The organism is Nostoc sp. JL31, assembly GCF_017114965.1.
GTDB lineage: Bacteria > Cyanobacteriota > Cyanobacteriia > Cyanobacteriales > Nostocaceae > Nostoc > Nostoc punctiforme_A.
In genome coordinates this window covers 57,672-113,182 of the sequence record NZ_JABXKO010000118.1, presented here as the reverse complement: position 1 = coordinate 113,182, position 55,511 = coordinate 57,672, and the positions used below count along the sequence as shown (strand labels likewise).

The following is a 55,511-nucleotide window of genomic DNA, read 5'->3' as shown; positions in this document are numbered from 1 at the left end:
CAATTTCCATGACATCACCGATGATATATTCAATTTCAAGTGGAACAGAGGCTTCTTCAAGTCTTGCCAATTTGATCATTTCTGAGGAAATATCCACACCAACCAAACGTGCAGCGCCATTCTGTTTGAGCAATCGTGTGAAAAATCCTTCTCCACAAGCTAGATCGAGGATTGATTTACCGGCAACATCTCCGATTAAATTTAAGTATGTATATGCCTCACCATACAAGCGATAAGGCAATTTATTAAGTTTTTGAAACTGGAGAGCTATGTTATCAAACACGGTTGCCATTTTTTCACCTCACTTGCAAGTTTTTTATTATTAAACAATGTCTAAAAAGATGCGATCGCTTCCTATAGTTTTCTTGACTAGGACTTACGCACGATTTACGGAATAACGAACCACAGAGGCACAGAGGGCACGGAGAAATCAGAGTTGGAGAGATAATTTGCGTAAGTCCTATTGACGTTAAAATGGGTGTGAAATATCTCCAATTTAGCTAGTCTACGGTAGATTGCAGGAAGCTCATGACCCCGATTCTAAAAAGTACAGCCCAGTTGTATGAAACAGACTTTGTAGCATGGACAGAAAAAACTGTACAACTCATTCGTGCTGGACAATTTGGACAAGTAGACTGGGATGCTGTGATTGAGGAGATTGAAAGCTGGGGACGGTCAGAACGACGAGAGTTGAAAAGCTGCTTGGAAGTATTATTACAGCATTTGCTCAAGTGGCAATATCAATCTAGTTTGCGGAGTGGCTCTTGGCGAAATACGATTGATGAGCAGCGCTACAAAATTGCAGATTTACTGCAAGAGAGTCCTAGCCTCAAGTCTTATCCAGAAGAAGTTTTAGCCCAGTGCTATCATCGGGGATTGAAAGCTGCTAGTAATGAAACTGAACTACCAATAAATACGTTTCCAGTGGAATGTCCTTATTCCATTGCCCAAGTTCTTGATGGTAAGTTTTTGCCAGATATTATTGATTTGTAATATTAAGTTGATGCGGTAAATAACTCACCTCGCAACACAGTTACCGCTTGTCCACCGAGAAAGACGCGATCGCCTCCGTCATAATACACCTTCACCACGCCACCGCGACTGGATGCTTGATAAGCCAAAAACTCATTTTTGTGCAAGCGATCGCGCCAGAAGGAAGCGAGACAGCAATGAGCCGCTCCTGTAACTGGGTCTTCATTAATACCTAATGCCGGTGCAAAGAAGCGAGAGACGAAATCATATTGAGAATCAGAGTCAGTGAGGCTGGTGACAATGACATCAGAAACAGGCAACGTTTTGAGTAGTTGAAAATTAGGCTGTATTTGACGCACCAATTCTTCAGATTCCAATTCCACTAGATAACCTAGTGAATTCTGCAAGACAGATTTGTAGGGTACACCCAAAGCTTGCTTAAGTTCGGGAGGAGGGACTGTTGCTTGTAAGTGATTTACTGGAAAATCTAACTCAATCCATTCACCTTGCAATTTAGCAATCAGCACTCCACTCTTGGTATAAAAACGTGCAACTTCATCGGGTGATAAATGTCCCTCTGACCAAAGTACATGGGCACTAGCTAAAGTTGCGTGACCACAAAGTGGCACTTCTACCGTAGGCGTAAACCAACGCAGATTAAAGCCATCATCCTGTCTGACTAGAAAAGCTGTTTCAGATAAATTCATCTCCTGCGCCACATTTTGCATCCAGCGCTCATCTTGGGGAGTAGGCAAAACACAGACGGCAGCCGGATTACCTGCGAAAGGTGTATTGGTAAAAGCATCAACCTGAGTAATGATTTGTCCCATTAGAATCACCTTGAAAGTTAGACAGTAATATATTGTTGATCTGTAGGGGCACGGCGTGCTTGTTTAATGAGAACCACTCTATACAGTACCTTAGAAATTAGGAATACAATCTCCAAAAACTAGAGTCAATGTTAAAGCAAACCGAAAACGTGAGGATAAAAATCTTCAGAAGCATCTTTGCTGCTGTCAACTTAGCGCTAATTTCTGGAGGATTAGTTGGCTGTGTTGTTGAAGCCCCGCAACCAATTGCTCCAACTGAGCAACAAAAACCAGTCTTGCAACCTAACCAACAGCCTAACCAGAACGACAAAGATGACGACGATAAACATGGCGATCGCAAAAATGATAAAAAAGATGACGATAAAGACGATAACGACTAAATAAAGGCAAAACAATCACCTTTATCCTTTTGTTTGAGTTTACATTTATGCTTATCCCACAAACTTCTACTTCCCTCGGCGAGACTTTACGCCACCGACGGCAACAACTAGCTAACCTGATTGATTTTCCCGCAATTCTGTGGTCAGGTAGCAATAATCCGCGCAACTTTCCGGCAAATCCCTTTCCGTTTCGCGCTAGCAGTCATTTCCTCTATTTCGCCGGACTGCCATTACCAAAGGCGGCAATTCGTCTAGAAGCGGGCAAACTAGAACTATTCATCGACGATCCGTCACCCAGTAGCGCCCTTTGGCATGGAGAAATGCCAACGCGCGAAGAAATAGCCGAGAAGATTGGGGCAGATGTGGCTCGACCAATGGCAGAATTAGAATCTTGGGTAGACAATGCCGCCACACTTGCTGTCCAAGATGCAGCTACTTGGACGCAGCAATCGCAGGTATTAAATAAATGGGTTTTACCACAAAGTCCTCCCCAAGGAATTGACTTGGAGTTAGCTAAGGCGATCGTTTCACTCCGCCTCACCCACGATGATGGTGCATTAAGCGAGTTGCGAAAAGCTGCGGCTGTCACTGTCAAAGCTCACAAAGCGGGGATGGCAGCAACACTCCAAGCCAAACTAGAAGCAGAAGTTCGGGCAGCGATGGAAGGGGTAATTATTGCCCATAATATGACCACCTCTTACAACAGTATTGTCACTGTTCACGGTGAAGTTTTGCATAATGAGCATTATCACCATAGTTTGCAACCAGGTGATTTACTGCTTGCCGATGTTGGTGCTGAAACTGAGATGGGTTGGGCAGGTGATGTGACTCGTACTTGGCCAGTTTCGGGCAAGTTTTCATCTACCCAAAGAGATATTTATAATGTGGTGTTGGCAGCCCATGATGCTTGCATTGCCAAAATCCAGCCTGGTGTAGAGTATGGGGATATTCACCTGCTAGCGGCTACAGCGATCGCTGAAGGTTTAGTAGAGTTAGGCATTTTACAAGGAAATCCCCAAGATTTAGTAGAAATGGATGCCCACGCGCTGTTTTTTCCTCATGGGATCGGCCATCTACTGGGTTTAGATGTCCATGATATGGAAGATTTGGGCGATTTAGCTGGGTATGAAGAAGGACGTGAAAGGAGCGATCGCTTTGGCTTAAGCTATCTGCGTTTAAATCGTCCACTGCGTCCAGGAATGTTAGTCACAATTGAACCTGGTTTTTATCAAGTACCAGCAATTTTAAATGATGCTAATGTGCGTTCAAAATATCAGAATGTGGTGAATTGGCAGCGTTTATCTGAATTCGCCGATGTTCGGGGAATCCGCATTGAAGATGATGTTTTAGTTACTAAAGAAGGCAGCGAAGTGTTAACGGCCGCATTGCCGAATGATGCTGATACTGTAGAAAATCTAATTAATGGCTGAGTTCATACTGACAGGCATCTTTTATGGATGCCTAATTACTGGATTGAGCTTTAATGTAGCCGAGCATTTGATTTCGCACATCACGTTCAGATCGTGAATCCAGCAAGATCCCTAACATAGAGGCATCACGCTGATCATCGGTGTTAGAGTACTGCGCTGGATCTCGATTTACCTGTACTTCTGCAATCTTTACGTTTTCTGCAACCACCTCAAAACGCACTTTGAAAATGCAAAAACCAGTCCAACTACGATGCAAATATAGCCAAGGAGCTTCATAGAAAATGAACCACTTATCTTCCATTTGCTCTGGAATTACTCCAGCAGCAATTCGGTCGAATTCTTCCTGTGAGTAAACTTTTTCTAGCATTATATTTTTGGATAGAGAAGGCATAGGTTCTGTTTTCCAATCATTACGTTTGGCTATTCGCATAGTTTTGGTTTAATTTTATAGCGGCAAAATGCCCATTTTACAAAACTAGCAAAATCATCTGCACTAGCTTGGCTACACAAAGTATTAGAACCCTCATTTCCCCAAACCCAGGTGATTTTGTAAGGCTTGGCGCATCACTTCTACAGGCAAAGTTTCTTGCTGCAACCAGATTTTTAATGCTGCTACCCCTTGTTGGACTAGCATTTCTAATCCATCGATCGCAATTGCGCCTTGTTTTTCAGCCTGCTGGAGAAATTGCGTTGGTTTAGGAATATATATTAAATCGTAAGCGATCGCACCTGTTGGTAAATTTGCTATTTCTTCTACACTCAAAGGCGATTCATCGACTTTGGGATACATCCCAATCGGAGTTGTATTTACCAGCAGATTTGCTTGAGGAATGAGCTTTGGTAATTCCTCCCATTGATGAACCTGGAATTTTTCAGCTAGGGTTGAATTGCTCCAACTATTGCGGAATTCTTGTAATCTCTGCATATTGCGCCCAACAACATGAATTTGGGCAAAACCTAGCTGAATACAACCTGCTACAACAGCTCTTGCTGCACCACCATTGCCTAAAATTACCGCTACTTTCTGACTCCAATCTTGTTTATATGTTGTCTGCAAAGGCGCGATAAATCCTTCTATATCTGTATTTGTGCCTACCCATTTGTTATTTTGGCGGCTAACAGTATTTACTGCTCCGATAGTTTGAGCCAGGGGGGTAATTTCTGAAAGTAGCGGTATGATCGCTTGTTTGTGAGGTATTGTCACACTAAAGCCGATAACCCCAATAGCAGCGAAACCTGCGATCGCCACCTCTAAATTCTGTGGTTCAATCGGAAAAGGTAGATAAACGTAATCTAATCCTAATTGTGCGATGTCTTCTCTACGAGACGCTACGCGAACGACGAGCTGCGCTAACGCAGCATTATGCATCACTGGCGACAGTGAATGCTCCACAGGATGTCCAATTACCCCTAGTAGTTTAGTTTTGCCTGTAATTTTTTTAGTCATTTGTCATTTGTTATTTGTCATTTATACCCCCTGCTCGCCTGCCTCAATCCCCTCGCCTAGCCTACAATTATTAAAAGCTACTTAACATTTCTTTAAATCATGCAGGTAACTACAGCCTCCTCTACAACTCCAATCCCTGGTAAATATTGGCAGTGGCGCGGGCACAACGTTTACTATGTGCGTGCGGGAGAGAAACAAAGCCAACGTCCGCCCTTGCTTTTGGTACATGGATTTGGTGCTTCCACAGACCACTGGCGCAAGAATATCACAGGATTGTGTCAAGATTTTGAAGTATTTGCGATCGACCTTTTGGGATTCGGGCGATCGGCAAAACCAAAATTGCAGTATGGTGGCGACTTGTGGCGCGACCAACTCCATGATTTTATCAGCGAAGTGATTGGTCAAAAAGCAGTATTAGCAGGTAATTCCCTTGGTGGTTATGCTTGCTTATGTGTTGCAGCCCAACGTCCTGACAGTGCGGCTGGATTAGTGTTGCTCAATAGTGCCGGGCCTTTTAGCGAAAGCCAACCTACATCTGAACCTGAAGCTTTGCAAAGCGAAATTCAGCCACCCAAACAACCCTCTTCTTTAGAGAAATTACTGGGTGACTCGGTTAAGTGGATGTTTCAACAACCTTTAGCTCAGTTTGTGTTATTTCAATACGTGCGACAACGTTGGGTAATTCGCCAAACTTTAGAAAAGGTATATCTTGATAAAAGTGCAGTTACAGACCAATTGGTAGAAGAAATTTCTCGTCCTGCTTTTGATCCGGGTGCGTTGGATGTGTTTGTTTCAGTTTTTAGCACTCCTCAAGGGGAAAAAGTTGATGTACTACTAAAGCAATTAACTTGTCCTTTATTGATGTTGTGGGGAGAAGCTGACCCTTGGATGAATACTAGAGAACGTTCTCCAAAGTTTCGCCAATATTGTCCTGAATTGACGGAGCATTTCTTAACAGCAGGTCATTGTCCCCATGATGAAGTACCCGATAAAGTAAACCAACTTTTACGCGATTGGGTTTTGTAAAGGTTAATACAGTTCAGAATGAGCAACAAAACCCTCATGTAGAGACGCGATTTATCGCGTCTTGAAAAACCAATTATCTACACCAATAACCCTTAACCCAAGCGTATAGGATTAAAGGTTTGTAGTAAGCGCCTCCAGACGCTTACTACGAACAAACTTATTTAAAAACGTAAGATTTAATTTCTTGCTCTATTTGGTCACTAATAATTTCAGTTCCCATACCGATTTTATCGAGGTTAACCCTCACAAAATTTGTTTTGTCTTCTTTTGTAAACTTTTTATCATTATCTGAATCTTTAATAATTTTTAGAAAAATTGCATTTTGACTTGGAACAACAACCCAACTGATTATTCGAGTATTATTTGGGGTAATTTGCTGGAGGTTCTTACCTGATAAATCAGAAAGATAGCCAATAGTCGCATCTTCGCTGTTAAGTTTTTTATCTGTATTTGTGTCTTGGTCAATGATTTTATACAACCAAACTCTTGTGGTTGGTTTGTTTGCCGCTTTTATCTCCAATAAATCGAAGAAGGTGATAATGGCTTTTTTATTTAATAAAAGATGAGCTTCACTACCTTGCTTTTGATAAAAAATGATGTTATACAATGGGTTATTTCTTTGATTTTCATAAGAACGTGAAAGGCTTAAATCAATTCCTTTATCTTCATTCTGCTCTGCAAGACTAACAGGAATCATCAGATAATCTGATTGTTCTTTAATAATTAAATCACCATAGATCAGATTTTGTTGTGGCTTCGGTTTCTCAGTTGCTTTTGCCTGTTCTACATTTCTACTAACAGAAGACTTACAGGAAAAAGAAAGGGCAGCTACAATCATAACTGTAGTAATTTTATTTAAAAAGCGATAATTTTTCATCAAATTCTCCTAGCAGGACATGTTGCTGTCCTATTTTATTCCCTGCTGGAAAATTAGCTAGAGTCCAATACGCTTCAATACAGTTCAGTTAAGACTAAAAATTATACTGATGTAGATTGGGTTTCGTTCCTCAGCCTAACAAAGCCCCACCGGTAATCCCTGCCGTACGAGAAAATCATATTACAATAAAATACCAAAAACCTGGTCGAGGTTGACCAGGTTTTATCGAGTTTACAGATTTCAAATTTTAAACTAATTAACTAGCTGAAAGTTAATAACTAGGGTGGACTAAAAAACTAACAAACTCAGCATTCTTGCGTTTTTCCGCTTTAGGATTTGGCTTTGCCTTCTACATTAGGCTTTTTGCCACTTATATCACATTTGATATGCTGAACTTTGCTTGGGTTGATGACAAGGGGACACTAAGTCATTGACCCTTTTTGTTTGTTTGGTTTTATTTTGTTTGGTGTCCTAGTATTTAAATTATCACTTAAATTGTGAGTTGCAGCCATTGGTTTACTAAAGTTGACGTTTTGTTAAATTTTGCAATATCAAGCTATAAATTTGATCCCTAGCTCTCTTTTTAAGAAAGTTGAAGGGATCTTGGAGGGATCGGGATGCCTAACCCAACTGCATTGTCATCAATTCCACATAATCTGATTGTCATCTAGATGGTCAGTAACAATACGTCCAATGGCATCAATTTCTGCCAATTCGGCGGTAGAAAGCTTGATTTGGGCGGCTAATGCGTTATCTAGTGCTTGTTCGGGATAACGTCCTCCGGCAATCGCATTTGTTTGGGGTTGAGCAATTAACCAGGCTAAAGCTAACTGAGCAAGGGTACAATTATGAAGCAGGGCTATAGGACGCAGTTTTTCTAGCGCTTGTTGGGCACGTTCAAAGTTTTCGCCTTGAAACAGTTTATTTTTAGCACGGTTATCTGTTGGGTCAAATTTATGACCAAGAGCAAATTTTCCTGTTAACAATCCCTGCGCTAAAGGTGAATAAGCAAGGATAGAAATATTGTTTTCGATACAATAGGGCAATGCATCTTGTTCTACCTGCCTCCAGAATAAAGAATAGGGTGGTTGTAAACTATCAATACGTCCATAATTTGCTGCTTCTGCTAACTGGACGCTAGAAAAATTGGAAACACCAATCGCTCGAATTTTACCTTGCTCTTTGAGCGAGTTAAGAGCGCTCATAGTTTCTTCAATAGGTACTATTTCACTATTGAAAGCGCCGGAGGGCCAATGTATTTGGTAAAGGTCAATGTAATCAGTTTTCAGATTGCTTAGGGAACGCTCGCAAGCTTCGATCACTTGTTCATACTTTAGATGGTTAGCGAAAACTTTCGTGGCATACTCCACGCGATCGCGCACATCAGATAAAGCTTCAGCGACAATTCGCTCTGAGTGTCCTTCACCATAAACTTCAGCAGTATCAATTGTCGTGATCCCAGCTTCATAAGCGGCTCGGATGGTTTTAATCGAGTCAGCATCCTCAATTCCTACCCACATTCTTTTACCAGCTTGCCAAGTTCCCATGAGGATGGGTGTGATTTTGACTTCACTTGTACCTAGCGTTCGCTTTTCCATAACTGTTTCCTAATTCATTACCTTGGACAGGTTCATACTTTATCAGTCTTAGCTTCAAATTAAATCAGAGTTACAGTAGATGCCGATGGAATTGACTACAACTTTTCATGCCCTCAAAGAATGGGCAGTTGCCATAAATGCCTTGGAAAGTGGCAAAACAATTATGTTGCTCCGCAAAGGCGGTATCCACGAACGAAATGGACATTTCCAAGTTGCCCACAAGCAAATTTTGCTTTACCCTACTTGTGAACATCAACAAGCTTTCATGCTGAAAGCTGAATACGCTAATAATGTCTATCCAGTAACATCAGGCTGGCATCCTGAAACTGTTCGCATTGGCAGTTGGGCTGAAATTACAGATATTTTGCCAGTAAGTGACGAGTCGATTGTCAACAGCTTACTTCCCTTCCATATTTGGAACGAGCATTTTATTAGCGATCGCCTCAAATGGAAAGCACGTCAACCCCTTTATATTCTGCTTCTGCGGACATATAAACTACCCCAAGAGCTAGAAATTCCCTATTACGCCAAATACGCCGGCTGCAAGTCATGGATTGATTTAGATCAATCGATTCACTTGGAAACAGCACAACCAGTTTTATCTAACTTTGCATACAGCCAACTAGTAGAGACAATTCGCCAGATTGTCGGCGATAAGTTGTATGCTCCATCCTTCTAATGACCGAAATTGCTGTCTAGATACCCGACTTTTTGAAGAAATCGGGTATCTAAATCTAGCTTAAGTAAGTGCTATTCCACCCTACAGTTAATTTTATTTATACTCTAATATCAGGCTCAGTTAAGGAACGAAAGCCAATATTTCCGGGGCTACAATTTTTTATAACCCAAGCATATTGCTTTATAACTAACTTCCAGAATTTGCGCTTATATATGTAAGCAGAAAAACAAATAGTCTGATTGCGATCCTCAGTCAAAACAGTAGTGATTGTTACACACGATCGCAAAAAACGCGGATAACATGGGAAAAATCTCACCTAATAAACAAGGTGAGGCAAAGTTGTTTATCTTTATGTCCCTTTAACAGCTGTCTTCCAGGCTATGAGTTGTTAAGCAATTATCCTGTAGTGGATAGAACTTAATTACATTTTGTCTAAAGTATTAGGCAAAGATTATCCCCAAGGATGATAATTAGCTTGACAAAGATCAGCTATTATGCATAATTAGCGAAAAGCAAAGGAGTTTGCAATGCATCGACAAATGTGCTGGTTATCTAAGTCTGGTGGCGACGGAGAGAAAATTTTGTATTTGCAGACAGAACCCAATCAACCCTGGCGTCCTTACACAGCTTTTGGACATTTTTCAGTCCCAGATTATCAAATACCAGGTGGTTCTAAAGGTTGGGCAACTTATCAAAAACTTTTGAAAGCAGGTTGGACACTAGTACCTAGCGCACGGGCAAACGAGTTTGACAGCAACAGCTACGCAGAATCAAAAATCCAAAATCAATAGTTATTAGTCATTTGTCATTAGTCATTTGTCATTAGTTATTTTTTGCGTCCCTGCGTTTCCCTAGTCTCTTACTCCCTCACAAACCTCTGGGGGAACCTTCACCGCGAGGATCGGCGGCTCCTTCTAAAGTTCCATCAGATGTAACAGCGATCGCGTTACCATTACCCCAAGGAGTAGTTTCTTTTATTTTGTGCCCCCGACGGCGTAAGTCTTGCAAAGTCAAAGCATCCAAGCCCCAGGATTCAACGCGCAACTCATCTGGCAGCCATTGATGATGTATGCGTGGAACAGAAACAGCCGCACCAACATCCATGTTGTATTCCAGCACATTCAGGATTACTTGCAAAACCTGGGTGATGATGGTGCTACCACCAGGCGCGCCTGCTGCCATCCGAAAATGACCATTTTCTGTGACAATTGTGGGAGTCATACTGGATAGGGGAGTTTTGCGGGGTGCAATACTATTCGCATCGTTACCAACTAAACCAAAAGCATTAGGCACTCCTGGCGCAGCGGCAAAATCATCCATCTCATTGTTGAGAACAATTCCAGTTCCCGGTGTCACAATACCAGCACCAAAAATGAGGTTAATCGTGAAAGTCAGACTTACGGCGTTGTGTTCTTCATCCACAACAGTCAGATGAGTGGTTTGGAGAGATTCATGGGGAAGACAAGGGGATGAGGCAGGGGAAGATGAGGGAAGACGCAGACATTTTGAATTTAAATCTCCTGGCTTGACTTCAGTGGAGGGTCGAGCCATTTGCATATTAATTTCTTGACGGCGTTTTTTGGCGTAAGCTGGACTGAGGAGTTCTTGTACAGGGACTTTGACAAAATCAGGATCGCCTAAATATTTTGAGCGATCGCTGTAAGCAATCTTCATTGCTTCTACCATTAAATGTATTGCGTCTGGATGATGCCATCCCAAAGATTTTAGATCGGTGTCACCGATAATATTTAAAATCTGCAATAGGTGAACGCCTCCTGATGATGGTGGTGGCATTGAGCAAATTTTAGCTTTGCGGAAATTGCCACAAACGGGAGTGCGCCAGATTGGTTTGTAGGCTTTTAGGTCTTCGAGAGAAATTAAACCACCATTTTTTACCATATCAGAAGCGATCGCACGAGCAATACTTCCGGTGTAAAAACTTTGGGGATTTTCGGCAATTGCTGTTAAAGTGCGTGCCAAATCACGCTGCACTAGCTTTTCCCCTGGTTGGTAAAATTCACCATTACGAGTGAAAATTTCCCGCGCGGCTGGATTGTTGAGAACTACTTGCTTGCGGGGATCGTTTGCTTGCAGAGAACGCCAAGTTACCATATCGCTAAGAATAAAACCATCTTTAGCGAGTGCGATCGCAGGTTTCATTACCTCTCGCCAAGAAAGCTTACCATAGCGACGATGCACTTCATAAAGTCCCGCTACCGTTCCTGGTGTCCCGACTGCCAAATAACCATTAATACTTGCATTCGGAGACACCTTGCCTGCTGCATCTAAATACATATTTCTTGTAGCTTTCAGGGGTGCGCGTTCGCGGAAATCTAGCGCTTTCATGTCGCCAGTTTTCTCAGAGTGCATCAGTAAAAATCCGCCGCCACCGATTCCGGCTGAAAAAGGCTCAACTACAGAAAGTGCAAAGGTTGTAGCTACAGCTGCATCGACTGCGTTCCCACCTTTGCGTAACATCAAAATTCCCGCTTCACTTGCTAGGGGATGGGCTGAAACTACCATTCCCTTCTTGCTGCGTAAAGGTAAAGTTAAGGCGGCTGATGCGACTTGGCTGTAAAGTAAGATGGTGAAAGAAAAAATTGCGCTGGCAACTCGCTTGGGTTTAGCAACAGTAAGCATTTTTATACAATTTCTCCTAAAATTTTATATTTGTCTAGCATCATGGTGTGAGATTATTAATACAAGCTGATTTGAAAATTTTACATTACTTATAAATGCTATGTTGCGAAAAATAAGTAAAACATTTTTTAAAGCTTTAACTATAGGATTATGTATCTCTAGTGGAAGCGTTCTCTCTCAAACATTACCGCTATCCTCTAATTTAGTTGGTTTTAATACACCTGAAGGTGAAAAATTATTATTTGAGAGTAAGTCCAATGAAGACTTCTTTCCGTTGAGTATGCAATTCACCACTCAAAATAATCAGGCATATTGTGGTGTTGCTAGTATGGTTATGGTACTGAATAGTCTAAAAATTTCAGCACCAGAAGTACCACAATACAAGCCATATCGAGTATTTACTCAAGAAAACTTTTTTAGTAATGATAATACAAAAAAAGTGCTAACTCCCGAAGCTGTGTCTCGCGAAGGTATGACTCTAGATCAGTTAGGGCAATTACTAGCTAGTTATGGCGTTAAAGTTAATGTTTACCACGCTGCCGACACTAGTTTAGAAGAGTTCCGCAAACAAGCAGCAGAAAATTTAAAACAACCGCAAAATTTCATTTTAGTAAACTATTTACGCAAAGAAATTGGTCAAGAGAAAGGCGGACATATTTCTCCTGTAGCGGCATATAATGAGCAAACGGATAGATTTTTAATTCTTGATGTTTCTCGTTACAAGTATCCACCAGTTTGGGTAAAAACAACAGATTTATGGAAAGCAATGCTTACAAACGATCCTTCATCAAAGAAAAGCCGCGGCTTTGTATTTGTAAGCAAAAGCCTTTGATTAACAATCTGTTCATTGGATTTATGAATCCGGCGATCGCTTATCCTCCATGTAATGCGATGTCTGGCGACAAGCCGCTTCTCTACGAGAGACTACGCCAACGCTTCTACGCCAATATCTAAAATGTGAGCTAATTATGGATACCGTAATTACACCAGAAAGAATCGAGTTACCACCTGGCGCGGTGTTGAAGCTTTTGGGAAATTGGAAAGACTATCAAGTATTGAGTCAGCAACTAGGCGATCGCTCCTCACCTCGCATTAAATATCGCAGAGGAGAAATTTTGCTGATGGCACCGCTACCAGAGCATGGAAGAGATGCGAGTTTGTTGGCATTGATAGTAATAGCTATACTTGACCATTTAAACCGCATATATGAGTCATTTACGCCCATCACCATGAGCTTGCCAGAGATTAGTGGTATTGAACCAGACTTTTGCTTTTACATTGAAAATTGCAGAGCAGTAGTAGGCAAAAAAAGAATTGATTGGGAGTCAGATCCACCACCAGATTTAGCAATTGAAATAGATGTGAGAAGCTACACCGATATTAATGATTTCTTGCCTTATCGAGTGCCAGAAGTTTGGATATTAAAGAGTAATCTGTTATTAATTTATCGGTTGCAGGAAGAAAGTTATGTGCTTACAGAAAGCAGCTACTTACCTAACGTCAGAGAAATTGTACAGCAATGTCTCCAAATGGCCAATGAGCAAACAACAAGTGAAGTCATTAGGTGGTTAAAGAATTTTTTGCATGGACAACATTAGTACAATGTCTAACGTAGTTTTAAGAGTTTGTAGTAAGGACTAAAGTTCTTACTACAAACTCTTAAAACTTGACAGACTAGTAGGGTGCGTTCCGCTAACTCTTAATTACGAATTATTTAATCCCTTCGATTTCCGAAACTCCTGGACAACATCTTTAATATCACGTAATTCTCCCTCAACTAAATAGTTTAACTGTCGCATTTCATCTGCCGAAATCTTTCCAGCGAGGGAAGCGATCGCTGTTCTTAATTGGGGATATTTTTTTAAGATTTCTTGTCGGACAATTGGCACAGTTTCGTAAGGTGGAAAATAATGTTTATCATCCTTGAGTACAACTAAACCCAAGCGAGAAATTTGCCCATCAGTGGAATTACCCGCCACCATATCCACCTGTTTTTGAATCAAAGCACGATATATTAAACCCAAGTCCATAATTTGGGGTGGTTTAGCAAAACGTAAATCGTAAGCTTTAGCTAATCCTGGGAAACCATCTTCCCGTTCTAAAAATTCGTAGCCGAAACCGCCACGCCACTGCGGTGTATATTGAGTAGCTTCGGAGAGAGTTTGAATATTGTTGCGTTTGGCATCTTCACCCCGAATAATCATCGCAAAAGTATTTTCAAAACCCAAGCTGGGCATCACTTCCAGATTGAATTGCTGGGCATATATTTGTTTTATCTTTTCGTAAACTTCTTTGGAGTTATTAACTGGTTTTTGCTTTAAAATTGCAGTCAAAGCTGTGCCTGTATACTCAATATAAGCATCAATTATGCCAGCCTTTATAGCATTATGACAAACAAATGAACCACCTAAACGGGGACGACGAGCTACTTTTAAATTAGTTGTTGCCTCGATTTGCTGTGCTAACAATTCACCTAAGATATCTTGTTCGGTAAAATCTTTGGAAGCAACAACTATATTAGCATCGTTATTACTATTGATATTCCCCGTGCAGCCAGCGATTACCAGTAACAAAGCAAAAGTTAAAAAGCACAATGCCAAAAATCTTTTCATTACTTAACTTTTAATTTTTAATTTATTCTCCATCAAGCCAATTGCGAAGTCAGCTAGTAATGCAATTGCCGCCGCCGGAACTGCACCAGCTAAAATTAATTGATTGTTCACTACTGATATGCCGCGAAAAATAAACACTCCTAAACCACCTGCCCCAATTGCGGCTGCAATAGTTGCAATACCAATGGCAATGACTGTTGCTACTCGCACTCCTGCCAAAATGACTCCTAGTGCTAAGGGAATCTCAACTTGCAACAATAATTGTCTATCTGTCATTCCCATGCCTCTCCCAGCTTCTCGAATCGCTGGATCTACGCCAGTAATACCCGTGTAAGTGTTACGAATTATCGGCAGCAAGGAATATACAGTCAGAGCAACAATTGCTGGTACTGCGCCAATTCCGCCAATTATGGGAACAGGAATAAGTAAGCCAAACAGTGCCAAACTAGGAATAGTTTGAAAAATATTTGCTATGCCGAGAATTGGTTGGCGGAGATAGGTTTTACGTGTAATCAGAATACCTAAAGGAATGCCTACAAGTATGGCAATTCCAATGGCAATGCCTACCAAAAATAGATGTTCTAGAGTATGCTGAAGAATTTCTGGGGCATACTTAACGAGGAAGAAATTTTTCATAAAGTATCTTGCAGGGAACGCAGACATTGAAGAAAGGCGAGGCTTTCTGGGTGTTGCGATCGCATAAATTCATCTGTCGTCCCCAATACTATCAATTCTCCGCCAGACATTAAACCAATTCTCGATGCTAAAACTAAGGCTTCTTGAATATCGTGAGTGACAAACACAACTGTTTTACCTAACTCTTGCTGCAAATGCCGAAACTCTTGTTGCAGTTCTAGGCGCGTAATTGGATCGAGTGCGCCAAAGGGTTCATCCATCAATAACACTGGCGGATCTGCTGCTAAAGCCCTCGCTACCCCGACTCTTTGCCGTTGTCCTCCCGAAAGTTCGTGCGGGTAACGTCCGGCAAATTGTGCTGGTTCTAAGCCTACCAATTGCAACAACTCATAAACCCGCATTTTAATTTGTTTCGGTTGCCACCCTTCTAAAGACGGGACTAAACCCACATTGCGTTCGACAGTGAAATGGGGAAATAAACCAATTTCTTGAATAACGTAACCAATTTTTCGCCGCAGTTTAATTTCATCCCATTGAGTTGTGGGAATGCCATCAAATAAAACTTCGCCTTGTGTAGGTGTAAATAGGCGATTAATTAATTTCATTGTGGTGGTTTTGCCACTACCACTGCGCCCAAGTAATACCAGTGCTTCTCCTTGACGGATGGTGAAGTTGAGATTTGACACCAATGGGCGATGATTGCGGCTAAAAGTGACATCGCGAAATTCGACGGTGGTTTGGTTATTTTGCGGCATGAGTGGCTTTTGGGAGACGCTAGCTATTGTATTATGTGCTGATTTTGCTAGCGTGCTAACGCCCATTTGCTTTTCCTAAAATTAATCTGAGTGGCGATTTTCTCCAAAGTAGGGAGTACCTAAAGCTTTCGGGGGTGTAGATTTTCCCAACTTACCGACTAATGCCAATAAAGCGATCGCGTTCTGTTTGAGTTATTTCAACACTCTAAAGAAACAATTTCTCCCGGATTTCTCAAAGACGCGATAAATCGCCGTCTCTACAAAAGAATGATTATTGTAGAGACGGGGATTCATCGCGTCTCTTGCCTTATCCTGCATTTTATGCAGTTTTAGCATTTTCATCAGATGCTTGTTCTGCAACATTTTTCAAGCGACTCGACCTGATTTTGCGGATGCGATCGCTATAGCGAACACCACCCGCCATCTCATATTCGCGGCTGTCTTTGCCGTACTTAATACCAACCACCATCAGCGTTTTTTCAGAAAGCTGACTCAAATTTTTTTCCATCTCTTCAATTTCAGTTTTAGAAGAGTCAACTACAGACAGAGCAGTATTATAAACATCAATTTTGTTGCGTAACTGGTCGATTGACTCAACTAATTTTTCTAGACTATAATCTTCATCAAATTTGACGCTTGGAACAATCGATTTCAGTCCAGCCGATCTTAACTGAGCTTTTTCTAAAACACGGGATGTGCGTTTTTTACGAGACATAAAACTACTCCTTTCAAATTATTATAAGGCTAGTTTGCCTCAATTAAACTGCATTCTGGTTCAGCAAAACTCGCAGTTTTCGTAATAAATTTTTCAAGTTATAGCAGTAAATTTTCGGAATTTTATTACTAGATATTGGTATTTATATAGATAATTGTCTAAGCTTCATCAAAACTTTAAGGGACACTGCTCCCACAAGTTTTGTAGTTGCTCTCACAAGTTCTGTAGTTGCTCTCACAAGTTCTGTAGTTGCTCCCACAAGTTCTGTAGCTGCTCCCATAAGTTTTGTAGCTGCTCCCATAAGTTCTGTAGCTGCTCCCATAAGTTCTGTAGCTGCTCCCACAAGTTCTGTAGTTGCTCCCACAAGTTATGTAGCTGCTCCCACAAGTTCTGTAGCTGCTCCCGTAAATTCTGTAGCTGCTCCCGTAAGTTGAGGAGTGCGTAGGCAAAAATCTTGTAAGCGATCGCTTTATTCTCTAAGAAAGAGCGATATAGGCGATCGCAGTCTGTAGAAGGGCGATCGCCATCACCATATAGTTTGAACAAGATATTGTGTAATTTGCCGATCAATTGTCACAATTGGCAAATTCTCTACTTGGCTTTGAGCAATCAAAATCCGATCAAATGGATCTCGGTGGATATTTGGTAAACTAGCAACTTGCAAAACATGGCTCATTTGAATAGGTAAACTTTCAAAGCGATTGATTGCCAGACGAGTTGGAATATATTGTTCTACAGGTTCAGGTAAAGTCAGTTTCCCTAATTTATTTTTGATGACAATTTCCCATGCACTTGCCACACTCAAAAATAGGATGTTACCTGAATCAGCAATTAAGTTACGAACATCGGCAGATAATTGAGGGTCATTTGTTACCCACCAAATGAATGCATGGGTATCCAGTAAAGCTCTCATTACTAAACGAGGTTAGAATTTTCAAAATCACTCAAGATTTCTTCTGGTAAAGGCTCGTTGAAATCTGGTGCAATAAACACTTTACCTTTATCTAAACCTGGAATGCGAGGAGAACTGGTATTTGTAAGGGCGACTAGACGTGCAACTGGAATCCCCTGTTCAGCAATCACGACTTCTTCACCGAGCAATACCTGACTCAGAAGTTCACTAAATTTGGCAGTTGCTTGGGCAACGTTGACAGTAATAGTCATCTGTCTTGGTAATTAATTCCTAATATTCTTTACGATAACACTGGATGAGTGGGCGATGTCTACGGCGGTAAACTACGCAGATCGCAGTTTAGGCAAATCTAATTTCTGCGCTGCACTCTGCAAGCGTGAAATATAACCCAAAGACTTTGGGCTTGACAAAAATATAACTGTTAAAATCAGCATAATGGTGTCAAAATGCGAAATAATACACCCAATAGGAGAAAAATGCCAGCCATTGTTAAATTACAACTCTCCTTAGAAACTTTAGCAGAAGCAATATCTTCTCTTGATTTAACAGAAAAACGTCAACTTCAAGAGCTAATTGAGCAGCAAATTTTTGAAGCCGAAGAAGCGTTGTACGAAGACGATGCAGATACACTGGCAGAAATTGAAGCAGTTCGCGCTGAGTATAAAGATGGTGAGTCCTTGACTATAGATGAATATCTTGCTAATCGCTCAGAGCAGAGATAATGAGTTATGCGATCGTTATTTCAAAGTCGGTACAAAAGCAGATCGATAACTTACCAAATGATATTGCTCTGCGTGTTATTGAGAAAATCCAATATCTTGCTTCGGAACCACGTTCCGATGGAATTGTCAAGTTAAAAGGTTCTGATAACGAATATCGTATTCGGATAGGTGATTATAGAGTTCGTTATGAAATTGATGATGAAAGTCAACTCATACAAATTTTGCAGTGCAAGCATCGGAAAGATGTTTATAGAAAAAGTTAGTTTTGAGATGCTCAAGGTCAACGCGATCGCTTAGTATTCTGTAGAAAAGATCGATATAAGCGATCGCTATTTGCCCATAAGATAAATCTACATATCTAATACACTACTCATCAACAAGTCTAAGTGCTGACTCCAAAACTTGTGTACTGATTCTAAAACCGACCTGAATCAGTTGCTCAAAAATCGGTTTAGCGGCTTCTACTTTACCTTCCCGTTTCGCAAGTAGAATAACACCGAGAGTTCCTCGCACCGGAATCTCTAAAGCAAGTGCTGCGGTTTTTGCGGCGCGATCGTCTAAAATTGCTTCATAGCCAGGATTGTTATATATCCAGGTGAGAACGTGACTTTCTCCCAAACCAAGACCCCATGCAGCAATCACTGGATCGACTTGTTCCACATCTTGAATATAGCTAGTTCCTTCATTCAAAATCCAGAGTTTTGCAGGGTCATTATCCAGTGCAATGCAGATTTCTTGAACAACACCGCTAGGAATGACAATTTGACTACAAAGTTCTGATAGCAAATGAACTTGGTTAATTTTAGTAAGCACAATCAATGGAGAAGCATTTACAACCCATTGTCTAGTCACGCGCTAACTCCTGGGCTAATTCTTCAGGAGTTACTTGAAAAGGTGAGACATTATAGCGATCGAGTGCTTCTAAAAATTGCTGACGGCTAACTCCGGCAATTTCAGCAGCCTTAGATTGGGAAAGCGTACCAACTTCATACCATTTAACAGCAGCCGCTAAACGCATCTCTTGAACAAACGTTTCTGGGTTAGTGCGGAGTGCGGAAAAAGCATCATTTGGAAGTTGAATGTTAATTTGTATGGTCATAAATTCAGTATTATTTATGGAGAGCCAATAGCGCGATCAATAATAACAATCAAATACTACCATTATTAATAAAGACGAGAACAAAGCCAAAGATAACCCCTGGTGATCGCTCATTGACAGTCTAGACAATTTCTCTGATGATTTTATGACTAATTGCGATCGCCAACTCATCGACACCAGAGATAGTTTGTAAATGAGATACCTGCTTGATGGTTGAGTAGCTGTAAATAGCGATCGCACTTTGCTTAAAACTATAGATCCTGCATCCCCTTATACCAATTGAACAAAATCAGGCTACAGATGCAAGTCTGTAAACTCAAATTAAATCTAACTCTCTTAAATTACGAATTACGAATTACGAATTACAAATTATTTCCACCATCGCCCCACATCCACAATCGCACGAGCAATTTCTACCGTTGCTGCTTCGCCACCTAATGCAAATATAACTGGAAACAATGCTTTGATATCTTGCAGTAAATCAGGGCGAGTACGAAGGGATAGCTCATGAAGTGTATCTTGCCAAAGGGGGAAAAGTTCGGCAGCAGACATTTGTGACAAACTGTCAGCTAAGGCAGTTAAGGCATAGACACGATCAGACTCATGCTGAATCGCCCTAGCAGCAGCAAGGGCTTCTGGCAACAACTCTGGTGGCAGTTTGTCAGCTAAGGCATTCAAGGCTTTGGCACGATAATACTCAGACTGAATAGCCCTGGCAGCATCACGTTTATCCATCTGCCACAGCGTTGCCGCCATCATCTTATTAATGTTGACATCCTCCGGCAATACCCCTAACCAAGAGAAATGCTGCTGCTTTTCTGGTGGCATTCTCTTGACACTCAAATTTAATGATGCGGTTAAACTCAGGCGTTTTAAACTAGCCTCATCAGTAATTTCTTCGGCTTCCGGTCGGTCAAAACTTGTTAATCTGGCTACTTCTTGCTGAATATCCGCCAACAGTTCATTCCAAGTCGTACCACAGGCAATTTCGGCGGCTGCAAGTTCCAATGCTAGGGGCAGATAACCAACGCCTTTGGCTAAATTTTCTGCTGAGTGACGTTCTGTGCCTGTAATCTCGCGTCTTAATTTCTTCGTCAGCAATTCCATTGCCTGGTCTGGTTTCATTATATCCAGACTGTAGGTGTTGGCTGCTAAGGCATCGGCAATGTGACCTTCACGAGTAGTTACTAAAACTTGACAACGCGTCCCACCAAAATTAAATGCTTGTGCATCTTCGGTATTCCAAGCATCATCAACCACCAACAACACAGCCTTGTCATAAAGCAGAGTCCGCAAATGGGTGGAAGTTGCTTCTATACTTGTAGGCTTAAAGCTATAGTCTCCTAGTGCTTGCACCCAGCCACTAAGTAAAGCCAGCACATTGGGTTGTTGACCTAATGTTGCCCAAAGAATGCCATCACAAAAACGAGATTGTATTTCTGCATTATGGGCTAAAGCCGCAGCTAAAGTAGATTTGCCCACCGAACCCAAACCGTGAATCGCAGTAATTACCAAAGTGCGACTATCAGACGATGAACCATTTAAAAGACGAGTCTTTAAATCATCGCTGTACTCTGGGCGTTCTACAAAGTATGTGGGTAAAGGTGGCGCTTGAAATATACTTGTGTTACCTAACCCCCTAACCCCCTTCCCTACAAGGGAATGGGGAAAATTCAAAGCCTCTCTCCCTGTGGGGGAGAGGTTTGGAGAGGGGTTATTTAATTTTGATTTCTCTGGTCTACTACTTTCCCAAGCCTCATCAAACCGTTTTAAGTTCCTTTCCCTATCTCTTGACCATAGCTTGAGTGTAAAGTGCCATTCGTCAACACCCTTGGTTTGCAGACGGTTATCTTCCAGAATCTTCAAAAAATCCTTGAGCAAATTCAGCGCTTCTCGAATTTGCGCTTTAGTTAACTTGCCAGGATATTTGTCTTTTTGGGTCAGCAACTCCAACACGACTAACGTAGTCTGCACAGTCAGCTTGGGGTTAGCGCTGTCTGCTTCTTTCCAGTCGGACTCAATTTTAAAGTTACCATCCTCAAATTCCCCATCGACAAAACAAAGCAACCCCTCTAGCAGACGCTTAACTCGCTTTTGAATCTGAGGCCCATAGGTAGTTCGTGGCATTACATCCAAAAAATTGAGTAAGAAGTTTGGGGCTACCCCATGTTGAAACTACCACCCCAAACTCATGTAATCCAGATTCTAAGGCATTTTCAGCAAGTTTAGGGTATTTGCATAAGGGCACAACCCCAAAGAGAACCTGTATTTAACAACTCTTTGGGGCATAACCAAATGCAAGTCCGTCAAATTCTCGGTAAAACGATTGCTTTGTTGCTGGCAATGCAACTATTCTTAATTGGTTTACAAGCTAAAAGCCGAATCGACCAAGGTAACTCATCCCTTGAGGCGTTGATTTGGATGACTCAACAATATATTTCAGTGCTGGTTAAAATTCGTAGCTTGCAGGATAAAAGGGAGAAAAACGATTCTCAAAAGTAAAAGATGAAGTGATAGGGTGTGTTAGGCAAAACACCCTAACGCACTCCTAGATAATATGGTGCGTTAGCCTAAAGTCATAATGCACCCTACTAAATTGGATATTTTATTTAATTGAAATCTCTTATTGTCCAATACAGTCCCCTTAAGAATAATCATAGAGTAGTCTATGCCATCGACAGGAAAACTGCTGTATGAGTCGTCCCCGAATCATTCAACCTGGCCAAAGCTATACATTCAGCAAATATTTTGAACTGCCGTTTTCCCCAGAAGATATTCTTGCTGAACTTGGCTGTTCCTATAAACGCGAACGGTTGCAATTACCAAAAACAGAATTTCCTCTGGAGATAATTGCAGAATTACACCGAGTCATTGAGCGTAACCTGCGACGTGTCAAGCTACTTAGTGAGGATGCCCGCAAACAAGCAATTATTGCACCCATATTACTAGAAGCTTGCGAAATTGCCCAAACTCAATTAAATATTGAGTATCCCATTAATGTTAGTGACCAACTAAAAGGCAGCTTGGATTATTACATTGATAAAGGTAAAGGCTTGTTAGTAATTGAAGCGAAACAAGCAGATTTAAGTAGAGAATTTACACAATTAGCAGTTGAGTTGATTGCACTCGATCAATGGATAAATTCAGAATTGCCACTTCTTTATGGGTCTGTAACTACTGGTGAAGATTGGCGATTTGCAATATACAACCGTCAGGAAAAACAGATAACAGAAGACCTCAAATTATATCGGGTTCCTGAAGAATTAACTGAATTAACTCATATTTTAGTAGGCATATTGAGCAATTAAACTTCACATCTTATACTGAGCGAATGGAAGCACCCGGCGAATGGAATTCGCGGCTACACAGACAAAACCCACCTTTCCTGCGGAACGCCAAGGGCGAACGTGGGTTTCAAACCATCAATTTTTCCTTAGTCCGCGGAGGCGGACTACCCTGCGGGAAGCTGCAAAGCGTCTATGTTTGTGTAGCCGCGATTTCTAATCGCCAGATATTTGTAAATCATCAAGACTCCATCTCTGCCAATTCTAACCAGCGTTCAGTCGCCACATCGATCGCGTGCTTGAGCTTTTCCACATGATCGTATAATTTCTGCACCTGGCTATAATTCCCCGGTGAGACATTCGCCAGTGTTTTCTCGGTTTCCGCTTTCTCAGCCTCTAACTCGGCAATTTTACCTTCCAACTGCTCAAATTCTTTTTTCTCCCAATTGGATAATCTGCGCCGCTTGGTATTCTCTCCATCCTTGGGTGAAGCCGCACCATTTTGGACTTCGACATTTTTAGGCTTCTCCTTAGCGTTAGCGGCTTGTTGCTGTGCCTCTTCAGCCTTCTTATAGTCCAGATAAATCGAGTAATTACCTGGATATTGCCTCAGATTACCGCCTTCCTCAAAGGAAAATACTGTGTCGATGGTGCGATCGAGAAAGTAGCGATCGTGAGAAACTACAATTACACATCCGGCAAAATCTTCTAAATAATCTTCTAATACTGCCAACGTCTGAACATCTAAATCGTTTGTCGGTTCATCTAAAATTAAGACATTGGGCGCACCCATCAAAACTCGTAACAGAAATAAACGGCGTTTTTCCCCACCCGAAAGTTTACTAATTGGGGCATACTGCTGATTACCAGGAAACAAAAACCGCTCCAACATTTGCGAAGCGGTAATTTGAGTGCCATCGGTAATTTTGACAAATTCTCCTTCTTCTTTGATGTAGTCAATCACGCGCTGACTTTCATTCAATGCTGTGAGCAATTCTTCCGAATGTTGGTCAAAATAACCGATGTGAACTGTAGTACCAATTTCTGCAATGCCAGAATCTGGCTTAACCCGTCCAGTAATTATATCCATTAAAGTCGATTTACCAGCACCGTTAGCGCCAATAATGCCGATGCGGTCTTCTGGACTAAATTCGTAGGTGAAATTATTAATCAGAGTGCGTCCATTGTATGCCTTAGAAACGTTATCTAATTCAATAACTTTTTTCCCAATGCGACGACCAACTGTCGAAATATCAACTTTACCCTGAACTTGTTTAAATTCAGTATCCCGCAGAGCGTGAGCGCGGTCAATTCTCGCTTTTTGCTTAGTACTTCTGGCTTTCGGCCCTTTTTTGAGCCATTCCAACTCGCGGCGCACCAAGCCTTGGTGTTTACGTTGACTACTTACAGCAGATTCTTCAGATAAAGCTTTCTTTTCGAGATAATATGAGTAGTTACCTGTATAAGTGTAAATGTCGCCTCGGTCGATTTCCACAATCCGGTTGGTAACGCGATCTAGAAAGTAGCGATCGTGAGTAATCAAAAACAATGCGCCGCGATAACGATTTAAATAACTTTGTAACCACTCCACAGAAAGAGCATCAAGATGGTTTGTCGGTTCATCCATGAGCAAAGCATCTGGTTCTGATAGCAAAGCTGATGCTAAAGCAATGCGCTTGCGATAGCCTCCAGATAAAGTACTTATCTTGGCATCAAAGTCAGAAATTCCTAATTTTGTAAGAATGATTTTGGCATTAGTTTCTAGTTCCCAAGCACCACTCGTATCCATCCGTTGCATCACCATAGAAAGGCGAGACATCAGTTGACTATCATCTGGATAGTGAACCAATTTATCAGAAAGTTCTTCATACTCGCGTACTAAAGCCATGTGTTCGCCACTGTCAGCAAAAACTTGCTCTAAAACTGTGTGATTTTCATCTAAATCTGGCTGCTGCGGTAAGTAGATGATTTTAGAACCGGAGTTAATTAAAATTTGACCGCTATCAATGGATTCTAACCCGGCGATCATTTTTAATAAGGTTGATTTCCCAGAACCATTAGTACCAATTAATCCAACTTTATCGGTAGCGTCGAGGCTAAAGCTAGCATCTTTTAAAATTTCCTTAATGCCAAAGTCTTTTTTTACTGATTGTAGTGTAATAATACTCATAAGATTGAAGTCATTAATTATTTTTCATTAGTGAGTAGGTAAGGTATTTGCCTTACCTACATTGCCGAATTCTATACAAATAAGTCCAAGGGAAGGTGTCCATACATTTCGTTGATTCCATCTTCGTCATAAGACTGGCAAGATACTAATACACCACGATGATGTCCATCATAGGAATCAAGATAACACAAGCCATTTTTACCATTTAATTTGATATAAACTGGGCCTTCGGGTGTCAGTAAATTATTTGGTGGTTCATAACCCAAAGCCAGAGAATAGGTTTTCATTGCCAATATTCCTTCTTCTGCCGTATCAGCACAAATTCCTAAAATTTGGTAATCAGTAAGCTTGGTAAGCAAAATTAAAGCATTACGAATTACTGCTTTTTCTGATGAGTTGAGGATAGGGGCAATATCTAGACAGTTGAATTTGTTCAGTAATTTTTTCGCTTCTTCGGCGGTGAGATTCTGAGGATTGGGGGTTGACATAAACTTCGACTATTATCTTGTTGGTTTTTCTGTGTTGTTTGAGTTGGGACTAGCTCAACTTATACCATTTTGGATTTTAGATTTGGAATTGGGAATAGTCCAATGTATTGTAGAATTTGTCTGAGGTCAGAGCAAATTCCATAATCTTAGACCTTGTTATCTCATGCCCACTTCCCTTTTACGGTTGATTTTGGACATTCCCAAGGTTGAATATAAAGGGTACGCCGTTTTTGGAGTCACTACCCATAACCAGGACTTTGGGCATCTGAGCGCCGCCACTTCTCCAAGCTTCAATGGCTTCTTTTTGCAGAACTAACTGTCCTCCTTGGGCTTTGAGTGTCTCTGCTAAGAGTCTTTGAGCTTCTGCCCTACCTTTGGCACGATTAATGTCTGCTTGTGCTTCTTGTTCAGCTTCCCGTGCTACGTAAACGGCTCTTTGCGCCCGTTGTTCAGCAATTTGTTTTTCTTCAACTGCTCTGGCAAATTCTGGCGAGAATGCTAAATCAACTACGCTAGTATCTAATACAATTATCCCATATTTGTCTAAGCGATCGCCTAACGCTTGATCGAAGTCTTCTTTCAATTCACTTCGTTTGGTAATCGCTTCTTCTACTGTTCTTCTAGCTGCGGCAATTTTAAATGCTTCTTGTGTCTGAGGGGCAATGATTTTTGATACAATATTTTCTAATGTTCCTTGTTTTCTTCTAACTTCAACTACCTTTATCGGATCGAGGCGAAAGTTAATTGCAAATCTCGCAGATAAATTTTGCAAATCTTTAGTGGAACTTTCCGCTGGTACTTCAAATTTTTGCACCGTCAAATCATACACATCTATCACAGTGATAAAAGGCGGTTTCACGTGAATACCTTCCAATAAAGCGCCGTCTCTCGCTTTACCCAAGATACTGATTACTCCTGCTTGTCCTGGGTTAATAATGATAAAGGAATTTAGCCCAATAATCACTAGTATTGCTAACACAATTCCGAAAACTGTGGTTTGCCAATTACCAAATTGCTGATTTTTCAAATTCCTCTCTCCAATATTTAGTTAGTCATTGGTCATTGGTCATTTGTCATTTGTTATTTCTTATTCTCCCCCTGCTCCCCTGCTCCCCTGCTCCCCTGCCCCTCTGCACCCCTGCTCTTGAATAAACTCAGTTACTAGTTTCTCACTAGTCTGTCTGAATCAATCTTCAGACTCAGGACTTAGGACTCAAGACTTTGTTCCGTGGTAATATCAGTGACACGAAATCGCAAAAAGCCGTGGCTACTGCATTAAAATCTCATCGGGCATCAAGAAGGCGTAAACATTCAGCGCATCCTCTCCAGCGTTTGCTTGAGTATGGACACCAGTATCGTAAACAAATTTGGCTGGCGACTACTTATTCTACCCTCAATAAATTTTTCGACTTAGCACCACCCGGCTTAATTGGCGTGGCGGTGGATGTGGTAGTCAAGCAACAGGATTCCATAATTGCCCAGTTAGGGGTACGGGATGTCTTTCAACAATTTTTGATTATTTCCTTCCTTACTGTGGTCATTTGGATACTCGAATCGGTTTTTGAGTACGCCTACGCTCGACTTTGGCGGAATTTGGCTCAGAATATTCAGCATGACTTGCGTTTGGATGCATACAAACATTTGCAAGAGTTGGAATTGGGTTATTTTGAAGAACGCAGCACTGGCGGTTTAATGTCTATCCTCAGTGATGATATTAACCAGTTAGAGCGGTTTTTGGATGGAGGAGCAAATGATATTATCCAAGTTTCTGCAACTGTTCTAATTATTGGCGCTGCTTTCTTTATTCTGGCTCCTAGTGTAGCGTGGATGGCTTTGTCACCGATGCCATTTATCCTCTGGGGTTCTTTTGCCTACCAACGATTACTTGCACCTCGCTACGCTGATGTCCGTGAAAAGGTAGGTTTCCTCAATTCGCGGTTGTCAAACAATATCAGCGGAATTACTACTATTAAAAGCTTCACTTCTGAAGCTTATGAAGCCTCTCGTTTGGAATTAGATAGTGATGCTTATCGCCACAGTAACTCGAAAGCAATTACTCTTTCTGCTGCTTTTGTCCCGTTAATTCGGATGCTGATTTTGGTGGGGTTCACGGCATTACTTTTGTATGGCGGGATGGCAGCGGTTTCTGGAGCAATGTCTGTAGGTACTTATAGCGTATTAGTGTTTTTAATTCAGCGATTGCTGTGGCCTTTAACTAGATTAGGCGAAACTTTTGACCAATATCAAAGGGCAATGGCTTCTACTAATCGAGTCATGAATTTATTGGATACTCCTATCGCCATTCATACAGGTGATGTAGCTTTACCTGTGGATGAAGTACGCGGTGAAGTGCAATTTAACAATGTTTATTTTGCCTATAAAGATAGATTTCCAGTAATTAAAAATCTGTCTTTGGATATTCCGGCGGGGAAAACCATTGCAATTGTCGGTTCAACTGGTTCTGGTAAAAGTACTTTAGTCAAACTTTTATTACGTTTATACGAAGTGCAAGCTGGCAGCATTACTCTGGATGGCATTGATTTGCAAAGTTTGAATTTGCAAGATTTACGGCGCTGCATTGGTTTGGTGAGTCAGGATGTCTTTCTATTTCATGGCACTGTAGCGGAGAATATTGCCTATGGTAGCTTTGAGACTACAGAGCAAGAAATCATCACGGCGGCGAAGATAGCCGAGGCACACGAATTTATTATTGAATTGCCCGAAGGTTATGAGACAATTGTGGGAGAAAGAGGACAAAAGTTATCTGGTGGACAAAGACAACGGATTGCGATCGCACGCGCAGTCTTAAAGAATCCACCTATTCTGATTTTAGATGAAGCTACCTCGGCGGTGGATAATGAGACAGAAGCGGCTATCCAGCGATCGCTAGAACGGATTACAGTAGATAGAACTACAATTGCGATCGCTCATCGTCTTTCCACTATTCGCAATGCCGATTGCATTTATGTCATGGAACATGGGAAATTAGTAGAATCGGGAACCCATGAGCAATTGCTGGAGAAAGACGGGATTTATTCCGGCCTCTGGCGTGTACAGTCAGGTTTGAGATAAGTTTCGCCTATTGTCTGTGTCTTCATTACGAATTATTTATGTTTTTTGGTAATAGTCAACCAGAATCAGGTGATACTAAGTGGCGTCGCCAGTTGGATAAGTTTGTCAAAGCAAATCAGCAAGAGTTGGCGGCGCTGTTTTGGGGATTGTGGTTAGCAAATGGTGACAGTCAAGGTACTGTTGGTATTGATTTGCAACCAACGCCACATTTTGTTTATTGTCCAAAAGAGCAGATAGAGAATTTAAATATTAGAGTTGAGAATCGGCTTCAGGAAATTTTGGGAATTGTGGAGAATCATAAGCCAGATGTGGAAGTTGTGATGATTGGGATTGGGAAGGGGGAAATTAAGTTAATTCAGTTTGCACCAGAACCAGCACCACCGATTTGTTTTGAGGAAGTTGGGAAGGATGTGGATGGGTTATTGGATGTGTTGGAAGAGAGGATGAGGGAGGAGATTGTTTTTTAACGCATAGGCGCTTCGCCTTGCCGCAGGGTAGCGATCGCAATTTGATTGCCATAAGCTATGTTTCCTAAAGCTATAATCGCACCTTGATATATGTCTTCTAAAAGCAACCAGTAATTTGTAATCTCATCAGGCTCCATCTTGATAAATTGGATTAAAGTACTGATTACAGTTTCATTTTTGTAGCCAATTTGCGCCAAGCTACAACTTTCACTCCAAGGGATAATTTTAGCTTGCTTCATTAGCAGTAATAAAGCAGCGATCGCACTCTTATTACCCGGATCGAGTGTTCCTAATTTCTCGGCTGCAACTCTAAGAACTGTGCGACTTTCAGTAGTATGAACCAAATGAACAAAAGCCGCAATTACCCGTTTTCTGTCGGTTAATTCCAGAGTTTTTCTAGCTGTCTTCACCAATGCTTTTGGTAATATCTGCCAATCTCGCTTATCCTGCCGAAAATAGGCATAACTCCATTTGAGTAACTGTTCTACAATTGCATCACCCAAACTAGATTCAGGGAACTGGGATAAAGCCTCAGCCGCCAAAAAATAGGCGCGATACCGATAAAAATCGCCGCAGTCGTCATCAAAATCTATTAAAGCTTGGATAAAATCTTCTTTTTGCTGCTTATCTACATCCTTTTGGCTGAACCAGTGGAGGATCTCTGCTTTCCACTCCGGCTCAAAGATGCGGTAAGTGCCTTGATTTAAATTACTGCGATCGTGGTTAAAGAAATACTGCCAATCATGCATTGCCTCCTACCCACTGCAAGATGTGGGACGAAAGGGACTTAAATGAATCTTGCTACATCAGTTGGCTTTCTGTCAAGTCTGGACGCGATGAGGATTTATAAATTTTGCTAGACCTCAGAATTGTATCTCAAGCATTGGAGAATCGATATCTAAAAGCCAATTTTCATCAATAAACTCTAAATTTTCATTGTAAATAAGAACCAACTCACCTAGCTTTTGAGTGCCATCAACAGCAGAAGCTATGAGGAAAAACTTTAGTTGTAGAAAACGTTCTTTGTAGGTAACGCCAATAGAACTACTAACTAATTCGGCTTCTAGAATACGAGGCAAAGTAATTGTTTCATAATATTTATCTTGTTCATCCCAGTAGCCGCATATTTTATAATCACATAGTTCTAAATGTTTTTTAGCAAGAGCATTAGTATCTAAGATTTCTAATATTTCAGTTAAATCTCGCCAAACTTGATGATTTTGTAATTCGAGTTTTGTCATAGTTATGCGGGTTTAATGTTCTGTTACCAAACCGGGGAAGTGTAATATCCCATCAATGAATTTTGCATGAAATCGGCGATCGCCACCTTTACCTAAAACTTTAGATTTCAAATCGTAGCCGGATTCTTGGGAAGTCGCTAGCCCTACATTACCGCGAGGAGGTACTTGCCCTTTCTCAATGGCTTTTAAATGTTTGCCATTCTGATCGTATTTTAATGCCAACTTTATTTGTTCACTTGCAAATGAAACTAGTAGACGACTGGTTGAAAAATATACAGTATTAGGTTGAATATCTTCCCAATAATTGGGTAAAGCTTCCATTTAATTTACTACTGATATACTAGTCGAATTTAATTCGTAATGGGCTATGTCCCGCTACGCTAACGTAATTCGTAATTATTACCTCATAGTAGAGTAGGGTGGGGATTAAAATGCCCACACCCTAATTGCCTAAACTAGCGCTGGTGTATTTGCACGCTTAACTTGAGGTGTAGCAACCATCCTCATTCCGACTGGTGCGGCTAAAGTTAACCCACGGCGCACAGGACGCACGGGACGTTTATTCACTAGCGAAACTTGGAATTCTGACAAAACAGTTGCCAAGATAATTTTCATTTCATACTGGGCAAATGCCATCCCAATACAGCGACGATTACCGCCACCAAAGGGTAAATATTCATAAGGTGAATATTGTCTTCCTAAAAAGCGTTCTGGTTTAAACTGCTTGGATTGTGGGTAAACTTCTTCCCGATGATGCGCTAAATAAATACTGGGGATTATTACCGTTCCCTCTCGCAGTTCGTAGCCCATAATTGTAATTGGGGTTTTCACAATCCGGGGAAAAGCAGTCATGACAATTGGGTAAAGTCGCAATGTCTCTTGGCAAACTGCTGTCAAATAGGGCAATTTAGCTACACTACTCAAATCGTGGTTAACTCCAATGGTGTTGAGTTCCTGTAGCAACTTCTCACGCACCTCTGGTAAACGATCAATCCAGTAAAAAGCCCACGTCAATGCCGAAGCGGTGGTTTCATGTCCCGCAACTAGCAGTGTCATTAACTCGTCGTGTAATTCTTCATCTGACATCCCTTGACCATCGTCGTAACGAGCCGCCATCATCAAACTTAGGATATCTTGGCGATTTTGCTCAGGTTCAGCCCGACGTTCTCGAAGCAAAGCATAAATAAGTCGATCGATTTTTTGCCGTTGTTGCAAAACCCAACCCCACGGACTCCACGCACCGAAATCTTTTTGCATGAACTGGAAAAAGAAGGCGCTGGACATTACAGGCGAAGTGATGAAGTCTAATAAGTCACTTAGCGATCGCCTCAGTTCCTCAAACAGTTCTCCATCATTCAAACCAAATACAACCCGCAAAATAACACGCAAGGTAATTTCTTGCATCGACTCACGGATCTTAAAAGGTTTACCAATTTGCCATTCATTAGTCACCTGTCGGGTTATTTCCCGAATTTCCTCGCCGTAAGCCCGCATCCTTTCGCCATGAAAGGGAGGAGCTAATAATTGCCGTTGGCGCTGGTGGCGATCGCCATCCGCTAACATAAAGGAGCGATCGCCAAGTAAAAATCTTAGTCCTGTGTTCCCTCTGCCAACCTCAAAATGGCTGGAATCAGCAGTAAAAATCTGCTCCAGTGCTTGGGGTTGACTAAAATACACAAGATGGTTATCAGAGCTACTACTCCAGATCGTGAAAGTGTCACCGTAGATTTGGGCAAAATCATCCACATATTTCACTGGCTGAGTAATAAACTTGATCATCCGCAGCCAGCGCGGCATTTGAGGCCCATCAGGCAAATTGTAAGTAGTTGTGAATTTTGTGGAGTTGATGGCTTCTGAATTTTATTGTTACGACTTTTCATGTTACTTAAGGTTACAGAAAGCGGTATATTCATGATTGGGGACTAGAAACTGGAGACTGAAAACTGAAAAGAAGACAAAGAGGATAATAATAGCTCTTGTACAGATGCGATTAATCGCCTCTCTACTCCTAACTCAGCACTCAGCACTCCTAACTCAGCACGGGCTAAACGCCCCGCTACCGCTAACAAAAGGCAGCATCGGAAGCAAGCAGTGCCAAAAATCATCGCTATTCTCAACGGTAAAGGAGGAGTCGGTAAAACGACTACCGCAGTCAATCTGGCTGCCAACTTTGCGAAGAAAAAAAAGGTGCTGCTGATTGATGCAGATATTCAAGGTTCTGCCAGTTGGTGGTTTGGGCGCAGTCAGCAGGGAATGGGATTTGATTTATCTCAAGAAACTGATCCCGCACTTTTAAGTGATTTAGCAAAGATAACAGGTTACGATTTAGTAGTGGTGGATACACCTCCCGCCCTGCGCTCTGAAGCATTAGTGGCGGTTGTTGCGATCGCAGATTATCTAGTTTTGCCGACACCCCCATCTGCAATGGATTTAGCAATCCTCGTGGAAACAGTCAAGGAAGCCGTCATCCCCTTGGGAACCCCCCATCGGGTATTGCTCACCAAAGTCGATACCCGCAGTTTGGGGGAAGCACAAGAAGCAAAAAACACTCTGACCCGCTTAGGTATTCCTACTTGTAATACCTTCATCCGTGCCTATAAAGCTCATGAACGAGCAGCACTTGAAGGTGTAGCGATTACCCAATGGCGAGGAGGAAACGCACGGGAGGCGGAATTAGACTACCGCCGTGCAGCTGATGAATTACAGCGTGATTGGAGAAAATAAGAATGGCTAGGAAACAAAGTCTCTCTGACTTACTACAAGAAGAGGCGCAAAAATTTACACCCTCAGAAGGTGAATCTGCGATCGAAGTTACAGCCGAAAAAATTGTCGAAGAACAGGCTGCATCTGATGAGGAATCGTTAGGGCAACCACTTGAACCGACTTCTACTAAACGCAGTCCTACTAAGGCTGATTTAGAAGCAACTGTCAAAGAGTTGACAAGTAATTTAGAAACAAGCAACAAAAAAGAAGCATCTCTTGGACAAGAAATTGCTGATTTGCAATCAAAATTATCTAAACAAAAAACCTTTGCATCAGAACAAGAATCATTACTAGAACACCTAACAAAAGAACTTGATGAAACAAAAAAAACAGCACTGCAACTTGCAGAAGCAAATTCCCTGCTTATAGAAGAAATTAATTCTTTAAAACAAAAAGCAGAACAAAAAGCAGAACAAAAAGCAGAAGAGAAATCTAAACTTGTTGTCAAAGAAGCTAGCGCGATAAAACCAGTAAAAGACCACTACAATCCGCTTAACTACAAAAAATCACATCGTTCATCGGAAACACTCGCTCAAAATCAACCTCAGAATCAACCAAATGAGTATCCCGATAGTTCTAATGAGATGTGGTTACTTGACTAGAGTCAGTTAAAGGTTAATGGTACAAATCAAAATCTATGGCACTGCTTCATTTATCCGTCATTCTCGCAGTGCCATTTCTGACACAATTCATTCTTGTGTTGTTGAAGCTTTAGCATATCCTCAAGACAAGCGTACCCATCGGTTCTTTCCTCTCGAACCCGATGATTTCATCTACCCTGTAGAACGTTCAGAGAAATACATCATCATTGAGATTAGTATGTTTGAAGGACGCACTATTGAAACCAAAAAAAAACTAATTAGGTTGTTGTTTTCTAGCTTATCGGAACAAGTTGCAATTGCACCTATAGATATAGAAATCACGATTACAGAAACCCCAAAACACAACTGGGGTATCCGGGGAACAACAGGAGATGAATTAAACCTAAATTACCAAGTGCAAGTGTAAATCTTTGGAGCTTGTAGGGTGGGCATTATAATGCCCACATTAATGCAAGACAGGTTTGCGTTAGCGTTCGCGAAGCGTCTCGTAGAGAAGCTCACCGAAGGTATCGCTCTAGTTACAGAGGTTTCTAAAATTATGTGAATTATGTGAAAATAACATGATCCAAGAGAAAAATAGTAGCTATAACAGAAGCCATTAGCAACAGATAAAAAGCTTTCCAGAGTAGCGTTACAGAAAATTATTGAGAGTTGGGCTATCTTTCAACTCGAAAGTCTAAAATATGCTGCGCGGTTATTTGTGGTTGTTCCAAGTGTGGGAGATGACCACAATCTTGAATCCAGTTGAGAGTACTGTGTGGAATTGCCCTTTTAAATTTCATGGCATCCTCAGTACCCAAAATTTTATCGGAATCGCCCCACAAAATTAGCGTTGGTTGCACAATTTGTGATAACATCTCCAGTCTAAAAGCACTGTAACCACCACTTTTAGTGAAAGAAATCAGAGCTTGATTCCAACTCGGCATTTGTAGATGTAATGCGCCACAAAATAACGCATCGATAGAGGCAAGAGTTTGATTTTTATATCCAATGCGAGAAACGCGATCGCGCACTTTCATATTACTCAAAAATCGAGTTGCTAAATAATCTAATGGGGGAAACATAAATTTGCTCAATGGCGAACCACCTGCTAACCCCGCACTATCAATTAACACCAGCTTTTCTACCACTTCTGGATAAGCCAAGGTAAAATCAATCGCTGTCGCACCCCCCATTGAAGCGCCCACCAAAATTACAGGTTGGTTAATTAGGCTTTTCCAGAAATAATAAAGATGGGTTTTAATCGCTGTTGGGCTATAGGCAATTCCTGAGAGTCTATCTGTAAACCCAAAACCCAATAAATCCACTGCCCAAGTTTCATTATCTTCAGAAAGCAGTGGCAAAAGCCGTCGAAATTCTAATACAGAACTATCAAAGCCGTGAATTAATAAAATTGGAGTTCCACCACACCCTTGCTTGACAAATGCTGTGGTAACTGCTTGATTAGTTAAAGGAGTAGCGATCGCAGTTGTTTGAATACTCCGAGCTAGTGCGATCGAAGTAGGTTCTGTGAGTTGCTCAACTGCCGTAGGAAGAAAATTCGGAAACATAAATTTCAGTTTATCGTACTAGCTTGCTTCCACCCATAATTGATTTTGTTAAACAATAAAGTTACACAACCTAAGATGCTGAAGTATTATTTGTAATTTATATATAAAACATAAGCTAGGTAATATCAAAATATTCTAACTCCCAACAGACGCGATTAATCATTTACAGGACAGACATAATTAATCGCCTCTCTACTCTCCAAAAAAAATATGGCATCAAAGAAAGTTTTCCAAAATGTCAAAATGGGGACTAAAGCCACGTACAATTAAAATCGCTTATCCCTTAATCCAGGAGCTAATGCCATGCCAATGGCGGTTGGCGTAATTGAAACTTTAGGTTTTCCGAGTGTCTTAGCAGCAGCAGATGCAATGGTCAAAGCTGCTGCAGTCACAATTGTGTATTATGGTCAAGCGGAAAGTGCTCGCTTGTTAGTCGCCGTCCGGGGACACGTTTCTGAAGTAAATAGAGCTGTTGAAGCCGGAATCGTAGCTGGAGAGGAAGTAAAAGTTGGTACAGTAATTACCTACTACATCGTTCCTAATCCCCCAGAAAATGTGGAAACCATATTACCAATCCATTTCACTGAGGAATCAGAACCTTTCCGTATGTTCTAAGCAATTTTGCTATCAAAATCTGTAGCGAAGCTTCGTACAATTAACTTGTAGCCCCCAGTTTATTCATACAGGAGATTAATAATGTCATTACAGGCAGTTGGAGCACTTGAAACTAAAGGTTTTCCTGCGGTGCTAGCAGCAGCAGATGCTATGGTAAAAGCTGGTCGAGTTACCCTCGTTGGTTATATCAGAGTAGGTAGCGCTCGCTTTACAGTTAATATTCGTGGCGATGTTTCTGAAGTAAAAGCCGCTATGGCTGCTGGTGTTGAAGCCGCAGAAAATGTTTATGGCGGTACGCTTGAATCCTGGGTAATTATTGCTCGTCCCCATGAAAACGTTGAAGCTGTTCTGCCAATTGGTTACACAGAACAAGTCCAAGGGTATCGAGAATCTGTAGAAAATCCCATTGTTAGAGCGAACAATCGATAGATTCAACCTCCTGCGGGGGAATTCAAAACAAAAAATTCCCATAAATGAATTTACAGAAAAGTTTATTGTCAGGCTTCTGACTATTAAAACTTTAGAGAAATGCATTCTTCCTGTTTTTAGATTTTGCATAAGTTGAATTTTGAAGCAGAGGGAAAGTAACAGTCAGAGTCAATAGTCAAAACTAATATTGACTGTTGACTGTTCATTTTTAGGAATATATAAGTTTTAAGAATAACTTACCAATATGAAAGGTGTAGTTGTGACTGAAGCTAGTTTAAAAAACAGACACTTGCCTATCAATCTCTACTATTCAAAATAGCGTAGGCGTAGCCCGCTTCTCTACCAGACGCTGCGCGTAGCTTGCTTCCACAAAGTGGTACGGCAGACCTAAGTGACCATCGTAGACATCGCCACATAGGATACTCAGACTAATTCCACGCTATGGCGATAGTATTTATTTAAGATTTTATACAACGACTTAGCAAACAACCTTTTAAACGCTAATTACCGTATATACACTTAAACAAAATCATAAAAAATTAACTGAACACGATTCAGTTAAAGCCCAATCCTCCTTGAAAAGCAGAGAATTAAGCTAATTTATCAGAGGGGTTAGGGAATCTTCAGGGCAAAATCTCATTAACACTAAGGATATTGAGATTCAACTAAATATTCTACTACGTAATGGTTTGTACAGAGTTGAAACTTATACTGGTGGAATAACGTCCAACTTTAAGTTAAATTAGATTCGTTCCTCGGATCTGTTACAAAATGTCAGATTTACCTGATAAATTTTGTCAAAGGCGTATCCTCCCCACTTTAAGCAGATTTCTGTTCTCAACTAAAAAAAACATAACTTTACAAAAAGTTTAAATTGGCATAATGCTCCAAATGCTTGCTATATATTGGTTTTGGGCTTTTTCAAGTAAAAGCAAAACATCAATGTAGAAATTTCTGCATAATTCTAGTGAATTCAGACGTAATAAAAGTAGAATCACTGAGCTATTTTCATGAAATTCATGAAATCTGGCGCAGCTGCCAGTTAAACAATTAGGTGGGACGAATGGGGGTTGTGATGCAAACTTCAAAATTGAGTTTCGAGGAATGCAATCTCACTATGACAATAGATGTGGAAAAACTGGCTCTAGATTGGCAAAAGCGCTTGGCTGTAGAATGTCCAGACCAAAATGAAGCCACGAGGCAAAGCATTATTCTCTGGCTGTTGGGATCTGACTCAAAACGGTTCGATGTGTTTAATCCTAAAGAACTCGATATCGCCAAGCAAGCGATGGAATATCGCTGGAGAATTTTACGTCAACGATACTTGGGGCTGGGGCGAGAACGTGCTTATCGCAACTTGATAACCCGATTGGGGAGTTTAGTAACATTACGGAATAAGATTCAGACTTGGGTTTCCCTCAGCCGCGATCGCCAGCGTAGTGTAATGGATGTGTTGCAAGAAGTACTCCAAGAATTACTCCAAAACGACAGCCAGATGCAACAGCAAATGGCTGATATTGCCAAATATACAACCGATAGACGATTGGGGGATGCTCTGCTATTTGCCAGTTTAGAAGAATATTGTCTGCGGCCAGTACGCAATCAACCCCTATTAGCTTACCGATTTGTAAATTATTTGCGTCGCACTCAGCGCGGTGGTTTAACCCAAGTGCCAGGGCGTGATTTGGTTCGACTAGTCTCAGAAGAAGTTCTTACAGACGACAGTGACAATCGAGTTAACTTAGTCGATAGTCAGGCGATCGCAGAATATCAAGAAGCACAACAAATAGAGGAACAACAGGTGCTGCGCCAGACAGTACAAAAAGAATTTGAAAATTATTTACAAGAAAATATCGGTACAGAAGCAGTGGAATGGCTACGGCTGTATCTGCAAGGTAAATCCCAGGAAGAGATCGCTAAAAGACTGAATAAGCAGACTAAAGAAGTCTACCGTCTGCGAGAAAAAATTAGTTACCATGCTGTACGTGTTTTTGCCCTCAAAGGTAAACCAGAACTCGTAGACAGCTGGCTCTCAATTTCCTTGCAAGAACATAACTTGGGATTAACGCAAAACCAATGGCAACAACTGGATAAAAAATTAACTCCTCTAGGGCAGCAGATCCTAAATTTGCGGAGAGCGGGAAATTCAATAGAAGCCATAGCCGAACAGTTAAAACTCAAAACCCATCAAGTGCTTGGCGAATGGACGAAAGTCTATCTTGCAGCCCAAGCTTTAAGAACCCAGGAGTAGCCTGTAGTGGGAAATGGGAAATGGGAAATGGGGAGTAGGAAGCAGGGGAGAATAATTAATACCGAATACCCAATCCTCAGTATTATCCCCAGTCCATAATCTAAAATTCATATTCTACTTACATTTACTTAAGTATATATAATTGAAATTTTAACAATCTAACAAAGTATCTTTATTAACTACCTATTGAATTGGAGTCAAAATATAAGTAAACACCAACGAATCAAATCTATGTTGTCTTCAAAGGGCGAACTAAATAATACCGCAGCAAATGGACAGCAAATGCTAACTGCCGCTCAAACTAGGTGGGAGGAAAGAGGCGATCGCGAACAAATATTCTACCTGATTGATCATCTCTTGTCCTTTGAAGCTTGCCTCTACCACCAAATTTTGCCCTTTGAATTAGAAGACAAAAACCTCTTGCTAGGCATGGTTAATCCACAAGAAAGCGAAGCTCTAGATTACGTTGGTCGTATTTTGTCTTCTATCAATTGCACAATGGTGATTGAGGCGATCGCAGCCGATGCCCACCGCAGAATACTATCAGCTTACCTCAACCATAAGAATACATCTCAGCTAGATGCCCAACAAGTGCATCAGCCAACAGTGGACTTTCCTGCAACAAATAGCCCAGCTACGATTGCTGACATACCTAATCCTTCCTTAGATGCCGACTCGGAATCAAATCAACAACCAGTATTGATGGTGTTTCAGACGCAAAAGCGTCAAAATTCTGGGCAGCGGGTAGACTTGCCTCCTATCCCAGAGCTAGACCAATCATCTCAAACTACGACGTTCTTGACCCCTATTGCCACAACTCAAGCGCAAGAGGATTCTGAAGCCACATCATCAAACAATTTACCTATTTTTCCCACACAAGCTTCCGAACTACTGAGTCCGATTGAGTTGCTAACAACACTACCACCAAAAAAATTATTAGAACAATTACTAGGGCGAATCCTGGCTGGGGGAATTGGTCGGCTGTACTTAGAAAGACAAGCTTACGAAGGCAGAATACTGTGGAGTGACAATGGAGTTTTGCAGTCTGTATTAGACAAACTGCCGCTCTCAGTTTTCCAAGGAGTACTGAATGAATTAAAGCGGTTTGCTTCCCTGCCTGTAACCACGGTTGCAGAACCAAAACAGATAGAAAAGGAATACGTATATCAAAAAAACCGCTTATTATTACGCTTGCGAGTTATGCCGGGAATCTACGGCGAAGAGGCGACACTCCAAGTATTGCGGGGAGCAGCATTAAAATTCTATCAACAACAGCAGTTAACACGTCTAAGCCGCGATGCTTTAGGAATTTCTCAGCAACTAAGCATTAAGCTACATGAACTACAAGAACGATTTTTACTGAATCCTAGCCTTGATTCTCAGCAATTAGAGGCTTTAGTTACCCTGAATCAATTAGTGAAAAATTTAGACCAACAGATCAAAATACTGGCACTAGATAGCAATCTACCGACAAAGAGTAAATCATCGATCAGTAAGTAAAAACGCTGATTTCGTTAGCATACATAATTGTTATGTTGTAATGGAATCCTAGACTGATAAAGCTTAGAGACTCATCTCTAAATAAATACAAATTTTGCGATCGTATTCTGAGTAAGATTACGGTTTAAACAAACTTAATAGTAGCAAAGTTAGTTTCCCCCTCTTAAATCCTATTGTTGCAAATATTTCATGTTAACTGAGGTTTTTAGTGAACTTTTCCCCTTAATGAGTACAGCCAATCCACAAACTTTGGAATGGCTACTCAACGTTGCAATTGAACATGAATACCCCTCTGGGCGAGCCGTTGTGATGGAAGATGCCTGGGGTAACGCCGTTTACTTTGTGGTTTCTGGTTGGGTCAAAGTCCGGCGTACCGTCGGGGAAGATTCAGTAGCTCTGGCAATTTTTGGGCGTGGCGATTTTTTTGGAGAAATGGCAATTTTGGATGAATCTCCACGCTCAACTGATGTCATTGCTCTTTCACCGGTGAAGTTGCTTAGTATCTCTAGAGAGCGGTTTATTCAAATATTGTTTAAAGATCCACAGTTACATCACCGAATGTTGCAACTGATGGTAAGGCGATTGCGGCAAATTAACCTGCGCTTACAAATGCGGTCTTCACCACCAGCTGTCAAACTCGCCCATACCCTAGTGACTTTGGGTGAAAGCTATGGTCAGGAATCAGACTTAGGAAGAGAGATTTTTAACATTCCCTTTAAAGATTTAGCAGAGGTAACAGAAATCAGCATTGAAGAAACCACCAAAATCATGGAAAAACTCCATGAAAAAGGGTGGATAAAAATTGATAGCGTCAACAACATCACTTATCTTGTGAACTTCAAGCAGTTGATGAACTTGGCTGGCAAAGTGTGATTTTTTTTATCCGATTCTCTATGAGACGCTCTGTGTAGCTTGCTTCTTGGTAAGTTTAACGCCAGAGATTTGGGATGATGATGAACGAAAGACGGTTTGTGTGCGATGTTAAAAACAAATTTGTCATGATAGGGGAAATTACCCATTGATTTTTAACTCAGCACGCAAGATGACTGAAGCAACAGCAACTCGCCCCAACACCCACCGCCAAGAAACCGAGCCAACGATTCATTACCTGGTGGCAATGTCCCAACCAGAAACCCATCTGTTTGAGGTGACTTTACAGCTTGTCGATTATTCCTCACCGATTCTCGATTTAAAACTGCCAGTGTGGACACCTGGTTCCTATTTAGTCCGGGAATACGCCAAGAATTTACAGGATTTTGAGGCTTTTGCACAGAATAAGCCTTTAACTTGGCGGAAGCTCGGTAAAAATCACTGGCAGATAGAGAAAATAGGTATTTCAGAATTAACTGTACGTTACCGCATTTTTGCCAATGAGCTATCTGTACGAACAAATCACTTAGATAGCACCCACGGTTATTTTAACGGTGCGGCACTATTTTTTAGAATACCTGGCTGGGATAAGCAACCCATTCGCGTCACCATCGTACCACCACAGCCGGAATGGCAGGTAACTACTGCCTTACAACCCGTTGGTGAACAAAGGAATACTTTCTTAGCTAGCGATTTTGATACTCTGGTGGATACTCCCTTTGAGATTGGTAGCCACCAATTATATAAATTTGAGGTATTGGGAAAACCCCATGAATTGGCAATCTGGGGGCAAGGTAATTACCAAGTTCAGCAGTTGATTGCTGATATCCAAAAAATTATCCAAGTCGAAGCGCAGATGTTCGGCGGTTTGCCATATCAACGATACGTGTTTCTGCTACATTTATTTAGCCAAGCTTTTGGTGGTTTGGAGCATAAAGACTCTTGTTCCTTGATTTACCAGCGTTTTGGGTTTCGCGCTCAGGATAAGTACGATCGCTTTCTTCAATTAGTCGCACACGAGTTCTTTCACTTGTGGAATGTCAAGCGAATTCGCCCAAAAGCATTAGAGGTTTTTGATTACGACCAAGAAAATTACACACCATCATTATGGTTTTGTGAAGGTACTACTAGTTACTATGACTTGTTAATTCCTTTACGGGCGGGAATTTATGATGTTAAGTCCTATTTGAATAACTTGGGTAAGGAAATTACCAGATATGAAATGACACCGGGGCGCAAGGTACAACCCGTTTCCGAGTCGAGTTTTGATGCCTGGATAAAACTCTATCGTCCCGATGCCAATAGCGGTAATTCCCAAATTTCTTACTATTTAAAAGGAGAAATGGTATCGTTGTTGCTGGATTTGCTGATTCGCTCTACTCACAACAATCAGCGCTCCCTTGATGATGTAATGCTGAAAATGTGGCAGCAATTTGGGCAAGATGAAATTGGCTATACCCCAGAACAGTTGCAAGAAGTTATCGAATCTGTTGCCGGAATCGATTTGACTGATTTCTTTAAACGCTACGTTGATAGTACTGATGATTTGCCTTTCAATCAGTATTTAGAACCCTTTGGCTTGCAGTTGGTAGCCGAACAGCAGGAAGAACCTTACCTGGGTGTGAGAATAAATACAGAAAATGGACGCGAGATCGTTAAGTTTGTGGAGACTGGTTCACCTGCACAAGTAGGGGGAATTGATGCAGGTGATGAGTTGTTAGCAATTGATGGGATTAAGTTAACGGCGAGTGGTTTAAGCGATCGCCTGAAAGATTATCAACCAAATGATACCATCCAAGTTGCAGTTTTCCACCAAGACGAACTGCGTATCTATTCCATCACCCTGGCGTTACCACATCCGACTCGATATCAGGTAAAGCCTGTTGATCATCCTAACTCCACACAGCAACAAAACTTTGCTGGATGGCTTGGGGCTGCGATCACAACTGTTTGATAAAGGGATTGGGCATTGGGCATGGGGTATTGGTTATTAATTCTTCTCCCTCTTGCACCCTGCCCCCTGCCCCCTGCTCCCCACTCCCCACTTCTAAGCCGTTCTCACCGCCCCAGAGTAAATCAAACCCCGTTGCAGATCCAGTGTTATAATCGCCCCATCTCGAATCACCTGCGTTGCCTGCTTCACACCAACAATCACTGGTACACCAAGACGCAAGCCAATTACTGCCGCGTGACTTGTGAGACTTTCTTCTTCGGTAATAATTCCGGCAGCTTTCCGAATTGCTTCAACAAAATCGGCACTAGTGCGGGATGCAACCAAAATATCTCCGGGATTAAAGTTACTCACATCCATGCCAGTATTAGCCACCCGTGCGCGACCACTTACTGAACCTTGTCCTAGCCCAATTCCGTGACCTAGTACTGCCGTCACCACCTCTACCTTAATCAAATCTGTAGAGCCAGAAATACCCTGGAGTGTACCAGCGGTCATCACTACTAAATCTCCCTGGGACAGTAACTGAAGTTCCTGAGCCACGTTAATCGCAGCCTGAAATGTCTGACCAGTGGAAGGTAATCCTAGTACCAACAGCGGTTTGACACCCCACACCATCTGTAGCTGCCGCGCCACATTTACATGGGGTGTCACTGCCAAAATTGGTGTATGAGGACGGAACTTAGAGACATTGCGAGCTGTTGCCCCCGTTTGCGTTAGGGTCATAATTGCCGCTGCACCTAGTTGTTCGGCAATTTGACCGACAGCTTGACTAATCGCATTGGGAATGGAGCGTCGGGCATCTCTCGTAGAACGTAGGTTTAAGTGTTGGGCTTCTTCCTGCTCCATACGTTCGGCTATTCGCGCCATCGTTGCCACTGCTTCTACAGGGAAGCTACCCACGGCGGTTTCATTGGAGAGCATCACCGCGTCTGTGCCGTCTAAAATCGCATTTGCCACATCCGATACTTCAGCACGAGTGGGACGGGGATTACTCACCATACTGTCTAACATCTGAGTAGCGGTGATGATCGGAATCCCCAAGCGATTTGCTGTCGCAATTAGCCGCTTTTGGAGTACCGGCACATCTTCTGCTGGCAATTCCACCCCTAAGTCACCTCTGGCAACCATCACGCCATCACACAAAGCCAGAATCGCCTCCATTTGTTCAATGGCTTCGTGCTTTTCAATTTTGGCAACCACTGGCACTTGCTTGCCTGTACTAGAAATTAGTTCTTTAATTTCGATCATGTCCTGGGGATTGCGGACAAAGGAAAGTGCCACCCAATCGACACCCTGATCGAGACCAAACATTAGATCCTCTCGGTCTTTGTCGGTCATTGCCTTAATTGACAGGTAAACGCCGGGAAAGTTTACGCCTTTATTGTTAGAAAGTTTACCAGGCACGGTGATCCGACAATGCAAATCACCTTTGTCCCGATTAATTTCCTCCACCAGCATTTCTACTCGTCCATCATCAAGGAGGATTTTTGCCCCGACTGGGACTTCTTCGGCTAAATAATCGTAGGTGACACAGCTAATTTCTTGCGTACCTACCACCGGACGATTTGTCAAGGTGAAGCGATCGCCTTTTGCCAAAACTATAGACCCGTTATCAAACTTCCCCAAGCGAATTTTTGGGCCCTGCAAGTCTTGGAGAATAGCCACTGGCTGATTTAATTCAAAAGCGGTTTGCCGAATTAAGCGAATACTACGCTGATGGTCGGCATGAGTTCCGTGGGAGAAGTTTAGCCGCAGCGTCGTGGCTCCCGCTTCAATAATCGCCTTGAGCATTTCAGGACTGCTAGTAGCGGGGCCAATAGTAGCGACAATTTTTGTCCGGCGCAGAGAATCTCGTAATTGCATAGGGGCTGAAGTTAGGGAGCTATCTGGGAAATCATCGTAACTTAAGTGGCATCTCCTTTTCAGTCACTGCTATATCAATAAGATATAAGCAGTTAGATGAGAGTTTATGGGAGAATGGGGCTGTGGGATAGACTAGATATAGTACATCAATCTTGTATCCATCCTCCCTACGAAGGAGTTTGTTCCATAAACTTTCTGCCGATTGTCATACCCCACTTATCAGTAAAGACTAGGCTTCGTCTGGAATCATAGCGTTATTCATCTGCTGATATGCAAAGCTGTGGATAAATATTGCTATACAAAAATTTGCAAAACTTTATTATTCAATAATATTTATCGTATATTCGTAATGTCTGCTCAAGAAGGAGTCAATGTTAGAGATGATCGCATCGGAGGCACAAAAGCCATTGACAATCCCACCCAAGGAATTTTTAGCGCCTCCTGGTGATTTCAATCCCACGCTGCTGCTGTTTTCTGTAGCTGTATCCATGCTGGTGTTATCTAACTTTGGTTACTGGCTTTGGGAATGGCCGCACTGGCTGTGCTTTAGCGTTAACACTATTGCCTTGCATTGTGCTGGAACGGTAATTCATGACGCTTGTCACCAATCAGCCCATCGCAACCGGACGATCAATGCGATGTTAGGGCATGGCAGTGCATTGATGCTAGCTTTTGCTTTTCCAGTCTTTACGCGAGTGCATTTACAGCATCATGGTCATGTCAACCATCCCGAAGACGACCCGGATCATTATGTCTCTACAGGTGGCCCGCTGTGGCTGATTGCGGTACGGTTTTTGTACCACGAGGTGTTTTTCTTTCAACGGCGACTGTGGCGTAAATATGAGCTATTAGAATGGTTCATCAGCCGCTTAATTGTTGGTGTAATTGTTTATATCTCAGTGCAATACCACTTTTTGGGTTATATTCTGAATTTTTGGTTTTTACCGGCTTTTGTAGTGGGGATAGCACTAGGATTATTTTTTGACTATTTGCCCCATCGTCCTTTTGCCGAGCGCGATCGCTGGAAAAATGCTCGCGTTTATCCTAACCCGATTCTCAATATCTTGATTATGGGACAGAATTACCACTTAATTCATCATTTGTGGCCTTCTATTCCTTGGTATAATTATCAGCCTGCATACTATGTGATGAAACCTCTGTTAGATGAAAAAGGATGTTATCAAACTTCAGGATTGTTGCAGAAAAAGGACTTTTTTGAGTTTGTTTACGACATCTTTTTAGGAATTAGGTTTCATCATCAAAAAGAATAGAATTATTGCATAAAGCGATCGCTTTCTCACGGCTGACACTGAAAAAGTGATCTAAAAACTCATCCAGTGAGTCACCAGCTTCTAGATAATCGAGTAAGGTTTTTATCGGCACACGAGTACCAACAAAAACAGGAGTTCCCCCCAATATATCGGGGTCGCTATGAACAACATGCAATGCGGATGTCATATAGTTAGCATGTGTTCGACAGACTACCTTCTGATCCTAGCTCTCATCGTCTCAGAGGTTGTTTGTTAAAAATGCTGAAGCGATTTGACGTTTTCACGATTTGATTTTAAGTATTCTATCTTTTCAGTCTTAGACTGCCCAACACCAATCAATACTCCGTGACGATCTTCGCCCAGTAGCCACTCAAACTTTTTCGAGACTATATAATATTCAAACCCATACATTTCTGCTATTAGGTCGGCAATTACCACGATCTTGCCCTCATAGAGCCAGTAATTACCATGCTGTTTAGTTCTTTTCCAGTCTTCAGTCACAAACCATACTGTCTCTTTTAGAGGTACAAGTTTTTTCAAAACGTCGGGTGCATATTCGAGATGAATTGAGCAAGACGGTTCTTTGAATGAACCCCACCAGCAGGGATAATTTAGTCCTTTTTTACCCAAGCTTGTGAATCGCTCAAGAATTGACACCAATATCTGTTCGTATTCATGAAGGCTAACTAACCTGAAATCATTGCAAGAAAGGTTTAGCGTTTTTATGGCTTCTTCAATATCTACTCTGAAATCTAAGCGTTGAGTCATAAAATCTACATCGCTCTAATACCAATTCTCTATAAATGATGACGATTTGTTTCCTTGGCGTTCTTAGCAGTTCGCTTTTATTTATTAATATGAGTATTTTACACTTTTGACTTCACTATTGGCTGTGATGCTTGTAAAGGCTGAGGTAATAAATAGAGCAAACATTTAAAATTCCTAAAGAGCTTATTCCATAATACTTTTGGCTTTTGACTTTTGACTTCTGCCTTGCGGTACTAGGTTATTTAAGTAAGCCCAGAGTTTTACGGTCTTGTCATAACTAGTAGAAGGGATGGTCTATTTTTAAATAAAGGTTTTTTTTGAGGTAGTACTCAAAAAATCATGAGGAATTGGACATTGGCTTGTAGTAGCGTTTAAACGTGTAGGCAAATAAAAAAAAAAAACTGTACAATTTTATCACCGACAAAGCACGATTCTATGGTTAGCTACTCAACACTTTGGAAAAAATAAAGTTGTACATACAATTTAATCATAAAAAATAACCTCTGGAAGCGATCGCCTCCAAAGCGGTAGCGATGCCCCATTCCCAATGCCCATAATTGAAAATCCTGCCAAACGATGTGAAGGTTTCAAACTCAGGGATGATGAGTAATTAGCAATTAAATTGACAAAATCACACTATAAAGAGTGATATTAAGCGATAAATAGCGCTTGTAAAGGACTAACGGGCATGATTAAATCTTGGATGGTGATTGGGGGCGTGGCTTTCTTGGTTGCTTTAGCCGCGAACGTGATTACGCCTAGCGATCGCCAATGGTTCAAGCGTTTACAACGACCAAGATGGCTAACTTTTGAGGGCGCAATTCCCATTATTTGGACTGTAATATTTATTTGCGGTGCTTGGTCAGCCTATATTGTCTGGGAAAAAGACCCAGGAAGCACCTCAACCTGGTTAATCATGGGTTTATATCTGCTATTAGAAATAGTTACCATTGCCTATACGCCTGTAATGTTTAAGCTTCGCAGTCTGAAAGTCGGCACAATTCTCGGTGGCACAGGTTTAATCATTTGTGCTTTATTGATACTTGCAGTCTTAGGTTTTTCTGGTTGGGCAGCCCTATTACTAGTTCCTTATTTGCTCTGGAGTCCCATTGGTACTTATACCACTTGGCAGATGATCCGTCTCAATCCTCAAGATGCCTAAGAATCGCCCTAGAGAATGATTAAACATATAGCCTAAATTGTCACACTTGCAGTGTATGACTTGACAAAATACACAAAGCTTGAGTGCATTATGATTCCATCTTGGATAATAATTGGGGCTGTAACTTTCTTCATCGCCCTTGGTAGTTTCTTGATCGCGCCGCGTGATGTTAAATGGTTTGCAAAGTTAAGTCGCCCTCGCTGGCTAGTTTTTGAGCCACTGATTCCGGTCATCTGGACTGTGATTTTTATTTGCGGTGCAGCTTCAGCTTATATTGTCTGGGAAAAAAATCCCGGAGGCATCATTACTTGGCTATTAATGGCTTTGTATCTTTTGGTGGAAATTATCACCGTCGCCTACATACCTATAATGCTGAGGTTTCGCAGTCTCAAAGCTGGGGAAATTCTTGGGCTAATCGGTTTGATTTCAGGTGTTGTCCTGGCAATCTGCGTTTTACCGATTTCTTTAATGGCGGCGCTGTTACTCCTTCCCTATCTGGTTTGGACTCCCATTGGTACTTACACCACCGACGAGTTAAAAGAACTGAATCCTCAAGATGCATAACGCATCTATGTAAGCCGCCCATAACGTGCTGTGACAGGATTGGCTGGATTAGATTGATTATTCAGCCAAGCCCACATTTGATCGCCAACAGAAAAATGCCACCACTCTCTAGGATTGCGTTGAAAGCCGGCTTTTAACATTATATCTCGCAATAGTTGACGATGAGCATGATACTTTTGCGTTTCAGAGCGATCGCTATTGGCATAATAATTAGGATGCGATCGCTCTGACATTTCATCAATCGGCGAACCCATATTCACTATTTGCCCTGCATCATCTACCAACGTTACATCTACCGCCCCACCAGTACTGTGAGGAGGGGGAGTTTTTTCATCTAAACTTGGTACAGCCCAAATTTCATAAACCGCTTCCCAAATCTCTTGGTGTTGGTTTGGTGATAACTCCACTTCAGTCAGTCCTCTATCCCGCACTGCTTGGGCGAAGCTGTAATCTACCATAAACTGCTGAACTGCGATCGGGCGATAAGCATCAAAGATTTGGATACGCCAGTTGGGATGCAGGAGATTCAGATAATTTTGCGCTTGCAGCAAATTTTCGATAACGCTTTGACGTAGATAATAAGGAGAGCGATCGCCATAAGGCGCACCTAATTTTTCATAAGGATGGGGAAATTCCACCGCAAACAATTCTAAAGGAATCTTGATTAGCGGTTCACTACACTCGAAAATTGGGATTTGATGATAAGGCCTCATCTAGTCAGCCACACAAAAAATTACGGATTTTAACGAAAGCATAGCATTCTCTGTAACGAGTCTCTTCTTCCTCTGTGCCCTTCGCGCCTCTGCGGTTTGTTTCTCCAAAAATGCTCAATCAAAACCAAACACCTCTATTAGATGCCTTAAAAGCCAATGCAGCAAGACTTCATGCACCTTTTTACACTCCAGGACATAAACAAGGCGAGGGAATTTCTCAACCCTTGGCTGATTTATTTGGTAAAGCTGTCTTTCGCGCTGATTTAACCGAATTAGCAGATTTAGATAATCTTTTTGCGCCCCAAGGTGTTATTCAAGAAGCACAACAACTAGCCGCTGAGACATTTGGCGCTTCGCAAACATGGTTCCTTGTCAATGGTTCAACCTGTGGTGTTGAAGCGGCAATTCTCGCTACCTGTGGCACAGGCGATAAAATCATTCTGCCTCGCAATGTGCATTCTTCGGCGATCGCAGGTTTAATTCTCTCTGGTGCAATACCAATTTTTCTCAATCCTGAATACGATCCAGTTTTAGATATTGCTCACAGCATCACGCCCAATGCTGTACAATCTGCACTCCAACAGCATCCCGATGCCAAAGCAGTGTTGGTAGTTTATCCAACATATTACGGTGTTTGTGGAGATTTGAGTGCGATCGCCAACATTACCCAGCAATATAATATTCCTCTACTGGTAGATGAGGCACACGGCGCACACTTTGCCTTTCATCCCGAATTACCCACTCCGGCTTTAGCGGCAGGTGCAGATTTAACTGTACAATCTACCCACAAAGTACTCGGTGCGATGACACAGGCATCGATGCTGCACGTTCAAGGTAATAGGATAGATTGCGATCGCATCAGTAAAGCTTTGCAACTGGTACAGTCTACCAGTCCTAGTTATTTACTTTTAGCTTCTTTAGATGCAGCGCGTCAGCAAATGGCAATGCACGGAAAAATGCTGATGTCTCGCACTTTGCAACTTGCTGAGGAAGCTAGAACCAGAATCAGTCAAATTCCTGAATTATCAGTTTTGGAAATGCCTCAGTTGGAGGAATCTCCCGGCTTTGTAGCTTTAGACAAAACGCGACTAACTGTCACTGTTTCTAGTTTAGGTTTAACCGGATTTGAAGCAGATGAAATTTTGGATGAAAAATTTGCCGTTACTGCTGAATTTGCCTCACTACAACATCTCACCTTTATTATTAGTTTGGGCAACACCCCAGCCGATATTGAAAAATTAGTACAAGGTTTCACAACCCTTGCCAAAGAATATCGCCAAAGCAACTTGACTGTTAAAAACCAGGTTGGTCTAAATCTAGACAGAACACTAGATTATGCTTTAGAACTTTCTCCCCGTGAAGCTTTTTTTGCTGTCAGTGAAATACTACCTTTGGCACAAACCAATAAACGCATTTGTGCTGAAATCGTTTGTCCCTATCCTCCAGGAATTCCTGTGTTAATGCCGGGAGAAGTCATTACCAAATCAGTTCTTGAATACCTACAACAAATCCAGGCTATGGGTGCATCTATCAGCGGTTGCAATGACATTAGCCTCAAAACTTTGAAAGTTGTGAAATAACGTTATAACGACTGAATTCCTCTTCATAAAATTTTAATTGATGAAGTCAGTAGTAAATGTGCGGTTTTTCAAATAGATTTAGGGAAAAATATACAGTAGTTCTACTATTGTGAAACTTCAATAAAATAGCTATTAAACTAGTGCAATCTTTGATTTATACCCATAGGATCATCTTGATGATTCCTAAACTATAAGATGAAATCAAAAACCTATTATATTTGGGGGCAAGTAGCAGCTCCGATTGTAGTCACTCTAGCGCTGGGTTTCTCAGCAAGAGCGAATGCAGTTGAGTTAGGCGCTGCCTCTGATTACAATGTATTTGTTTTGGGAGATATCTCTCAAAAATATACAGATATCGAAGGAAAAGTTGCTGCTGGCGGTAACATAAATTTCGTCGGCGGACTTGGAAGCAAACTTTCTGGTAATAGCGGCAACGTAGTAGTCGCTGGACAAAACTTAACTCTAAGCAACGGTCAAGTCTACCACGGTAATGCTGTCTATGGAGGCAGCGCCAATGTATCCAGCAATGTGGGATTTCCCCAAGGAACTCTCAGCCAGGGTAATCCCATCGACTTCAATGAAGCAGGAAAACAACTGCGAGGGTTATCCGAATATTTGGCAACCTTGACTCCTACTGGTAATACAACAGTTCAACCTTGGGGTGCTATTAACCTTAGTGGCAGTGGTACTGCTTTCAATGTTTTTAATCTTGCAGGCTCATCTGTCTCCAAGACAAACTATTTTGAAATTAAAGGGGACGCAAATTCAACTATCGTTGTCAATATCAGCGGTAAGGATGTGTCACTGCAAAACTTTGGGTTTAATATCATTGGCGCAGATAAACAAAAAGTAATCTACAACTTCTATGAAGCGACAAACTTAACTGCTAGTGGAATTGGCATCCAAGGTAGTATTCTTGCGCCTTTGGCTAATTTCAATTTCAATAATGGTCAAATTAACGGCAATGTAGTGGTAACTTCTTTGACAGGAAATGGTGAGTCTCACAACTATCTATTTAATGGCGATCTACCAGATGTCCCAACGAGGTACTACAATCCGCCTAAGCCTCCCACTCGTATTCAGGTTCCAGAGCCTGCAAATCTTCCAGGTTTAGGATTAGTTGCTGTAGTATTTGGTTTGTTTCGCTACAAACGCAATCAAGCAACTTGTTTAGAATAATTAAAAATTTTTGGCAGCATAGCGCATGAAGCGAATTTGTTTACAGATTTTCGCTCATGCGCTATTTCCTTGCTCTCTACCTTCTACAATAAAGATAGACTTTATTGAGATTTGTATAGTTGGGGATCGGCTGTCATGGCTCCCGCCGTTTTCATTCAAAATTTGCAAAAGCGCTACGGTACAGTGGTTGCCGTCCAGGATGTTTCCTTTCAGGTAGAACCAGGAGAAATTTTTGGTTTACTTGGCCCCAACGGTGCTGGAAAAACTACTACCTTGCGTGCTTTGTGTACGCTGACCACACCGGATGCTGGCAAAATCGAAGTATCTGGCATCTCTGTGTTAGATAATCCCAGAGTTGCAAGACAACGATTAGGCTATGTGGCTCAGGAAGTCGCTATAGATAAGGTGTTAACTGGAAAAGAACTGCTGCAATTGCAAGCAGCACTTTATCACCTTCCAGGCGCAGTAGCCAAACAGCGTATTGAGACGGTGTTAGATTTACTTGGTTTGCAAGAATACGCTAATAAAAAGACAGGAACCTACTCTGGCGGTTTACGCAAGCGCCTAGACTTGGCTGCTGGGTTGCTCCATGCACCGGATGTTTTGGTGTTGGATGAGCCAACTGTAGGGCTTGACATAGAAACTCGTTTTGTGGTATGGGATTTCCTGAGAAAATTACGCGCCTCTGGGACGACGGTTGTAATTACCAGCCATTATTTAGAAGAAATTGACGCTTTAGCCGATCGCGTGGCAATTATAGATCGCGGCGTTGTAATTGCCAGTGGTACACCTTCGCAATTGAAAGATCAAGTAGGGGGCGATCGCATCACCTTGCGAATCCGCGAGTTTTCCCCCATTGAGGAAGCTGAAAAAGCTAAAAACCTTCTGAAACCTTTACCCTTTGTCCAAGAAGTCATCATCAACAGCGCTCAAGGTAATTCACTCAATTTGGTAGTGACACCTCAGAATGATGTTCTCGTTAACATACAGCAAGCGCTGAATACCGCTGGCTTGCCCATATTTGGCATTGCCCAATCTCGCCCCAGCCTCGATGACGTTTATCTCGCTGCCACGGGACGTACCTTATTGGATGCAGAACTCGCAGCCGTCGCCACCCGCGATCCCAAAGCTGAGAAGAAGCAGAATATGAGATAGAGAATGGAGAATGGGGCATGGGGCATGGGGCATGGGGCATAGGGCATGGGAGAAATGAGGGTGATAAGGAAGCAAGAAGAGCAGAGGAGCTGAAGAGCGGAGGGGAAATAACCAATGCCCAATGCCCCATGCCCAATCCCTAATGCCCAATCTAAAATCCAAAATCCAAAATCCAAAATTACTATGAGTGTTACTCCTAAGTCTGATATCAATTGGCAACCATTAGCATCGCCACAAGCAGATGCTAATACTGCACCTAACTTTTTCGGTGAATTGGTACAAGAGACGTTGGCTTTAACTCGTCGCTTGTTTATTCAGTTGCAACGCCGTCCCTCATCTTTAATTGCTGGAATTATTCAGCCGGTAATGTGGTTAGTGCTATTTGGTGCTTTGTTCCAAAATGCTCCCAAGGGTATATTTGGCAATACAACAAATTATGGCCAATTTTTGGCTGCTGGCATCATTGTGTTCACAGCTTTTGCTGGGGCGCTGAATGCTGGTTTACCAGTAATGTTTGACCGCGAGTTCGGCTTTTTGAATCGTTTGCTGGTAGCACCGTTGGCATCGCGGTTTTCCATTGTCTTTGCCTCAGCAATCTTTATCATCAGCCAAAGTTTGTTGCAAGCAGCGGTGATTGTAGCAGCAGCGGCGTTCTTGGGGGCTGGACTTCCAGATTTAGCAGGTTTAAGTGCGATCGCTCTAATTGTCTTACTCTTAGCTTTGGGTGTAACAGCCATCTCCCTCGGTTTAGCTTTCGCTCTACCCGGACACATTGAATTGATTGCAGTGATTTTCGTCACTAATCTACCATTATTGTTTGCGAGTACAGCTTTAGCACCTCTATCTTTCATGCCTAAGTGGTTGCAGGTTGTAGCTACCCTGAATCCTCTCAGTTATGCGATCGAACCAATTCGCTATCTCTATTTCCACAGTAATTGGGGACTAGGTAGTGTAGTGATGCAGGCTCCTTGGGGCGACGTTACCTTTGGCGGAGCCTTGCTGGTGTTGTTTGGCTTTGCCCTAGTCGCCTTAGTAAGTATTCAACCCCAACTGCGGCGGACTCTGGCTTAAAAGGATAAAATAGATAAATTTTAGGTAGGGTCAAAACCCATGAAAAAACCATTTTTACAAATTACTAGACTCTTTATAGCTACGGCAGCAGGAATTAGCTTTGCTTCCTTGCTTATGGCTCAACCAAGTTCGGCTCAAGTCAGCAGCCCAACCGATGCTTTCCCCAGTAATAGTACAACAGACCAAAATACCGATCCTTTCTCCCGTTCCAACTCAGACAATTTCAATATGTTTGATCTGATTCATCGGGCAAATTTCGGGACTCTCAACTGGGATTCTAACCAACAGAATGAAGAACTAAACTCAGCAGCAGCAGCCTTTAAAGCAAGGCAACAAAAACTAATTCAAGGTCAACAACAGCAACCAACCCTCAGTTTGCCAACAGTTACACAACCATCAGTTACGCCGCCATTGGTGACACCACCATCAGGTAACTGAATCAAACAAAGAACCCCAAGCCTCTAGAGGCTTGGGGCTAAGACTATTTAAAAATCCTGAATTATCAGATCAGCCCAAGTGCAGCTAAAACATCGCTAGCATGGGTGGTGGTATTTACAGCACTGTCAACATGGGTAATTTTGCCGCTAGGGTCAATTACGTAGGTGACGCGCTTGGCATAACCGCCGCCATCCACATCGAAAGCTTTGATTAGGGATTTGTCGCTGTCAGCCAGTAGGGGAAAATTCAAGTTATATTTTTGGGTGAATGCTTGATGGGAGACTTCATCATCTGCACTGACTCCCAAGATTACAATATCTTTACCTTGATATTGAGACTGGGCATCTCGAAAACTACAGGCTTGTTTGGTGCAGCCTGGCGTGTCATCTTTGGGGTAAAAATACAAAACAACCGTCTTTCCGGCAAAATCAGATAACGAGACTGTGTTGCCGTTTGTATCTTTGGCGGTAAATGCAGGTGCATCCGTACCAACTGCTAGAGGCATAATTAACCTTTCCTGTTTCAGATTGTTGATGCACTTGAAATTTTACATTAATTTATAATGTTTAAATATAATTACTAAAAAATAGGATAAATACACTTTAGGTAACTAGTTTTGGTTAAATGAGGTATTTGGTACTAGAAAAAATATATTATTAAATTAATCTTTACTAGAAGAAAAATTTATACCCATACACGATGCCTGCTGTTGATTCCCAAAACCCAAATATTTTTGTCTATCCTCAAAGCACAGTAGAAAGAGCCGAGCGATCGCTAGTGTGTTCGCCTTTTAATGTATCTTTATTTGAAGTGATGGGCCACCAGAGTGTATCAGTAACTGCGATCGCTCTGGAAAATGGACTCAAGCAGGGCTATACTAAACGCCCTTTATCAGAATTAGCTTGTGATGACGCTTTGGGTTGGTTGATTCAAGTAGGTGTATTGCGCCGAGAAGTGGATGGTCAGGGAATTACAGATAGTTTTCGTCTCACTCCCTTGGGACGCCAGTTAGTGGAACAGTACCAGGGTAAAAGTTGGCGTACTCCTTCATGGCGCGATCGTTTGTATGATGCAGTGATTCGTTGGTTACGGATACCTTTTTAGAATAAAAAATCCAAGAGTTAGGATTAAGGAATCAAAGGGAACAATATACACGGAAA

Annotated in this window: 63 protein-coding genes and 1 pseudogene (1 of these 64 only partly in view); 33 read left to right on the top strand and 31 right to left on the bottom strand. The window is 41.8% G+C overall.

Going from position 1 to position 55,511, the window contains the following annotated elements; all coding sequences use genetic code 11:
- A protein-coding gene (locus HWQ43_RS31085) for a class I SAM-dependent methyltransferase (protein ID WP_292740806.1) crosses the window boundary here: on the bottom strand, positions 1–292 show its 5' end (the start). It extends 452 nt beyond the left edge of the window; only the first 292 of its 744 coding nucleotides appear in the window; the start codon lies at positions 290–292; its stop codon lies beyond the left edge, outside the window.
- A 236-nt stretch (positions 293–528) separates the two neighbouring features.
- Here HWQ43_RS31085 and HWQ43_RS31080 point away from each other — a divergent pair, with 236 nt between their 5' ends.
- Positions 529–993 carry a DUF29 domain-containing protein gene (locus tag HWQ43_RS31080; protein ID WP_292740804.1) on the top strand — a complete coding sequence of 155 codons (465 nt, stop codon included), beginning with the start codon at positions 529–531 and terminating at the stop codon, positions 991–993.
- Positions 994–995: 2 nt separating this feature from the next.
- On the opposite strand, the gene HWQ43_RS31075 is transcribed toward HWQ43_RS31080, so the two are convergent.
- Positions 996–1,802 carry a PhzF family phenazine biosynthesis protein gene (locus HWQ43_RS31075; RefSeq protein WP_292740803.1) on the bottom strand — a complete coding sequence of 269 codons (807 nt, stop codon included), beginning with the start codon at positions 1,800–1,802 and terminating at the stop codon, positions 996–998.
- 128 nt (positions 1,803–1,930) lie between these two features.
- Between HWQ43_RS31075 and HWQ43_RS31070 the strand changes: the two genes are divergently transcribed.
- Entirely contained in the window at positions 1,931–2,182 is a 252-nt protein-coding gene (locus HWQ43_RS31070; protein ID WP_292740800.1) for a hypothetical protein, read from the top strand.
- Between the two features lie 47 nt (positions 2,183–2,229).
- Complete coding sequence (locus HWQ43_RS31065) at positions 2,230–3,612, top strand: aminopeptidase P family protein (RefSeq protein ID WP_292740798.1); 1,383 nt, start codon at positions 2,230–2,232, stop codon at positions 3,610–3,612.
- 31 nt (positions 3,613–3,643) lie between these two features.
- On the opposite strand, the gene HWQ43_RS31060 is transcribed toward HWQ43_RS31065, so the two are convergent.
- Both HWQ43_RS31060 and HWQ43_RS31055 read right to left on the bottom strand, forming a co-directional pair.
- A complete protein-coding gene (locus HWQ43_RS31060; protein WP_292740796.1) occupies positions 3,644–4,042 on the bottom strand; it encodes a hypothetical protein in 399 nt (132 codons plus the stop codon).
- A 93-nt stretch (positions 4,043–4,135) separates the two neighbouring features.
- Positions 4,136–5,059 (bottom strand): shikimate dehydrogenase, encoded by a 924-nt coding sequence (locus HWQ43_RS31055; protein ID WP_292740794.1) that lies wholly within the window; start codon positions 5,057–5,059, stop codon positions 4,136–4,138.
- Between the two features lie 99 nt (positions 5,060–5,158).
- Here HWQ43_RS31055 and HWQ43_RS31050 point away from each other — a divergent pair, with 99 nt between their 5' ends.
- Positions 5,159–6,085: an alpha/beta fold hydrolase gene (locus HWQ43_RS31050; protein ID WP_292740792.1), complete on the top strand. Its 927-nt coding sequence runs from the start codon at positions 5,159–5,161 to the stop codon at positions 6,083–6,085.
- Positions 6,086–6,242: 157 nt separating this feature from the next.
- Here HWQ43_RS31050 and HWQ43_RS31045 read toward each other — a convergent pair whose 3' ends face one another.
- The gene (locus tag HWQ43_RS31045) at positions 6,243–6,962 is read right to left on the bottom strand and encodes a hypothetical protein (protein ID WP_292740790.1); all 720 of its coding nucleotides are present in this window, start codon (positions 6,960–6,962) and stop codon (positions 6,243–6,245) included.
- Positions 6,963–7,603: 641 nt separating this feature from the next.
- The gene (locus tag HWQ43_RS31040) at positions 7,604–8,560 is read right to left on the bottom strand and encodes an aldo/keto reductase (protein ID WP_292740788.1); all 957 of its coding nucleotides are present in this window, start codon (positions 8,558–8,560) and stop codon (positions 7,604–7,606) included.
- Between the two features lie 79 nt (positions 8,561–8,639).
- On the opposite strand from HWQ43_RS31040, the gene HWQ43_RS31035 reads away from it, so the two are divergent.
- A complete protein-coding gene (locus tag HWQ43_RS31035) occupies positions 8,640–9,239 on the top strand; it encodes a DUF1802 family protein (RefSeq protein ID WP_292740785.1) in 600 nt (199 codons plus the stop codon).
- A gap of 527 nt (positions 9,240–9,766) precedes the next feature.
- Positions 9,767–10,030 (top strand): hypothetical protein, encoded by a 264-nt coding sequence (locus HWQ43_RS31030; protein WP_292740783.1) that lies wholly within the window; start codon positions 9,767–9,769, stop codon positions 10,028–10,030.
- A gap of 76 nt (positions 10,031–10,106) precedes the next feature.
- Here HWQ43_RS31030 and ggt read toward each other — a convergent pair whose 3' ends face one another.
- Positions 10,107–11,879 (bottom strand): gamma-glutamyltransferase, encoded by a 1,773-nt coding sequence (gene ggt / locus HWQ43_RS31025; RefSeq protein WP_292740781.1) that lies wholly within the window; start codon positions 11,877–11,879, stop codon positions 10,107–10,109.
- Between the two features lie 100 nt (positions 11,880–11,979).
- Here ggt and HWQ43_RS31020 point away from each other — a divergent pair, with 100 nt between their 5' ends.
- Genes HWQ43_RS31020 through HWQ43_RS31010 form a run of 3 tightly spaced genes read left to right on the top strand, consistent with a single transcriptional unit; the run spans position 11,980 to position 13,477 of the window.
- A complete protein-coding gene (locus HWQ43_RS31020) occupies positions 11,980–12,711 on the top strand; it encodes a phytochelatin synthase family protein (RefSeq protein WP_292740779.1) in 732 nt (243 codons plus the stop codon).
- Complete coding sequence (locus HWQ43_RS31015; protein ID WP_292740777.1) at positions 12,708–12,833, top strand: hypothetical protein; 126 nt, start codon at positions 12,708–12,710, stop codon at positions 12,831–12,833. Before HWQ43_RS31020 ends, HWQ43_RS31015 begins: the two co-directional genes overlap by 4 nt.
- 14 nt (positions 12,834–12,847) lie before the next feature.
- Positions 12,848–13,477, top strand: a complete 630-nt coding sequence (locus tag HWQ43_RS31010; protein ID WP_292740775.1) for a Uma2 family endonuclease — start codon at positions 12,848–12,850, stop codon at positions 13,475–13,477.
- 105 nt (positions 13,478–13,582) lie between these two features.
- Here HWQ43_RS31010 and HWQ43_RS31005 read toward each other — a convergent pair whose 3' ends face one another.
- From HWQ43_RS31005 to HWQ43_RS30970, 8 genes and pseudogenes are all read right to left on the bottom strand, one after another.
- Positions 13,583–14,491, bottom strand: coding sequence for a glycine betaine ABC transporter substrate-binding protein (locus tag HWQ43_RS31005; RefSeq protein WP_292740773.1), 909 nt, complete (start codon positions 14,489–14,491; stop codon positions 13,583–13,585).
- Positions 14,492–14,494: 3 nt separating this feature from the next.
- The gene (locus HWQ43_RS31000) at positions 14,495–15,127 is read right to left on the bottom strand and encodes an ABC transporter permease (RefSeq protein WP_194045566.1); all 633 of its coding nucleotides are present in this window, start codon (positions 15,125–15,127) and stop codon (positions 14,495–14,497) included.
- Positions 15,124–15,882: an ATP-binding cassette domain-containing protein gene (locus HWQ43_RS30995; protein WP_292740923.1), complete on the bottom strand. Its 759-nt coding sequence runs from the start codon at positions 15,880–15,882 to the stop codon at positions 15,124–15,126. Before HWQ43_RS30995 ends, HWQ43_RS31000 begins: the two co-directional genes overlap by 4 nt.
- 81 nt (positions 15,883–15,963) lie before the next feature.
- Positions 15,964–16,062, bottom strand: a pseudogene (locus HWQ43_RS30990) (ABC transporter permease); the annotation flags it as partial.
- Between the two features lie 139 nt (positions 16,063–16,201).
- Positions 16,202–16,597 (bottom strand): hypothetical protein, encoded by a 396-nt coding sequence (locus tag HWQ43_RS30985; RefSeq protein WP_292740770.1) that lies wholly within the window; start codon positions 16,595–16,597, stop codon positions 16,202–16,204.
- A gap of 234 nt (positions 16,598–16,831) precedes the next feature.
- Positions 16,832–17,143 (bottom strand): hypothetical protein, encoded by a 312-nt coding sequence (locus HWQ43_RS30980; RefSeq protein WP_292740768.1) that lies wholly within the window; start codon positions 17,141–17,143, stop codon positions 16,832–16,834.
- Positions 17,124–17,510 (bottom strand): type II toxin-antitoxin system VapC family toxin, encoded by a 387-nt coding sequence (locus HWQ43_RS30975; protein WP_292740766.1) that lies wholly within the window; start codon positions 17,508–17,510, stop codon positions 17,124–17,126. The genes HWQ43_RS30980 and HWQ43_RS30975 overlap by 20 nt, the downstream gene beginning before the upstream one ends.
- Before the next feature lie 2 nt (positions 17,511–17,512).
- Positions 17,513–17,761 carry a type II toxin-antitoxin system Phd/YefM family antitoxin gene (locus tag HWQ43_RS30970; RefSeq protein WP_292740764.1) on the bottom strand — a complete coding sequence of 83 codons (249 nt, stop codon included), beginning with the start codon at positions 17,759–17,761 and terminating at the stop codon, positions 17,513–17,515.
- A gap of 225 nt (positions 17,762–17,986) precedes the next feature.
- Between HWQ43_RS30970 and HWQ43_RS30965 the strand changes: the two genes are divergently transcribed.
- Both HWQ43_RS30965 and HWQ43_RS30960 read left to right on the top strand, forming a co-directional pair.
- Positions 17,987–18,232: a hypothetical protein gene (locus HWQ43_RS30965; protein ID WP_292740763.1), complete on the top strand. Its 246-nt coding sequence runs from the start codon at positions 17,987–17,989 to the stop codon at positions 18,230–18,232.
- Positions 18,232–18,495 (top strand): type II toxin-antitoxin system RelE/ParE family toxin, encoded by a 264-nt coding sequence (locus HWQ43_RS30960; protein WP_292740761.1) that lies wholly within the window; start codon positions 18,232–18,234, stop codon positions 18,493–18,495. Before HWQ43_RS30965 ends, HWQ43_RS30960 begins: the two co-directional genes overlap by 1 nt.
- 103 nt (positions 18,496–18,598) lie before the next feature.
- On the opposite strand, the gene HWQ43_RS30955 is transcribed toward HWQ43_RS30960, so the two are convergent.
- The 3 genes from HWQ43_RS30955 to HWQ43_RS30945 all read right to left on the bottom strand — a co-directional run bounded on the left by HWQ43_RS30955 (position 18,599) and on the right by HWQ43_RS30945 (position 21,458).
- On the bottom strand, positions 18,599–19,084 hold the full coding sequence (locus HWQ43_RS30955; RefSeq protein ID WP_292740759.1) for a DUF3368 domain-containing protein: 486 nt from the start codon (positions 19,082–19,084) through the stop codon (positions 18,599–18,601).
- Positions 19,077–19,331, bottom strand: coding sequence for a UPF0175 family protein (locus HWQ43_RS30950; RefSeq protein WP_292740757.1), 255 nt, complete (start codon positions 19,329–19,331; stop codon positions 19,077–19,079). Before HWQ43_RS30950 ends, HWQ43_RS30955 begins: the two co-directional genes overlap by 8 nt.
- Positions 19,332–19,700: 369 nt before the next feature.
- Positions 19,701–21,458 (bottom strand): NB-ARC domain-containing protein, encoded by a 1,758-nt coding sequence (locus HWQ43_RS30945; protein WP_292740756.1) that lies wholly within the window; start codon positions 21,456–21,458, stop codon positions 19,701–19,703.
- Between the two features lie 168 nt (positions 21,459–21,626).
- On the opposite strand from HWQ43_RS30945, the gene HWQ43_RS30940 reads away from it, so the two are divergent.
- Entirely contained in the window at positions 21,627–21,833 is a 207-nt protein-coding gene (locus tag HWQ43_RS30940) for a hypothetical protein (RefSeq protein ID WP_292740754.1), read from the top strand.
- A 191-nt stretch (positions 21,834–22,024) separates the two neighbouring features.
- The gene (locus HWQ43_RS30935) at positions 22,025–22,639 is read left to right on the top strand and encodes a hypothetical protein (protein ID WP_292740752.1); all 615 of its coding nucleotides are present in this window, start codon (positions 22,025–22,027) and stop codon (positions 22,637–22,639) included.
- Positions 22,640–22,856: 217 nt separating this feature from the next.
- Here the strand turns inward: HWQ43_RS30935 and HWQ43_RS30930 are convergent, their stop codons facing one another.
- The 3 genes from HWQ43_RS30930 to HWQ43_RS30920 all read right to left on the bottom strand — a co-directional run bounded on the left by HWQ43_RS30930 (position 22,857) and on the right by HWQ43_RS30920 (position 26,300).
- Positions 22,857–24,785: an ABC-F family ATP-binding cassette domain-containing protein gene (locus HWQ43_RS30930; protein WP_292740749.1), complete on the bottom strand. Its 1,929-nt coding sequence runs from the start codon at positions 24,783–24,785 to the stop codon at positions 22,857–22,859.
- A 71-nt stretch (positions 24,786–24,856) separates the two neighbouring features.
- Positions 24,857–25,273 carry a DUF1824 family protein gene (locus HWQ43_RS30925; protein ID WP_292740747.1) on the bottom strand — a complete coding sequence of 139 codons (417 nt, stop codon included), beginning with the start codon at positions 25,271–25,273 and terminating at the stop codon, positions 24,857–24,859.
- A gap of 178 nt (positions 25,274–25,451) precedes the next feature.
- Positions 25,452–26,300 carry a prohibitin family protein gene (locus tag HWQ43_RS30920; RefSeq protein WP_292740745.1) on the bottom strand — a complete coding sequence of 283 codons (849 nt, stop codon included), beginning with the start codon at positions 26,298–26,300 and terminating at the stop codon, positions 25,452–25,454.
- Positions 26,301–26,536: 236 nt separating this feature from the next.
- On the opposite strand from HWQ43_RS30920, the gene HWQ43_RS30915 reads away from it, so the two are divergent.
- Positions 26,537–28,345, top strand: coding sequence for an ABC transporter ATP-binding protein (locus tag HWQ43_RS30915; RefSeq protein WP_292740743.1), 1,809 nt, complete (start codon positions 26,537–26,539; stop codon positions 28,343–28,345).
- A 38-nt stretch (positions 28,346–28,383) separates the two neighbouring features.
- Complete coding sequence (locus HWQ43_RS30910) at positions 28,384–28,812, top strand: hypothetical protein (protein WP_292740741.1); 429 nt, start codon at positions 28,384–28,386, stop codon at positions 28,810–28,812.
- On the opposite strand, the gene HWQ43_RS30905 is transcribed toward HWQ43_RS30910, so the two are convergent.
- The 4 genes from HWQ43_RS30905 to HWQ43_RS30890 form a co-directional block, all read right to left on the bottom strand.
- Positions 28,809–29,561 (bottom strand): hypothetical protein, encoded by a 753-nt coding sequence (locus HWQ43_RS30905; protein WP_292740739.1) that lies wholly within the window; start codon positions 29,559–29,561, stop codon positions 28,809–28,811. The two genes, HWQ43_RS30910 and HWQ43_RS30905, sit on opposite strands and share 4 nt — an antisense overlap.
- A 114-nt stretch (positions 29,562–29,675) precedes the next feature.
- Positions 29,676–30,053 (bottom strand): hypothetical protein, encoded by a 378-nt coding sequence (locus HWQ43_RS30900; protein WP_292740737.1) that lies wholly within the window; start codon positions 30,051–30,053, stop codon positions 29,676–29,678.
- 12 nt (positions 30,054–30,065) lie between these two features.
- Positions 30,066–30,374, bottom strand: coding sequence for a hypothetical protein (locus tag HWQ43_RS30895; RefSeq protein ID WP_292740735.1), 309 nt, complete (start codon positions 30,372–30,374; stop codon positions 30,066–30,068).
- 129 nt (positions 30,375–30,503) lie between these two features.
- A complete protein-coding gene (locus tag HWQ43_RS30890) occupies positions 30,504–31,850 on the bottom strand; it encodes a cytochrome P450 (protein ID WP_292740733.1) in 1,347 nt (448 codons plus the stop codon).
- Positions 31,851–32,144: 294 nt separating this feature from the next.
- On the opposite strand from HWQ43_RS30890, the gene HWQ43_RS30885 reads away from it, so the two are divergent.
- Genes HWQ43_RS30885 through HWQ43_RS30875 form a run of 3 tightly spaced genes read left to right on the top strand, consistent with a single transcriptional unit; the run spans position 32,145 to position 33,824 of the window.
- Positions 32,145–32,777, top strand: a complete 633-nt coding sequence (locus HWQ43_RS30885; RefSeq protein ID WP_099102086.1) for a ParA family protein — start codon at positions 32,145–32,147, stop codon at positions 32,775–32,777.
- Positions 32,778–32,779: 2 nt separating this feature from the next.
- The gene (locus tag HWQ43_RS30880) at positions 32,780–33,418 is read left to right on the top strand and encodes a hypothetical protein (RefSeq protein ID WP_292740730.1); all 639 of its coding nucleotides are present in this window, start codon (positions 32,780–32,782) and stop codon (positions 33,416–33,418) included.
- Between the two features lie 16 nt (positions 33,419–33,434).
- Positions 33,435–33,824, top strand: coding sequence for a tautomerase family protein (locus HWQ43_RS30875; protein ID WP_292740728.1), 390 nt, complete (start codon positions 33,435–33,437; stop codon positions 33,822–33,824).
- Between the two features lie 250 nt (positions 33,825–34,074).
- On the opposite strand, the gene HWQ43_RS30870 is transcribed toward HWQ43_RS30875, so the two are convergent.
- Positions 34,075–34,968, bottom strand: coding sequence for an alpha/beta hydrolase (locus HWQ43_RS30870; protein ID WP_292740727.1), 894 nt, complete (start codon positions 34,966–34,968; stop codon positions 34,075–34,077).
- A gap of 303 nt (positions 34,969–35,271) precedes the next feature.
- Between HWQ43_RS30870 and HWQ43_RS30865 the strand changes: the two genes are divergently transcribed.
- The 6 genes from HWQ43_RS30865 to HWQ43_RS30840 all read left to right on the top strand — a co-directional run bounded on the left by HWQ43_RS30865 (position 35,272) and on the right by HWQ43_RS30840 (position 42,587).
- Complete coding sequence (locus HWQ43_RS30865) at positions 35,272–35,583, top strand: BMC domain-containing protein (protein ID WP_094352432.1); 312 nt, start codon at positions 35,272–35,274, stop codon at positions 35,581–35,583.
- Positions 35,584–35,664: 81 nt separating this feature from the next.
- The gene (locus HWQ43_RS30860; protein ID WP_094352433.1) at positions 35,665–36,012 is read left to right on the top strand and encodes a carbon dioxide-concentrating mechanism protein CcmK; all 348 of its coding nucleotides are present in this window, start codon (positions 35,665–35,667) and stop codon (positions 36,010–36,012) included.
- A 1,063-nt stretch (positions 36,013–37,075) separates the two neighbouring features.
- Positions 37,076–38,263, top strand: coding sequence for a HetZ-related protein 2 (locus tag HWQ43_RS30855; RefSeq protein ID WP_292740724.1), 1,188 nt, complete (start codon positions 37,076–37,078; stop codon positions 38,261–38,263).
- A gap of 231 nt (positions 38,264–38,494) precedes the next feature.
- Positions 38,495–39,763: a pilus assembly protein PilB gene (locus tag HWQ43_RS30850; RefSeq protein WP_292740722.1), complete on the top strand. Its 1,269-nt coding sequence runs from the start codon at positions 38,495–38,497 to the stop codon at positions 39,761–39,763.
- 189 nt (positions 39,764–39,952) lie between these two features.
- Positions 39,953–40,636 (top strand): Crp/Fnr family transcriptional regulator, encoded by a 684-nt coding sequence (locus HWQ43_RS30845; protein ID WP_292740720.1) that lies wholly within the window; start codon positions 39,953–39,955, stop codon positions 40,634–40,636.
- Between the two features lie 169 nt (positions 40,637–40,805).
- A complete protein-coding gene (locus HWQ43_RS30840) occupies positions 40,806–42,587 on the top strand; it encodes a M61 family metallopeptidase (protein WP_292740718.1) in 1,782 nt (593 codons plus the stop codon).
- A 93-nt stretch (positions 42,588–42,680) separates the two neighbouring features.
- Here HWQ43_RS30840 and pyk read toward each other — a convergent pair whose 3' ends face one another.
- A complete protein-coding gene (pyk, locus tag HWQ43_RS30835) occupies positions 42,681–44,450 on the bottom strand; it encodes a pyruvate kinase (protein WP_292740716.1) in 1,770 nt (589 codons plus the stop codon).
- A 380-nt stretch (positions 44,451–44,830) separates the two neighbouring features.
- Between pyk and crtR the strand changes: the two genes are divergently transcribed.
- The gene (gene crtR / locus HWQ43_RS30830) at positions 44,831–45,721 is read left to right on the top strand and encodes a beta-carotene hydroxylase (protein ID WP_292740921.1); all 891 of its coding nucleotides are present in this window, start codon (positions 44,831–44,833) and stop codon (positions 45,719–45,721) included.
- On the opposite strand, the gene HWQ43_RS30825 is transcribed toward crtR, so the two are convergent.
- Positions 45,696–45,908, bottom strand: a complete 213-nt coding sequence (locus tag HWQ43_RS30825) for a DUF433 domain-containing protein (RefSeq protein WP_292740714.1) — start codon at positions 45,906–45,908, stop codon at positions 45,696–45,698. The genes crtR and HWQ43_RS30825 overlap by 26 nt on opposite strands.
- Before the next feature lie 65 nt (positions 45,909–45,973).
- Positions 45,974–46,489, bottom strand: a complete 516-nt coding sequence (locus HWQ43_RS30820; protein ID WP_292740711.1) for a DUF6756 family protein — start codon at positions 46,487–46,489, stop codon at positions 45,974–45,976.
- Between the two features lie 688 nt (positions 46,490–47,177).
- Here HWQ43_RS30820 and HWQ43_RS30815 point away from each other — a divergent pair.
- Both HWQ43_RS30815 and HWQ43_RS30810 read left to right on the top strand, forming a co-directional pair.
- Positions 47,178–47,651, top strand: coding sequence for a TspO/MBR family protein (locus HWQ43_RS30815; protein WP_292740709.1), 474 nt, complete (start codon positions 47,178–47,180; stop codon positions 47,649–47,651).
- A 90-nt stretch (positions 47,652–47,741) separates the two neighbouring features.
- Complete coding sequence (locus tag HWQ43_RS30810; protein WP_292740707.1) at positions 47,742–48,215, top strand: TspO/MBR family protein; 474 nt, start codon at positions 47,742–47,744, stop codon at positions 48,213–48,215.
- A gap of 5 nt (positions 48,216–48,220) precedes the next feature.
- On the opposite strand, the gene HWQ43_RS30805 is transcribed toward HWQ43_RS30810, so the two are convergent.
- Positions 48,221–48,928 carry a M15 family metallopeptidase gene (locus HWQ43_RS30805; RefSeq protein ID WP_292740705.1) on the bottom strand — a complete coding sequence of 236 codons (708 nt, stop codon included), beginning with the start codon at positions 48,926–48,928 and terminating at the stop codon, positions 48,221–48,223.
- A gap of 110 nt (positions 48,929–49,038) precedes the next feature.
- Here HWQ43_RS30805 and HWQ43_RS30800 point away from each other — a divergent pair, with 110 nt between their 5' ends.
- From HWQ43_RS30800 to HWQ43_RS30780, 5 genes are all read left to right on the top strand, one after another.
- On the top strand, positions 49,039–50,508 hold the full coding sequence (locus tag HWQ43_RS30800) for an aminotransferase class I/II-fold pyridoxal phosphate-dependent enzyme (protein WP_292740919.1): 1,470 nt from the start codon (positions 49,039–49,041) through the stop codon (positions 50,506–50,508).
- A 195-nt stretch (positions 50,509–50,703) separates the two neighbouring features.
- Complete coding sequence (locus HWQ43_RS30795; protein WP_292740703.1) at positions 50,704–51,687, top strand: choice-of-anchor A family protein; 984 nt, start codon at positions 50,704–50,706, stop codon at positions 51,685–51,687.
- Positions 51,688–51,822: 135 nt separating this feature from the next.
- The gene (locus HWQ43_RS30790; RefSeq protein WP_292740701.1) at positions 51,823–52,842 is read left to right on the top strand and encodes an ABC transporter ATP-binding protein; all 1,020 of its coding nucleotides are present in this window, start codon (positions 51,823–51,825) and stop codon (positions 52,840–52,842) included.
- Between the two features lie 183 nt (positions 52,843–53,025).
- Positions 53,026–53,913: an ABC transporter permease gene (locus HWQ43_RS30785; protein WP_292740917.1), complete on the top strand. Its 888-nt coding sequence runs from the start codon at positions 53,026–53,028 to the stop codon at positions 53,911–53,913.
- A gap of 39 nt (positions 53,914–53,952) precedes the next feature.
- Positions 53,953–54,351, top strand: coding sequence for a hypothetical protein (locus HWQ43_RS30780; RefSeq protein ID WP_292740699.1), 399 nt, complete (start codon positions 53,953–53,955; stop codon positions 54,349–54,351).
- Positions 54,352–54,415: 64 nt separating this feature from the next.
- Here HWQ43_RS30780 and HWQ43_RS30775 read toward each other — a convergent pair whose 3' ends face one another.
- Positions 54,416–54,856: a peroxiredoxin gene (locus HWQ43_RS30775; protein ID WP_099101976.1), complete on the bottom strand. Its 441-nt coding sequence runs from the start codon at positions 54,854–54,856 to the stop codon at positions 54,416–54,418.
- 194 nt (positions 54,857–55,050) lie between these two features.
- On the opposite strand from HWQ43_RS30775, the gene HWQ43_RS30770 reads away from it, so the two are divergent.
- A complete protein-coding gene (locus tag HWQ43_RS30770) occupies positions 55,051–55,455 on the top strand; it encodes an Npun_F0494 family protein (protein WP_292740697.1) in 405 nt (134 codons plus the stop codon).
- Positions 55,456–55,511: the final 56 nt, after the last annotated feature.

Bases quoted from the DNA above. Each gene is read 5' to 3' on its own strand.
- HWQ43_RS30850 (WP_292740722.1), top strand. From the start codon at position 38,495: ATGTTGTCTTCAAAGGGCGAACTAAATAATACCGCAGCAAATGGACAG.
- HWQ43_RS30785 (WP_292740917.1), top strand. From the start codon at position 53,026: ATGAGTGTTACTCCTAAGTCTGATATCAATTGGCAACCATTAGCATCG.
- HWQ43_RS30995 (WP_292740923.1), bottom strand. From the start codon at position 15,882: ATGCCGCAAAATAACCAAACCACCGTCGAATTTCGCGATGTCACTTTT.
- HWQ43_RS30970 (WP_292740764.1), bottom strand. From the start codon at position 17,761: ATGACTATTACTGTCAACGTTGCCCAAGCAACTGCCAAATTTAGTGAA.
- HWQ43_RS31030 (WP_292740783.1), top strand. From the start codon at position 9,767: ATGCATCGACAAATGTGCTGGTTATCTAAGTCTGGTGGCGACGGAGAG.
- HWQ43_RS30855 (WP_292740724.1), top strand. From the start codon at position 37,076: ATGGGGGTTGTGATGCAAACTTCAAAATTGAGTTTCGAGGAATGCAAT.
- HWQ43_RS31020 (WP_292740779.1), top strand. From the start codon at position 11,980: ATGTTGCGAAAAATAAGTAAAACATTTTTTAAAGCTTTAACTATAGGA.
- HWQ43_RS30865 (WP_094352432.1), top strand. From the start codon at position 35,272: ATGCCAATGGCGGTTGGCGTAATTGAAACTTTAGGTTTTCCGAGTGTC.
- HWQ43_RS30950 (WP_292740757.1), bottom strand. From the start codon at position 19,331: ATGACCATACAAATTAACATTCAACTTCCAAATGATGCTTTTTCCGCA.
- HWQ43_RS30775 (WP_099101976.1), bottom strand. From the start codon at position 54,856: ATGCCTCTAGCAGTTGGTACGGATGCACCTGCATTTACCGCCAAAGAT.
- HWQ43_RS31055 (WP_292740794.1), bottom strand. From the start codon at position 5,059: ATGACTAAAAAAATTACAGGCAAAACTAAACTACTAGGGGTAATTGGA.
- HWQ43_RS30845 (WP_292740720.1), top strand. From the start codon at position 39,953: ATGTTAACTGAGGTTTTTAGTGAACTTTTCCCCTTAATGAGTACAGCC.
- HWQ43_RS31075 (WP_292740803.1), bottom strand. From the start codon at position 1,802: ATGGGACAAATCATTACTCAGGTTGATGCTTTTACCAATACACCTTTC.
- HWQ43_RS30800 (WP_292740919.1), top strand. From the start codon at position 49,039: ATGCTCAATCAAAACCAAACACCTCTATTAGATGCCTTAAAAGCCAAT.
- HWQ43_RS30810 (WP_292740707.1), top strand. From the start codon at position 47,742: ATGATTCCATCTTGGATAATAATTGGGGCTGTAACTTTCTTCATCGCC.
- HWQ43_RS31035 (WP_292740785.1), top strand. From the start codon at position 8,640: ATGCCGATGGAATTGACTACAACTTTTCATGCCCTCAAAGAATGGGCA.
- HWQ43_RS30900 (WP_292740737.1), bottom strand. From the start codon at position 30,053: ATGACAAAACTCGAATTACAAAATCATCAAGTTTGGCGAGATTTAACT.
- HWQ43_RS30880 (WP_292740730.1), top strand. From the start codon at position 32,780: ATGGCTAGGAAACAAAGTCTCTCTGACTTACTACAAGAAGAGGCGCAA.
- ggt (WP_292740781.1), bottom strand. From the start codon at position 11,879: ATGCTTACTGTTGCTAAACCCAAGCGAGTTGCCAGCGCAATTTTTTCT.
- HWQ43_RS30895 (WP_292740735.1), bottom strand. From the start codon at position 30,374: ATGGAAGCTTTACCCAATTATTGGGAAGATATTCAACCTAATACTGTA.
- pyk (WP_292740716.1), bottom strand. From the start codon at position 44,450: ATGCAATTACGAGATTCTCTGCGCCGGACAAAAATTGTCGCTACTATT.
- HWQ43_RS30820 (WP_292740711.1), bottom strand. From the start codon at position 46,489: ATGACTCAACGCTTAGATTTCAGAGTAGATATTGAAGAAGCCATAAAA.
- HWQ43_RS31070 (WP_292740800.1), top strand. From the start codon at position 1,931: ATGTTAAAGCAAACCGAAAACGTGAGGATAAAAATCTTCAGAAGCATC.
- HWQ43_RS30860 (WP_094352433.1), top strand. From the start codon at position 35,665: ATGTCATTACAGGCAGTTGGAGCACTTGAAACTAAAGGTTTTCCTGCG.
- HWQ43_RS30985 (WP_292740770.1), bottom strand. From the start codon at position 16,597: ATGTCTCGTAAAAAACGCACATCCCGTGTTTTAGAAAAAGCTCAGTTA.
- HWQ43_RS31060 (WP_292740796.1), bottom strand. From the start codon at position 4,042: ATGCGAATAGCCAAACGTAATGATTGGAAAACAGAACCTATGCCTTCT.
- HWQ43_RS30960 (WP_292740761.1), top strand. From the start codon at position 18,232: ATGAGTTATGCGATCGTTATTTCAAAGTCGGTACAAAAGCAGATCGAT.
- HWQ43_RS30790 (WP_292740701.1), top strand. From the start codon at position 51,823: ATGGCTCCCGCCGTTTTCATTCAAAATTTGCAAAAGCGCTACGGTACA.
- HWQ43_RS30965 (WP_292740763.1), top strand. From the start codon at position 17,987: ATGCCAGCCATTGTTAAATTACAACTCTCCTTAGAAACTTTAGCAGAA.
- HWQ43_RS31040 (WP_292740788.1), bottom strand. From the start codon at position 8,560: ATGGAAAAGCGAACGCTAGGTACAAGTGAAGTCAAAATCACACCCATC.
- HWQ43_RS30795 (WP_292740703.1), top strand. From the start codon at position 50,704: ATGAAATCAAAAACCTATTATATTTGGGGGCAAGTAGCAGCTCCGATT.
- HWQ43_RS30870 (WP_292740727.1), bottom strand. From the start codon at position 34,968: ATGTTTCCGAATTTTCTTCCTACGGCAGTTGAGCAACTCACAGAACCT.
- HWQ43_RS31065 (WP_292740798.1), top strand. From the start codon at position 2,230: ATGCTTATCCCACAAACTTCTACTTCCCTCGGCGAGACTTTACGCCAC.
- HWQ43_RS30975 (WP_292740766.1), bottom strand. From the start codon at position 17,510: ATGAGAGCTTTACTGGATACCCATGCATTCATTTGGTGGGTAACAAAT.
- HWQ43_RS30805 (WP_292740705.1), bottom strand. From the start codon at position 48,928: ATGAGGCCTTATCATCAAATCCCAATTTTCGAGTGTAGTGAACCGCTA.
- HWQ43_RS30910 (WP_292740741.1), top strand. From the start codon at position 28,384: ATGTTTTTTGGTAATAGTCAACCAGAATCAGGTGATACTAAGTGGCGT.
- HWQ43_RS31005 (WP_292740773.1), bottom strand. From the start codon at position 14,491: ATGAAAAGATTTTTGGCATTGTGCTTTTTAACTTTTGCTTTGTTACTG.
- HWQ43_RS30890 (WP_292740733.1), bottom strand. From the start codon at position 31,850: ATGCCGCGCTGGCTGCGGATGATCAAGTTTATTACTCAGCCAGTGAAA.
- HWQ43_RS30770 (WP_292740697.1), top strand. From the start codon at position 55,051: ATGCCTGCTGTTGATTCCCAAAACCCAAATATTTTTGTCTATCCTCAA.
- HWQ43_RS30940 (WP_292740754.1), top strand. From the start codon at position 21,627: ATGCAAGTCCGTCAAATTCTCGGTAAAACGATTGCTTTGTTGCTGGCA.
- HWQ43_RS30925 (WP_292740747.1), bottom strand. From the start codon at position 25,273: ATGTCAACCCCCAATCCTCAGAATCTCACCGCCGAAGAAGCGAAAAAA.
- HWQ43_RS31050 (WP_292740792.1), top strand. From the start codon at position 5,159: ATGCAGGTAACTACAGCCTCCTCTACAACTCCAATCCCTGGTAAATAT.
- crtR (WP_292740921.1), top strand. From the start codon at position 44,831: ATGATCGCATCGGAGGCACAAAAGCCATTGACAATCCCACCCAAGGAA.
- HWQ43_RS30840 (WP_292740718.1), top strand. From the start codon at position 40,806: ATGACTGAAGCAACAGCAACTCGCCCCAACACCCACCGCCAAGAAACC.
- HWQ43_RS30935 (WP_292740752.1), top strand. From the start codon at position 22,025: ATGAGTCGTCCCCGAATCATTCAACCTGGCCAAAGCTATACATTCAGC.
- HWQ43_RS31045 (WP_292740790.1), bottom strand. From the start codon at position 6,962: ATGAAAAATTATCGCTTTTTAAATAAAATTACTACAGTTATGATTGTA.
- HWQ43_RS30875 (WP_292740728.1), top strand. From the start codon at position 33,435: ATGGTACAAATCAAAATCTATGGCACTGCTTCATTTATCCGTCATTCT.
- HWQ43_RS30905 (WP_292740739.1), bottom strand. From the start codon at position 29,561: ATGCATGATTGGCAGTATTTCTTTAACCACGATCGCAGTAATTTAAAT.
- HWQ43_RS30945 (WP_292740756.1), bottom strand. From the start codon at position 21,458: ATGCCACGAACTACCTATGGGCCTCAGATTCAAAAGCGAGTTAAGCGT.
- HWQ43_RS30825 (WP_292740714.1), bottom strand. From the start codon at position 45,908: ATGACATCCGCATTGCATGTTGTTCATAGCGACCCCGATATATTGGGG.
- HWQ43_RS30930 (WP_292740749.1), bottom strand. From the start codon at position 24,785: ATGAGTATTATTACACTACAATCAGTAAAAAAAGACTTTGGCATTAAG.
- HWQ43_RS31080 (WP_292740804.1), top strand. From the start codon at position 529: ATGACCCCGATTCTAAAAAGTACAGCCCAGTTGTATGAAACAGACTTT.
- HWQ43_RS31000 (WP_194045566.1), bottom strand. From the start codon at position 15,127: ATGAAAAATTTCTTCCTCGTTAAGTATGCCCCAGAAATTCTTCAGCAT.
- HWQ43_RS30815 (WP_292740709.1), top strand. From the start codon at position 47,178: ATGATTAAATCTTGGATGGTGATTGGGGGCGTGGCTTTCTTGGTTGCT.
- HWQ43_RS30780 (WP_292740699.1), top strand. From the start codon at position 53,953: ATGAAAAAACCATTTTTACAAATTACTAGACTCTTTATAGCTACGGCA.
- HWQ43_RS31010 (WP_292740775.1), top strand. From the start codon at position 12,848: ATGGATACCGTAATTACACCAGAAAGAATCGAGTTACCACCTGGCGCG.